Origin of the sequence: Erwinia sp. Leaf53, assembly GCF_001422605.1 — a bacterium.
Lineage (GTDB): Bacteria > Pseudomonadota > Gammaproteobacteria > Enterobacterales > Enterobacteriaceae > Erwinia.
This window is the reverse complement of sequence record NZ_LMLK01000012.1, coordinates 230,320-286,231: the sequence shown is the minus strand read 5'-3', so window position 1 is coordinate 286,231 and position 55,912 is coordinate 230,320. Positions and strand designations below refer to the sequence as shown.

The following is a 55,912-nucleotide window of genomic DNA, read 5'->3' as shown; positions in this document are numbered from 1 at the left end:
CCGCATCTTTCAGCGGGATCCTGGTCTGGTAGTAGAAGCGGTTCGCTACCCAGCCCTGGATCTGTTCACGGGTCGCCTCGCCGTTATGCATGGCGATATGGTACGGGTGATGAATATGGTAGTACGCGCCGCGGGCGCGCAGCGCCTGCTCGAACTGCTCAGGCGTCATCAGTGCGGGTTGGGTCATAGTTCAATACTCATGCCGTCGTAGCTGACCTCAATGCCCCGGCGGGTCAGCGCTGCGCGCTCGGCCGATGACTCATCAAGGATCGGGTTGGTGTTATTAATATGGATCAGAATTTTGCGTTTCACCGGCAGCTGGCTCAGTACGCCCATCAGCCCCTGCTCTTCGCCCAGCGCCAGATGGCCCATATCACGGCCGGTATTGCGGCCGACGCCGGTGTTCGCCAGCTCGTTATCCTGCCACAGCGTGCCGTCGATCAGCAGGCAGTCGGCGCTGGCCATCAGCGCGAGCAGTGCGGCATCCGGTTCGCCCAGCCCCGGGGCGTATAACAGCTTAGCGCCGCTGTCGCGGTTTTCGATCATCAGCGCAATATTGTGGCCGGGCAGCGGACGCCCGCGATACGGCGAGTACGGCGGCGCGTTGCTGAGGATCGGGATGGCGGTGAACTGCAGCGCCGGACAAACGGCGACGGAAAACGGCTCGGCCGGCGCGATCGGATGGTGGATCAACCCGCCGTTCCAGTGCGACAGCATGGTAAAGATCGGGAAGCCGCTGGTCAGGTCGCCGTGTACTTCCGGCGTGCACCAGACGTGGTGCGGGCAGCCTTCGCGCAGATTGAGCAGGCCGGTGCAGTGGTCAATCTGGCTGTCGGTGAGAATAATCGAGCCAATTGCGGTACCGCGCAGCACACCGTGCCGGTTCAGCTCCGGGTTGGCGGCAATCTGCTGGCTGATATCCGGCGAGGCGTTACACAACACCCAGTCGGTGCCGTTGTCGCTGACCGCGATCGAGGACTGGGTGCGCGGGGTGGCGGGAATGCTGCCGTCACGCACGCCCTGGCAGTTACGGCAGTTGCAGTTCCACTGCGGGAAACCACCGCCGGCCGCAGAGCCGAGTACTTTGATTTTCATGGGGAGACCGGTAAGAAAACGAAAAAACCTGCGCGCCCGCCCGGCAGGCCGGAACGATGTGGGCGCGCAGGCTGCAGGGATTAACGGTTAGAGATATACAGGGTTACTTCTAAGCCCAGACGCATATCAATAAAGGTTGGTTTAGTCCACATAGTCAGCTCCTTAAGCTTGGCAAAACAACAACAACGAACGTTGCCAACGTTGGCAACACGCGCATGTTACCAGATTTACGATTTTTGGCGGCTAAGATGTTGCGCCTGTGCTAAAACGATATCAACCCTGAATAGTGTAAGGTTTCACTACCAATGTACTATTTGGTTCAAAATACAGGAGTTATTGCCGCCAGATTTTTTTCAGCACCCGCAGCCAGTTGCCGCGTGTCAGACTGTCGATCAGCGTTTCACCGTAACCCGCCGCGCGCAGCGCCGCCAGCAGACGCGGCAGGCCGGTCACATCGCCCAGCTCTTCCGCCACGGTAATGCCGTCAAAGTCGGAGCCGAACGCCACCCGCTCCTCGCCCAGCTTTTCCAGCAGGTAATCAAGATGCTGCACCATCACGCTGAGCGGCATATCCGCGCCGCGCTGGCCGTCGCGGCGCAGAAAGGCGGTGCCGAAGTTCAGCCCGACCAGCCCGTCGCTCTGCGCTATCGCCGCCAGCTGTGCGTCGGTCAGGTTGCGCGGCTGCGGGCAGAGCGCGTGCACGTTAGAGTGGGTGGCCACCAGCGGCGCATCGCTGAGTTCAGCGGTCTGCCAGAAAGCCTTCTCATTCATATGCGACAGGTCGATCAGCAGCCGGTGCCGGTTGCAGGCGCGGATCAGTCGCTTCCCTGCCTCCGTCAGACCATCGCCGGTATCCGGCGAGCCGGGGAAGCTGCCGTTAACGCCGCTGCCAAAGCAGTTGGGCAGGTTCCAGAACGGCCCGATGCTGCGCAGCCCGGCCGCCACCCAGCCCTCCAGCTGGCTGAGATCGGCATCCAGCGCCTCTGCCCCTTCAATGTGCAGCACCATTGCCAGCAAGCCCTGCGCGATACACTGCTCAATTTCACCGACGCTGCGGCAGATTTTCGCCTGCCCGGCGGACTGCGCTTCAATCTGCTGCAGGATGGCGATTTGCTGTTGGGTAATCAGCAGTGGATTATGGCTCCGCGCTTCGCTGGCGGCATCGCGGCCGTGGAACTTCGCCACATAGTCAGAAGGCGGCACAAACACCGCAAACAGGCCGCCGGCAAAACCGCCCTGACGCATGCGGGCCAGATCGAGATGGCCGCTCAGGCGCTGGCTGAGAAACGCCTGCGCGGGGTTTTCCGGGTGTTTAAGCCACAGCTGCAGCAGCAGATCGTTGTGGCCGTCAAACACCGGCGTAAGTTGCGGGGCGTACATGGCGGAATATCCTTCGGGGAAACAGACGTATTAGCATAACGCATTGTATAAAAAAGGGTGCTCACAGATCCTGCCTTCAGCAACCGGCGGGATTGCTCCCGCCGCAGATTGCCTTACCCTGCAGACTCGCAGGCCATTCTGGCGACAATCCGTAAACTGCCCTGGCTGATTTGCAGTTCACACAACGAACCGCGTGGGATCTCAATCAACACCAACAGTGCGATTAAGAGTGCAATCACCCCAAAAACGAGCATCTTTTGTGCCATCATGGCCTCCTTATCCTTGCCTCGCGGCAGGTAAAAGGCTACCTTCATGTTTCTTGGGCATGAGAGTGGCCTCACCAGTAGTTAATGACTATTCCGGTGGGGCTCTTTCTCTTTCGGCCCTGGCAATACTCAGAACCAAAAGATCCTGAGCACCCGTCGCGCAGTGTACTCCCTTCTTCTTTACCCGCCATGCAATCCATTTTTTTGACGCACTTATTCCTAAATCATTGCAAACGAATGAAATATTGATTTATTTTCTGGAACAGAAGTCACAATAAAATCCAGTAAATCACCTGTTTAGGGTGATTACGTGCCGCCAGCCGTTGCCTCGCGGCAGGTAAAAGGCTACCTTCATGTTGTTGGGCATGAGAGTGGCCTCACCAGTGGTTAATGACTATTCCGGTGGGGCTCTTTCTCTTTCGGCCCTGGTAATACTCAGAACCAAAAGATCCTGAGCACCCGTCGCGCAAAGTACTCCCCGGTTAGCCGCCCGAAATCGTCTCCCCCATAAAGATCTGATAGCTGAGATCCACCGATCCGGCGCTGAACTCGCTGTCGTTAATTCTTTTCAGCAGCAGCTCGGCGGCGGTGTAGCCAATGGCGTAGCGCGGGGTGATCACGCTGGCGAGGGTCGGGTACATTTCGCGGCTGATATCCAGCCCGTGGAAGCCGCTAATCGCAATGCGCCCCGGCACGTCAATGCGGTTGCGCTGACAGTGCAGCAGCGCCCCCAGCGCCAGATCGTCATTGGTGCAGAATATCGCGTCCAGATCCGGGTAACGCGCCAGCGCGCTGGCCAGCATGGTCGCGCCTAATTTCTGCGATGAGATCGCTTTAGGGTTGACCCGCCGCGCCTCGCCGCCGCGCTCGCTCATCGCCTGGCAGTAGCCGCGGTAGCGCGACTCGTCGCGGCGGTCATCCTGCGAGCCAAAGTAGACGATACGCCGCCGCCCGCGATCGAGCAGCGTGCGCGTCATATCGTAGCCGGCGCTGAAGTTGTTAAAACCGACTTCCATATCCAGGCAGCCGCCCTCGGTATCCATCACCTCAACGATGGGGATTTTCGCGGCGCGCAGGTATTTGACCGCGCGTACCGTGTGATCTTTTTCGCTGAGCAGAATGCCGTCAATGCTGTAGGAGAGCAGGTTGATGATCTGCTCCTCTTCCGCCTGCCTGTCGTAGTTGTAGTTGGCGATCAGCGTCTGGTAGCGCCCCTCTTTGGTCGCCGCTTCGATGCCGCTCAGCAGGTCGGCAAAGATCTGGTTTTTAAACGACGGGATCAGCACGCCCAGCGTATAGCTCTTAGAGCTGAGCAGCATCTCAGGTGCGCGGTTGGGGATGTAGTTGATCTCTTCAATGATTTCGGCGATTTTCGCGCCGGTTTCCGGCGAGACGCGCTCCGGCGTGCGCAGATAGCGGCTCACCGTCATTTTGGTTACGCCCGCCAGCGTGGCGATGTCCTGTAACGATATGCGGTGCGATCTCATAGGCGTCCGTTTCAATGCAAAAAAGGCCAGGCAAGCCTGACCTTTGGAAGTCGGTACTGGCCGGGCGCACCCGGCCGGTTAAGATTAATGAATAATGGCGTTCAGAATCAATACGCCTGCCAGGCCGAGGAACGAGATCAGCGTTTCCATCACCGTCCACGTTTTCAGGGTTTCCACCACGCTCAGGTTGAAGTAGCCCTTAAACAGCCAGAAGCCCGGATCGTTAACGTGAGAGGCGATCACGCTGCCGGAGCCCACCGCCAGCACCATCAGCGCCGGGTCGGCGTGGGTGATGGCGATAATTGGCGTGACGATACCGGCGGTGGTGATTGCCGCAACGGTGGCCGAGCCCAGCGCGATACGCAGCATCGCCGCTACCGTCCAGCACATCAGCAGCGGAGAGAGCGATGAGCCCTTCATCATGTTAGCGATGTAGTCGCCCACGCCGCTGTCCACCAGCACCTGCTTAAAGGCACCGCCGCCGGCGATGATAAACACGATCATGGCGATGGAGGCGATCGACGAACCGCACATCTCCATCACCTCTTCCATCTTACGGCCGTTACGCAGGCCGAGGGTGAACACCGCGATCACTACCGAGATAAACAGCGCCACCGCCGGGTTCCCGACGAACTCAAAGAACTGACGCAGCACGTTCTCTTTCGGCGTGGTCAGCTCAAATACCGCCGCCACCGCCATCAGGATCACCGGGATGACCGCGGCGAAGATGCTGGTCCAGAAGCCCGGCATTTCGTGGTCTTTAAAGATTTTCGGGTTATACAGCCCTTCCGGCGGTGACTTCTCAAAGTTCTTCAGGAATTTAGAGAAGATCGGGCCGGCGACGATCACCGTCGGGATGGTGATGATCATACCGTACAGCAGGGTGGTGCCGAGGTTGGCACCAAAGATGGTGGCAATCGCGGTCGGGCCCGGGTGCGGCGGCAGGAAGCAGTGGGTGACCGACAGCGCGGCCACCATCGGCACGCCGACATAGAGCAGCGGCATACCGGAAGCAGCGACCACGGTAAACACCAGCGGCAGCAGCAGCACAAAGCCGATTTCATAGAACATCGCCAGGCCGACGATCAGGCCGGTGACCATCAGCGCCCACTGCACGCGCTTTTTACCGAAGGCGTCAATCAGCGTAGTGGCCACGCGCTGCGCGGCGCCGGTGTCGGAAACCAGCTTACCGAGCATGGCACCGAAGCCGAGGATCATCGCCAGGCTGCCGAGCGTGCCGCCAACCCCCTTCTGAATCGAGGCCACCACCTGCAGCGGCGTCATCCCTTCGGCGACGCCGACCACGGCAGAGACAAAAATCAGCGCGATAAAGCCGTTGACCTTGAAGACGATCATCAGCACCAGCAGCAGGATTACCCCAATCGCTATTATTGTAATGGGCATACAGCATTTCCTTTCAACATAGAGGTAGTAAGAAGCAAGTATAAGTGGTTAAGAACTTTCTGGTGTAAACACAACAAACCGGGCCAGGCGAACGGCCCTGGCCCGGGTAAAAAAAAGCGATAATCAGACCGCGACGCGCATGCCGCCGTCAACGAACAGCAGGTGGCCGTTAACGAAGTCAGAGGCTTTCGAGGCGAGGAACACCGCCGCGCCGATCAGCTCTTCCGGGTTGCCCCAGCGGGCCGCCGGGGTGCGCTTGCACAGCCAGCTGGTGAAGGCTTCGTCATCCGCCAGCGCCTGGGTCATCTCGGTTTTGAAGTAACCTGGCGCGATGCCGTTAACCTGAATATTGTGGCGCGCCAGCTCCACGCACATGCCGCGCGTCAGCATGGTGACCGCGCCTTTTGAGGCCGCGTAAGGCGTAATGGTGTCACGCCCCAGCTCGCTCTGCATTGAGCCGATATTGATGATTTTGCCCTGCTTACGGGTGACCATCTGGCGGGCAACGGCCTGGGAAACCAGGAATACGGCGGTCTGGTTTACGGCAATCACGTCGTTCCAGTCCTGCTCCGGGAATTCAAGGAACGGACGGCGGCGCTGGATACCGGCGTTATTCACCAGCACGTCGATCGGCCCGACTTCGTGCTCAATGCGCTCAACGGCGGCGTTCACTTCGGCAGATTTGGTGACGTCAAACGCCACCGCATGCGCCTTAAAACCCTGTTCGCGCAGCGCCGCAGCCGCTTTATCAGCGCCCTGCTGGGTGGTGGCGTTGATGATCACTTCCGCACCGGCTTCCGCCAGCCCTTTCGCCATCAGAAAGCCGATGCCACGGCCGGAGCCGGTGATCAGCACACGTTTGTTAGCGAGTGAAAAAAGCGTGGTCATAGGGTTCCCTTAAAAAGTCAGCTGCACTTTGGCGGCTTTTTGTTTATCACCGGCAAACAGCAGCGCAGCGTCAATGTCGTTAAAATCGTATTCACCGCTGAACAGCGGCAGCGGGTTAACGGTGCCGTTACCCAGCCACTCCACCGCGGTGTTGAACTCGGTGGTAAAGCGGAACGAGCCGACCAGTTTGATCTCTTTGGCGATCAGCATCATGATCGGGAAGCCCGGCACGTCGCCGCCCATCCCCACCTGCACCAGCGTGCCTTTGGCACGGGTTACTTCCAGGCAGCGGGTCAGCGAGGACGGATGGCCGGAGGCCTCAAACGACACGTCGAAGTAACCCTTCTCCGCCAGGTACGGCGTGAAATCACCTTCGGCAGCGTGGATAGTTTTGGTTGCGCCCATCGCGGTGGCCATCGCCAGCGAACGCTCGCTGACGTCCGCGCAGACCACTTCCGCCGCGCCTTTGGCCTTCGCCGCCGCGGCGATCAGGCAGCCGATCGGGCCAACGCCGGAGATAAATACTTTTTTACCCTGCAGATCGCCGCCCTGGTTCGCCGCATGAATGCATACCGCCAGCGGTTCGGCAAACACCATCACTTTGTCATCGGCATCGTTGGCAAACGGGATGCACTGCGCGCTGTCGACCACTTTGTACTGGGTGAAGCCGCCGTCCACGTGCGGGAAGTACATCGCGCTGCCGAAGAAACGCATGGTGGTGCACTGATTCTCTTCCTGCGCTTCGCAGTATTTGCAGTGGCCGCAGGGTTTCGACGGGTTAACCGCCACTTTCTGGTTCTCTTTCAGCGCCGGGTTGTCACTTTTCACCACGTGCCCAATCACCTCATGGCCGAGGATCATCGGCATCTTTACCGCAAAGTTGCCGACTTTGCCGTGCTGGTAATAGTGCAGATCGGAACCGCAGATGCCGCCACGCGTAATGCGCACCAGCGTGCCCTCGCCCTGATAGTCAACCGGCTGGCTTTTTACCTCAACCTGCTCTTTGCCGTTGATCAGACAGGACTGCGTGGTTGTGCTCATGATGTACCTCAAAAAGACGTTTCAGATTCAGGCGCCTATCAGACCGGGGTTTAACAGTTGAAACTGTGAATCAGATCACTAAAATTCATGTTACTTAACTTATGTTACGCATAACGTGAAGCAGTCCGGGCTTTGCCAGCCGCCGTTTCAGTGGCATTCATCACAAAGGCAATAACGCTACTTTCTTCGCGGGCATTTGCCCGCTACAGTGAACTCATCCGACCACTCAGGATAAGACGATGAGCGACTCCCTGTTCTCCCCGCTGGATCTGGGTTTTACCCGGCTGAAAAACCGTTTTCTGATGGGCTCAATGCACACCGGGCTGGAAGAGCACCCCGCCGGAGCCAAGCGACTGGCGGCCTTCTACGCCGAACGCGCCCGCGCAGGCGTGGCGCTGATCGTCACCGGCGGCATTGCCCCCTCGCCGGAAGGCGCTACCCGCAGCGGCGGCGCGGTGTTAAACGATGAGTCACAGCTGGCGCACCACCGCCCGGTCACTGAAGCGGTGCATCAGGCTGGCGGAAAAATCGCCCTGCAGATCCTGCACGCCGGGCGCTACAGCTTCCAGCCTGAGCTGGTGGCCCCTTCTGCCGTTCAGGCACCGATCAACCCGTTTACCCCGCGGGAGCTGAGCCACGACGAGATTGTTGCGCTGATCGCCAGCTACGCGCGCTGCGCCAGGCTGGCACAGCAGGCCGGTTACGACGGCGTGGAAATTATGGCCTCGGAAGGCTATCTGATTAATCAGTTCCTGGTGGTGCACACCAACCAACGCAACGATGCGTGGGGCGGTGACGACGCACGCCGCCGCCGCTTCGCGCTGGAAATCCTCACCGCTATCCGCGCCGCGGTCGGGGAAGAGTTTATTATTATCTTCCGCCTGTCGATGCTCGATCTGGTGGAACAGGGCAGCAGCCTTGAGCAGATCGTGACGCTGGCAAAAGCGGTGGAACAGGCGGGTGCCACGCTGATCAATACCGGTATCGGCTGGCACGAGGCGCGGATCCCCACCATCGCCACCTCGGTGCCGCGCGCGGCGTTTACCTGGGTCACCAAAACCCTGAAACAGCACGTCAGCATCCCGCTGATTACCACCAACCGCATTAACCACCCGGCGGTGGCGCAGGCGGTACTGGATGACGGCTGCGCGGATATGGTGTCGATGGCGCGGCCGTTCCTGGCCGATGCGGAGTTTGTGCTGAAGGCACAGCAGGGGCGCAGCGATGAGATCAACACCTGCATTGGCTGTAACCAGGCCTGCCTCGATCAGATTTTTGTCGGTAAGATCACCTCCTGCCTGGTCAACCCGCGCGCCTGCCATGAAACCGACATGCCGGTTGCGCCGGCGGCACGCCCAAAAACGCTGGCGGTGGTGGGGGCCGGGCCGGCCGGGCTGGCGTTTGCCGTAAACGCCGCCGCGCGCGGCCACCGGGTAACGCTGTTTGACGCCCGGCCGGAGATCGGCGGGCAGTTCAATATTGCCAGGCAGATCCCGGGCAAAGAGGAGTTCAGCGAAACGCTGCGCTACTACCGCCGCCAGCTGGAACTGCATAACGTGGCGCTGCGGCTGAGTACGCAGGCAACGGCGGCCGATCTGGCCGGGTTTGATGAGGTGGTGCTGGCAACCGGCATCGTGCCGCGTACCCCCGATATCCCGGGCATCGGGCACCCTTCCGTTCTGAGCTATCTGCAGGTGATCCGCGATAAGGCCGCGGTCGGCCAGCGCGTGGCAATTATCGGCGCGGGCGGCATCGGCTTTGACGTCGCAGAGTATCTGGTACAGCCCGCTGCGGACGCACCGCAGAGCGTGGAGGCCTTCTGCGCCGAATGGGGTATCGATCGTAGCCTGCAGCAGCCGGGTGGGCTGGCGCGCCCGGTACATCCGCACCCGGCGCGTCAGCTGTGGCTGCTGCAGCGTAAGGCGGGCAAACCGGGCGCGGGGCTGGGTAAAACCACCGGCTGGATCCACCGCGCCAGCCTGCAGAAGCACGGCGTGCAGATGTGGGGCGGCGTGGAATACCAGCGTATTGACGACGACGGGCTGCATATCCTGCGCGACGGCGTTGCGGAGGTGCTGGCGGTGGATAACGTGATTGTCTGCGCCGGGCAGGAGCCAAACCGCGCGCTGGCGGCGGCGCTGCAGGCGCAGGGTTCACTGTTTCATATTATCGGCGGAGCCGACGTGGCGCAGGAGCTGGATGCCCGGCGGGCGATTGGGCAGGGGACCGCGCTGGCGCTGGGCATTTAGCAAGCCGGACAGGCAACGGCTTTACAGACCTGAAAGAAGATAACAGCGGGGAGATCCCCTGCTTCACGGGCAACAAAAAAGAGAGCGCTCAGGGTAGAGCCGCTCTCCTTTTCGGAACGCACAAACTCACTCTGTTAGTCCGTGCTGAATCATGAAAATCAGCTTATCCAACCATCCGCCGGCGCAGATCGCGGCGGAACACCTCAATCGTCCACATCCACAGAATATGCCCGAGGGTTTCCGAGATGAGCTCATCGGCGGGCAGCTGCCACAGCGGCGGCGCCCAGCCGAACAGCGGCAGCATTACGCCGTGAAAACCCACGGTCACCAGCAGCGCAAAAGCCACCCCCTGCCAAAGCTTCACCGCCGGAAAGATCTCCACCAGCCAGCAGTAGAGCATGGCGAAGAAGATTGAGAACAGATGGTGCACCCCGGCTACACCCCAGTTCACCATATGTTCAGACCAGCGATAAATCATTCCGCCGCTGTTAAAACCCAGATCGTCCAGCATTTCCGCCGGTGGAATTGCCCGGCCGGGGGTACGCGGAGGCAGCGGATTTTCCGTGCCCCACTTGACAAAGCTGGCGATGTTGCCGCCGAAAAAACCGGCGATTAAGGCGGGCGTGAAATGGCGGTCACTTCTTTTAGAGCGGCTGAACAGCGTGTTACTCATGGTGTCTTTCCTTTGACGGTTAGTATCGCTGGCGCAGTGTAGTGAAATCATGACCTTAGTTTTGTGCATAGATGGCGAGTAACCAAAAAGCCACGCGGTTAACACGTTAAACGATTATCCTTGCTGGCAGGATAACGTTTTGCCCATTTAACGAGGAGTCGCCATGTCATCCCGCCGTCACTCTGCCCTGCTCTCGCGCCTGGACTGGCTCGATCATGCTTTCCTTCCCGCCGGGGAACGCCCGCCGGAGGGGACGATCTACAACCAGCAGCGCCACAGCGCGCGGGTAGTGGAGAGCCGTGAGGCGCTGCCGGTCAAAAGCGTGGAGGCGGACGGCGTGATCGCAGGCTGCGATCGTCCGGTGGCGGTGTATACCGCCGACTGCCTGCCGATTCTGCTGGCGGATACCCGGCAGCGCCAGGTGGCGGCGGTACACGGCGGGCTGAAGGGGATACTGGGCGGCGTACTGAGCAACGCCATTGACGCGCTCTGTGCGCGGGGCGCCACGCCGCAGAGCCTGTTTATCGCCGTGGGTCCGGCGATTGGCCCGTGCTGCTATGAGCTGGGTGGCGATCTGATTGCGCGCGCAGAGCAGGACGACCCGCAGCAGCTGGCCGCGCTGATGAGCTACGGCACGCAGCAACCGGTTAACCCGGCCGCGGTGCGGCCACAGGCGCAGGGCACCACGGGTGGCGTGTGGTTTGATTTGCCGCTGCTGGCGAAACGCATCGCGCTGCGCGCCGGGGTGCCGGAGCAGCAGATAGAGCTGACGGGCATCTGCACTTACTGCATGGCTGAAGAAGAGGCCAGTTACCGCCGCAACAGTCATACTCAGGGCGGCTACCAGCTGCGTTTCTCATGGATACAACACAGAGGGTAAAACGCCCCGTTATGGCACGGCTGGCCCGCAGAAAACCACAACCTGTACTCACGCTGCCAGTGGCGTCGTAACCAGGCAGAGGATCCAACCCCCTCCACCTGCCGGTTACGGCATCTTCACCGAGCGCAGAATCACGAACTTCTGGTTGGTTTCGACGGTGGTGCAGTTGCCGAACAGCTTCTTCATTTTGTGGTAGTAGTCGAGGTGGCGGTTGCCGACGATGCGCAGCTCGCCGCCGTCCTGCAGGCAGCGGCGCGCGTCGCGGAACATCTGCCAGGCGATATGGTCGGTCACCGCGTTCTGCTGGTGGAACGGCGGGTTGCACAGCACCGCGTGCAGGCGATCGGACGGGTAGCCGGCCAGCACGTTGTTAACGCGAAACTCGCTGCGCGCCAGATCGTCCGGGCGGTTCAGCTCCACGTTGAGTCGGCTGGAGGCGACGGCCATATAGGACTCATCGATAAAATGCACCGTTGCCAGCGGGTTCTGCTGCAGCGCCGTCAGGCCAATCACGCCGTTGCCGCAGCCGAGATCGACGATCTCGCCCTCAATATCGTGCGGCAGGTGCTGCATAAAGAAGCGCGCGCCGATATCGAGACCGCTGCGGGCAAACACGTTGGCGTGGTTGTGGATCTGGTAGTCGGTGCCGTCCAGCGGCCAGACGTGGGTCTCTTTTCCGGCGGCCAGCCCGGGCGCGGTAAAGGTGGTGTAGATCAGCCGCGCCTTTTTCCACGCCAGCGAAGTAGTGGTGGTGCCCAGCACCTTTTCGAACAGCTGCAGGGTGGAGGTGTGGATATCTTTCGCCTTACCGCCGGCGATAATGCGGGTTTCCGGCGTCACCACTTCACGCAGCGCGCGCAGTTGCTGCTCCAGCAGGGCGAGGGTTTTTGGCACTTTCAGCACCACCCGCGACGGCGCGGCCGGCAACGGTGCCAGGCTGTCCAGCAGCTGCACGTCGCACTCGTCGATGCCGTTCAGCGCCAGGTTCTGCCGCGTCGCCTGCTGGTTCAGCCAGGAGTCGCTGATGCTGTAAACGCCCTCACCCGCCAGCGCGCAGCCCAGCGCGCCGAAGGTGTCGTTAAAGATCAGCGTGGTGCCGGCGTGCGGCGTCTCTTCCAGCTGCTTCAGCAGATATTCGTCGGCGGCATCCCAGGCCTGCAACGGGCTCTCTTCGCGCATTTGGGGAAAACGATGCAGCGTTAGCGTGCGGTTGCTCAGTTCGAGTTGGCTCATGGGATCTCCTGCTGGATAAAAATTCCCGCGAGTTATCCCCTAAAACGGCGGCGCAGTAAACGTTTTTCTTAGCGGAACCGTTAAGTTGTGCAGTGTGGGCGCCATCATTGAACGCGCGCGTGCTGACGATTTCAGAGGGCCGGGATGCCGGGCGGGAGCCGGAGAAGTGAATGACGGAGCGCCATTAAGGTCGCTCCGTCGTAGCAGGCAATCAGCGATCCAGCGTCATATCACGCTTTGAGGTTTCCGGCGCGCGCCACACCGCATACGCCGCTACCAGCGCACCGGCCACCATATAGCCGGCCACCAGCGTCCAGTCGTTATGATCCAGCGCGGTCAGCCCCTTCGCCACAAACGGCGTAAAGCCGCCGGCGACGATCGCCCCCAGCTGCGCGCCGATCGACGCCCCGCTGTAGCGCACCTTCGGCCCGAACAGCTCGGTGAAGAAGGCCGGCTGCACCGCGTTAATCGCGTTGTGAGCGATGTTAATCAGCAGGATGTAGCCGAGCACCATCAGCGCAAAGGAGCCGCTCTCCAGCAGCCAGAAGAACGGGAACGCCATCGCGGCGGCCATCAGCGCGCCAAACAGATACACCGGGCGGCGGCCGACCTTATCGGACAACGCGCCAAACAGCGCGTGCATCGGAAACGCCAGCAGGCAGGTGGCCATAATCACGTTAAGCATGGTCTGCTTCTCCACCCCCAGCTGGCTGGTGGCGTAGGAGACGGCAAACACCGTGGCGACGAAAAACGGCACGCTTTCGGCAAAGCGCAGGGTCATAATCAGCAGGATGGTGCGCCAGCGTTCGCGTACTACGGTCACCACCGGGCTTTCGCGTTTCTCCGGCTGCGACCGCGACTGCTGCTGCTTTTGCGCCTGCACCGCGCGGAATACCGGGGTTTCGTCAACGCGGCGGCGCATATACAGGCCGACGCCGACCAGCGCCACGCTGAGCATAAACGGCAGCCGCCAGCCCCAGCTTAACAGCTGGTCTTCCGGCAGCTGCGAGACCAGCGCAAACGCGCCGGTAGCCAGCAGCTGGCCGGAGAAGCCGCCGGTCTGCGGAATGGCACCGAGCACGCCGCGCCGGTTGGCCGGGGCGCTCTCCACCACCATCAGCATCGCACCGCCCCACTCGCCGCCGACCAGGAAGCCCTGCACAAAGCGCAGCAGCACCAGCAGGATCGGTGCCCAGATGCCGATGCTGTCATACGAAGGCAGAAGGCCTATCAGGAACGTGGCCGCGCCCATGCCGCCAAGGGTGATCAGCAGGGTGCGCTTGCGCCCCAGCGTGTCGCCCATATGGCCGAAGAAGATGCCGCCCAGCGGCCGCGCCACGAAGCCGACGCCGAAGGTGGCGAACGACGCCAGCATCGCCGCCAGCGGGCTGACGTTGGGGAAAAACACCTTGCTGAACACCAGCGCGCTCGCCAGGCCATACAGCAGGAAATCATAGAATTCGATGGTATTCCCAATCCAGCTTGAGACCACCACCCGGCGAATACCGGCTTTGTCCGGCACCGCCTGCGGGGCTGCCGGCACTTCCAGTGAAACTGACATCACGACCTTCCTCATTAAATTCTGCGGGCGCATGATGCATTTAAATGGGCCGGGAGAGAAACACTTTAGGGTTGAACGGCGGTTTTCTGTGCGCCGGTACGCATTCCCGCCCGCCAGTTAGCCGTTGCCAATGTGCCGGTACGCCCGCACAATAGCGGCGTACAGCGCGCCCGCCGCGCACGTTTCCGGCAAAAGATTCAGAGAACTATGACCCCGCTACGCTATCTCAACGGTTATCCCCCGGCGATCGTCGCCCAGGCACAGACGCTGTTCGACCAGGGCAAAATGGGACTGTGGATGGAGAAACGCTATCCGCACGGCCACGGCGTGCAGACCGATAAGGCGCTGTATCAGTACGTCAGCGACTTTAAGCAGCGCTATCTGAAAAACGCCCCGGCGCTGTCGAAGGTGCTGTTTGATAACAGGCAGAATCCGGTAAAGGGCACGCTGGGCACCAATACCTTTGTCTCCCGCGTGCAGGGCGGTAAGTTGAAGAGCAACAATGAAATCCGCATCGCCACGCTGTTCCGCAACGGGCCGGAGGATTTTCTGCGTATGATCGTGGTGCACGAGCTGGCGCACCTGAAGGAGAAGGATCACAACAAGGCGTTTTACCAGCTGTGCTGCCATATGGAGCCGGACTACCACCAGCTGGAGTTTGATATGCGCCTGTGGCTGAACTGGCGGGAGCGGGCTGAGAAAGAGTAACGAAACGGGCGCTGTGCCCGGCAGGCGCGACCACAGCACAGCCGCCCGCCGCCCGCCGCCAACCTGCGATGACGGACGCGACGCCGCTGCACGCATCCGGCCATCCGGCGGCGCAACGTCTCACCGCCGAATAACCATCAGTTAAGCACCGTCAGCCTTCAGGCAGCCGGTGCCCCGGCCTCTTTCTTCGCCACCGCCTTAAAGCGGTTCGCCACCAGCGTGCTGATGCAGGTCAGCACCATCACCAGCGTCATCACCATCGCCATATACAGCGCGTTATTCGAGACGAACGGTGAGGCGAAGGCCGGTACGTAGGCCACCCCCTTGACGTTAAAGTAACCCAGCAGCATGCCCCCCAGCCCCGACCAGAGGATCGCCGAGCAGAACACCACCTTGTTGGCGAACATAAACGGATAGGCGGACTCGACGAAGGTGCCAAAGCCGAGGTTAATCATCAGGCCCGGCGTGGCGACCGCCGCCTCGCTGCGCTCGCGCGGGGCGATGACGTTCGCCAGGTTGATGCCGGCGGCGACCATCACCAGCCCGACCATATCCACCGCACCGAGGAAGCTGACGCCGGATTTTTCCATCTCCAGCAGCACCAGCGGCAGGATCACTGCGTGGTAGACGCCCGCCAGTATGGCCGGCCAGATCACCAGCCCGGCAATCAGCCCGGCCAGCAGCGGGCTGAACGCCAGGGTTTCCGCAATCGCCAGCTTGATTGCGTCACCGGCGATCAGCGCCAGCGGGCTGAGCAGATAGTGCATAATCAGCCCGGCCGCCAGCCCGGAGATCCCCCCGGCGACGATATTGACGGTGGTCATCGGGAAGCGCCAGTTCAGGCACAGTTCAAACAGGTAACGCACAAAGATCCCCGCCAGCACCCCGCCGATAATGCCGCCGAGAATACCGCCTTCGACCGACAGCACCCCGGCAATGACGCCGGAGACGATCGAAACTTCATCCAGTTCAGAGATCTGTTTCGCCGCCAGCACCGCCACCAGCACCGGCAGGCCTTTCAGCAGGATTTCAAAGATGTCGTTGAGCTTTTCCAGCCCCGGAATATGGCTGGCGGCCAGCACCAGCGCCATGGCGATAAAGCCCGGCAGCGCGGGCAGCATAATGCCGCGGATGTTAAAGCGCTTTAGCAGGCTTTTACCGGAGGCGCTGCTGCCGGAGGGGCTGCCGCCGAGGTCGGGGCGGTATTTAATACCCCAGTGCTTTGCCAGGCAGGCCACAAACGACACCGCGCGGGTGCGGCTGGTGGTGCCGATGGTGCCGGAGACGGCAACCACGTTGGCGTTGGCCGCCGCGATCAGCGCCATCGAGGTGCCGCCGGTGCCGACGATCGGCAGCCGGGTTGCTGCCGCGGCCTGCAGGGCTTCCCGGTTGGCTCCCTGGGGGTCGGCGCTCATCACCATCAGGCCGTCGATCTGCCCGTCACGGATCTGCTGCGCGATCGCCACGTCCGTTGCCGCTGCCGCTGCGTTCACGGCTGCCAGCGTGCCGCTGAAGCTGCGCTGCGGTGCGGCCGAATCACGGTAGCCGCGCGCCGATGCGCGGCTGTCACCGTCAGGCAGAGCGGCCTCTCCTGCCGTGAAGCTCTGCCCGCTATCCGCTACTGAGGAGAGGTCATGCCCGGCCGGCAGCGTCCACAGCGCGGCGGGCGTGGCGGCTTTCACCCCGTCCATCGAGGCCTCGGCGGCGATAAACTGCACCGCCGCCACGGTCATGCCGGCCGCGGCGCACTGGGCATAGATCTCCGCCAGCAGCTTAGCCGGATCGGCCCCGCCGAGGTTATAGAGGTTGCCGCCGCTGCTGCCGATAATGGCTATCTTTTTCATTTTTTCCCCGAAAACACCGCTGAATTAACCCATTTATCCTCATTGTGCCGTGATCCTGACCCCAGGTAAAAAACCGCCAGGCCACAACGCCTGTACGACACACCAGCCGGAAAACAATTTTTGATGATAAATGCCGTGTCTGGCAGGGAAAATGAAACAACCGCCTGACTCCGCGTTCAATTGCAGGATCATGCAGCTAATTAGCCGTCGGCTGGCGTGCTGCGGAAGGTGGATTACAACGGACAGGTCGCGCCGCTGAATGCAGCAACGCCGGTCAGCGCCACGGGCAGCAACGCTTCGGCCGGTGCTGCCTGCGGTACTGGCCGTGCGTCAGATAAAGTCGCGCGCCTTCTGGATCAGGCTGGTTTTGGTCAGCGCGCCGAGGAACGTGCGCTCGGTCGGATTGTTCAGCACCGGCAGGCGCTCCAGCGTCACCTCGGCGAAGGCTTCCCAGCCCTCGCGGATGGTCTGGCTGGCGAACACGGTCGGGAACTGGCTGTCCATCACGCAGCTGACCGGGGAGGTCAGGGTAATCTCCTTATCCAGCACCTTGTGGGAAATATCGTGGATCGATACCACGCCAAGAAACGCCCCGGCGTGGCTGACCACATAGACGAACCGCTCCCGCTTGATCGAACTGACCGCCAGCGCCTTGCCGACCGAGTCCTCCGGGGTCAGCGCCGCGCCGGGAACGATGAACTGCGCGATGATGCCGTTATCAAAGTCGAACTTGGCGTCCGATCGGCTGAAGTGGCGGCCGATAACCGGGTAGGTGCTGCCGGCGTGCAGCTGCCAGGCGATCATTGAGGCCAGCACGCAGGCGATCATCGACGGGAACAGCAGGCTGCTGTTCAGCGTCATCTCCAGCACCATCAGCATCGCCATCAGCGGTGCCTGGCTGACCGCGGCCAGCACCGCGCCCATGCCGATAGCGGCAAAGACTTCGGCGTTGCCTACCGGCAGCCCCAGCGCGGCGGCAACCAGCGCCAGCGCTTCGCCGGCCAGCGCACCGGTCAGCAGCGCCGGGGTGAACAGCCCGCCTACCGCACTGGAGCCGACGGAGATAGCCGTCGCCAGCATTTTTAACAGCAGCAGCATCAGCAGCACCGGCAGCAGGAAGTCGCCGGCCATCACCCGCACGATCACTTCATAGCCGTTGCCGAGGATCTGCGTGCTGCCGATGGCCAGCCCGCCCACCAGCAGGCCGCCCAGCCCGAGCCGCAGCGGCAGGCTGGCAATATGGCTGAAGCCGCGGCGACTGAGGCCGATCAGGCTGAGCAGCGCCCAGCCGAGCAACCCGGCCAGCAACCCGGTGAGCAGCGTCAGGCCGATGCTGCCGGGGGTGAGGTCAAACTGGGCGTGAGAAAACGGGTAGATGGCGGAGCGGTAGCCGAGCAACCACATGGTCAGCACCGCCGCTCCGGCGGAGATAATCAGCGGGATCAGCCGCTGCATCGCCGAGATGCCAAAGGCGATCTCGGCGACAAAAATCGCCGACGCCAGCGGCGCATGGTAGACGGAAGCAAGGCCGGCGGCGGCGGCCATCGCCACCAGGTCGCTGTTCTTCAGCGGCAGCGAACGGAACAGCCAGCGCCCCATCAGGCTGCCGCTCAGCGCCGACAGCTGCACCATCGGCCCCTCACGCCCGAGCGACGCCCCGCTGCTGATGCTGGCCAGCGAGGAGAGGCTGCGAAACAGCGAGGTGCGCGCCGGCACCGCGTCCAGCCGCGCGTTAATCACCTCCAGATAGTCGGTGCGCCGCGTCTCTTTCTGCTCCAGCGCCGTGGCATAACGCAGGAAAAATCCGGCAATCACGCCGCCGATGCCGACGATCAGCGGCCAGCTGTACCACGGCCAGACCTGCATCGCGCGGGTGATATCCTCACCGCCGCCGCGAAAGGCCACGGCGTTAATCAGCGCGATCGCCTCGCGAAAGCCCAGCGTCACCAGCGAGGCGACCAGCCCGACCGGGATCGCCACCAGCAAACTGGTCCAGTTCAGTGCATGTTTACTGCCCGCGCTCATGATGCTCCCTCAGGGGTCAAATCCGCTCTGCGCCTATCCTGAAAGAGCCGGGGCAAAAAATCAAATCACCCGCGCCGCGCCGCGCTGAACCGCCCTGTAAATATTTCTAAATATTGCCGGGCGCAATTGACCTTCCTCCTGCGCTCACCTATCTTCATTTTTAGCAAAGGGGAGTAACTTCATTGCCGGCTAATCGTCACTACGGTGCTCACGCACCCGGTTACCGGGCAACCCAGGCAGATTCTGATCCTGTGTTGTAAGTGAGACCTTGCCGGAAGGCGAGGTCTGCTTACAGCATTAACACCACTGTGGCTGACGTCTTCCGATGTCAGCCATTTGTTTTTACGGGATACGCATATGAATACTGTAGGTACGCCGTTGCTCTGGGGCACCTTTGCCGTGGTGGTGGTAATTATGCTGGCCGTCGACCTGCTGCTGCAGGGCAAACGCGGCGCGCACACCATGACCATGAAACAGGCCGCCGCCTGGTCGCTGGTCTGGGTGACCCTTTCGCTGTTGTTTAACGCCGCCTTCTGGTGGTATCTCACCACCACCGCCGGCCGCGAAGTTGCCGATGCGCAGGCGCTGGCGTTCCTCACCGGTTATCTGATTGAAAAAGCCCTGGCGGTGGATAACGTCTTCGTCTGGCTGATGCTGTTCAGCTACTTTGCGGTACCCGCCGCGCTGCAGCGCCGGGTGCTGATTTACGGCGTGCTGGGCGCGATCGTGCTGCGCACCATTATGATCTTCGCCGGCAGCTGGCTGGTGACCCAGTTCAGCTGGCTGCTCTATCTGTTCGGCGCCTTCCTGCTGTTTACCGGGATTAAGATGGCGCTGGCGAAAGAGGATGATAACGCCATCGGCGATAAGCCGCTGGTACGCTGGCTGCGCGGCCACCTGCGGATGACCGATAAAATCGAGGGCGAGAAGTTCTTCGTGCGGCAGAACGGCCTGCTGTACGCCACGCCGCTGCTGCTGGTGCTGATTATGGTCGAGCTGAGCGACGTGATCTTCGCCGTTGACAGTATCCCGGCGATCTTCGCGGTGACCACCGACCCGTTTATCGTGCTGACCTCAAACCTGTTTGCCATCCTTGGCCTGCGCGCGATGTACTTCCTGCTGGCCAACGTGGCCGAGCGCTTCTCAATGCTGAAGTACGGATTGTCGCTGATTCTGGTGTTTATCGGCGTGAAAATGCTGATCGTCGACCTGTTCCATATCCCGATCGCCATCTCGCTGGGCGTGGTGGGCGGTATTCTGGCGCTGACGCTGCTGATTAACGCCTGGGTTAACCACCGCAACGACCGTCAGGCCGGGCGATAAGCCCGCATTAAATGAGGGCCGCAGTTGCGGCCCTTAAACGTTTTAACCGCATATTCTGCGCGGTTTATGCACAAAATTGCCGTTACAGAGGCGAGATATCGCGAATTATCCCTTTCCCTGCACGTACATTTCCTTATACTCCCCTGCGCAAACACCTCATGCTCCCGTCATTGAACTGCCGGGCGGCTGACATTCATTACCACAGTGATTCTAAAAATTATGCCAACTGAAAAACGTGGCGGCGGCCTGATTCAGCGCCTGCTGCAGGGTAGCCTGGTAACTCAGATTATGATTGGCCTGCTGGCGGGTATCGCCCTGGCCTGGTTCTCGAAAAGCAATGCGCTGGCGGTGGGCCTGCTGGGTGAGCTGTTCGTCAGCGCCCTGAAGGCGGTCGCCCCGCTGCTGGTGCTGGTGCTGGTGGTCTCTTCGATCGCTAACCATCAGCAGGGGACGAAAACCAATATTCGCCCGATCGTGATGCTGTATCTGCTCAGCACCTTCTTTGCCGCCATCGTGGCGGTGGTCGCCAGCCATCTGCTGCCGCAGAACCTGACGCTGTCGACGGCCGCGGTGGAGATCACGCCGCCGAGCGGCATTATGGCGGTACTGCACGGCCTGCTGATGAGCATGGTCTCTAACCCGATTGAAGCGCTGATGAAGGCTAACTATATCGGCATCCTGGTGTGGGCGATCGGCCTCGGCTTTGCCTTCCGCCACAGCAGCGCCAGCACCCGCACCTTCCTCAACGACGCGTCCGATGCGGTGACCCGGCTGGTGCGCATCGTGATCCGCTTCGCGCCGATCGGCATTTTTGGCCTGGTGGGTTCGATCCTCGCCTCGACCGGCTTTGACGCACTGTGGGACTACGCCCATCTGCTCGGCCTGCTGCTCGGCTGTATGCTGCTGATGGCGCTGGTGTTCAACCCGATTCTGGTCTGGTGGCAGATCCGCCGCAACCCCTATCCGCTGGTGTTTATGTGCCTGCGTGAAAGCGGCGTAACCGCCTTCTTCACCCGCAGTTCGGCCGCCAATATCCCGGTAAATATGGCGCTGGCGAAGAAGCTGAACCTCGATGAAGACACCTACTCGGTATCGATCCCGATCGGGGCCAATATCAGCATGGCCGGCGCGTCAATCACCATCACCGTGCTGACGCTGGCCGCGGTTAACACGCTGGGCATCCACGTTGACGTCGGCACCGCGATCCTGCTGAGCCTGGTGGCCTCGATCTGCGCCTGCGGCGCGTCCGGCGTGGCCGGTGGCTCGCTGCTGCTGATCCCGGTGGCCTGTAACATGTTTGGCATTCCGAACGATGTGGCGATGCAGGTGGTCGCGGTCGGCTTTATCATCGGCGTGCTGCAGGACTCCGCAGAGACGGCGCTGAATTCTTCCGCCGATATTCTGTTCTGTGCGGCGGCCTGCCAGGCCGAAGATCGCCGCAACGCTCAGGCGCTGGTACGTTCTCAGCAGTAATCGCACGCCCGGGGCCGCCGCCCTGCGGCCCGCTCTCTGATGCCGGACCTCATCTCCGCCGCCAGACCTGCACGTTTGCCGGTTCCTGCCGCTGAATTTCCTGCCGGCCCACGGGCCGCATCCCCACCCTGCGACCGCTACCCTCCGGACGCTGGCCGGTATAGCGGGCAGCGGCTTTGCCACGGCAGATTCGCCGCTGACTTTGTAAAAAACGGCCCGTTGCGTAGGGTCGACAGTTGCAGCGCGAATAAGTGGCACTTTTCAGCGCCCGGGGTCAGCATTCGTCCAATTATGTCAGCCTGTGTAAAGCTCTTTCACATCCGCTGCGCACAACGGTAAAACATCACCAGACTGGCGTTTCATCCTGTCCAGCTCTGCTTAAATTTGTTACAGTTATTTGCCGTTACTCACCCGCAATGTCCGGGTTAAGCAAGCGGCCCATTGTGCTAAAACACGCGTGTTCAGCCGCCCCTCAGCTGGCAATGGCGCACCCAAAAAAACGATTAATTCAGCGTGCCAGCTTGCCGGAAATCGGGCCCATTATGATGTTCAGGACTGTTGATGGATATTTTTAAAGATTTACTGCACGCGCTCTGGCAGCAGGATTATGTCACCCTGGCCGATCCGTCGCTGGTCTGGACGCTCTACTTCGTGCTGTTTATGATCCTGTTTCTGGAAAACGGCCTGCTGCCGGCCGCCTTTCTGCCCGGAGACAGTCTGCTGATTCTGGTCGGCGTGCTGATCGCCAAGGGCACCATGAGCTTCCCCCTGACGCTGCTTATTTTGACCACCGGGGCCAGCCTCGGCTGCTGGGTGAGCTATATTCAGGGCCGCTGGCTCGGTAACACCCCGCTGGTGCAAAAATGGCTGGCGCATCTGCCCGCTCAGTATCATCAGCGGGCGCATCAGATGTTCCACCGGCATGGCCTGTCGGCCCTGCTGATCGGCCGCTTTATCGCGTTTGTGCGCACGCTGCTGCCGACCATCGCCGGGTTGTCCGGCCTCAGCAACGCCCGTTTTCAGTTCTTTAACTGGATGAGCGGACTGCTTTGGGTGCTGATCCTTACCGTGCTCGGTTTTGCGCTGGGGAAAACGCCGCTGTTTCGCAAGTATGAAGATCAGCTGATGATCTGCCTGATGCTGCTGCCGCTGGTGCTGCTGGTCTGCGGCCTGTTTGGCTCACTGTACGTGCTGTGGCGAAAAAAACAGTCCTCTCCTAAAGCAGGGGGCCAGTGATGCGCTGGCCCTTTTTCCGCCTCTCCGCGCGTTCGCTGCGGCTGGCCCCCTGGCTGCTGCTGGCCGGGGTAGCGCTGCTCGGCCTGACGCTGATGCCGGCGCTGTTCCGCACCGACAGCTCGCTGCAGATCCGCAGCTCACGGCAGGGCAGCAGCCCACCGGATGGCTTTTACGTCTATCAGTCGCTCAGCGCACAGGGTATCCGCATAAAAAGCATCACTCCGGAGCAGAATACGCTGGTGATCAAATTCGACTCTCAGGAGCAGAGCCTGGCGGCCGAGAAAGTGCTGCGCGAACTGCTGCCGTTCGGTTTCGCCATTGACCACCCCGAGGCAACGACCACCACGCGCTGGTTTGGTCGCCTGAACCTGCGGACCTGAATCACCTGGCCGCCCTCCTGCGGTGGCTATTTCTCCCGACTTTTTGAGCTTTTCTGGTTTTCTGTCTATGCTTTACTGACCACCACTCGCTATTTCCCTGTATCAGTAATCCGATGCCGTTAGCAGGTATCGCTAAAGAAAGGAATCTTATCCATGATCACTCGACCGATCCTCGCTGCCGTTCTGCTTAGCCTCACCTCGCTCACGCAGGCCGCCGGTCTGTGCCAGCAGAAAGAGCAGGCCATTCAGCATGAAATTGATATTGCGCGCCAGCATAATAACCCGCACCGGGTTAGCGGGCTGGAGCGGGCGTTGACCGAAACGCGGGCTAACTGTTCCGATGCCAGCGTGCGGGCTGCACACCAGCAGAAGATTAAGGAACATCAGCAGAAGGTATCCGAACGCGAGCAGGAGCTGAAACAGGAGCGGGCGGAGGGTGGCGATCGGAAGAAGATCGCCAAACGTGAGAAAAAACTGGCTGAGGCTCAACGCGAGCTGAAGGACGTTCAGGCTGCCCCCTATTAAGGCACAGCGCTGGCTAAATACCGATTACTCATCAGGAGTGTTTTATGTCTAAAGATACCACCTCAGAACATCTGCGCGCCGAGCTGAAAAACCTTGCCGATACCCTGGACGAGGTGCTTAGCACCTCCGGCGAAAAATCGAAGGCCGAACTGGACAAGCTGCGCAGCAAGGCGCAAAGCGCGCTGAAAGACACCCGTGCCCGCCTCGGTGAGTCCGGCGACCGTATTGCCCAGAGCACCCGTGAAGCGGCAGAGCGCACCGATGTCTACGTCCGCGACAACCCGTGGACCAGCGTCGGTATCGGTGCCGCCATTGGCGTGGTGCTGGGTGTGCTGCTGACCCGTCGCTGATATGGCAGACCGTCAGCAAAGCCACGGCCCCGGCCAGGGGGTCATTAACGTCGGCCAGCGTATCGTTACTACGCTGGTTGGCATCGTGGAAACCCGCGTGCGGCTGGCGGTGGTTGAGCTGGAAGAGGAGAAAGCCAACCTTATCCAGATGCTGCTGATGATCGGCCTGACCATGCTGTTTACCGCCTTTGGGTTGATGAGCCTGATGGTGCTGATTATCTGGGCGGTCGATGCACAGTACCGGCTGATGGCGATTGCCATTACCACCGGCGTGCTGTTCGCGCTGGCGCTAATTTTCGGCCTGTGGACGCTGGCCAAGTCGCGGCGTTCGACCCTGCTCAGCGCCACCCGGAAGGAGCTGAGCACCGATCGCAAGCTGCTGGAGGATGACTAATGTCCAGCCGTGAACGCCGCGAGCGTAAAGCCGAACTGCTGCGTAAGGTGTATCAACAGCGCCTCGACCTCAGCGCCGGGCGTAAGGCCTGGCTGGAGAGCACCACCCGTTACGATCACGGCTGGCTGGCGCTGCTCAGCGCCAAACGCTATCTGGCGATCGGCAGCGGCGTGCTGGCTATCTGGTCGGTGCGTAACCCGCGCTTTATCACCCGCTGGGCACGGCGTGGACTGGGCGCATGGAGCACCTGGCGCATGGTGCGCAACGTCATTCCCCGCCGCTAATGGCCGGCCGCAAACACCACGCGGCCGCGCTTTTATCCCCTCTGCAAATTTCCTGAACAACTTCGACGAATTATCTCGCTTACAATGCGTCAGACTCACCAGTAATATCCACCTCAACGACCAGCACTGAAAGCTAAGACAGCGTCAGGCCGGGCTAAATCAGGTCAAACAGACAGTGCGACCCCCCTATTGTTGTTGAGGATTAAAATGAAAAAATTAGAAGATGCAGGTTTCCTGGTCGCACGTATCCTGATGCCAGTTCTGTTCATCGTAGCAGGCTGGGGCAAGATCACCGGCTATGCAGGCACCCAGCAGTATATGGAAGCGATGGGCGTACCGGGCTTCTTCCTGCCGCTGACCATCCTGCTGGAGTTCGGTGGCGGCCTGGCGATTCTGTTCGGTTTCTTCACCCGCACCACCGCGCTGATCACCGCCGTGTTCACCGTGCTGACCGCGCTGCTGTTCCACGCTAACTTTGCGGAAGGCGCGAACTCAATTATGTTTATGAAGAACTTCAGCATTGCCGGTGGTTTCCTGCTGCTGGCCATCACCGGCCCTGGCGCTTACAGCATCGACCGCCTGCTGGGTAAAAAGTGGTAAACCGCCGCAGCCGGGCAGAGCAGCCTTAACAGGCAGGTGCCATTCCGGCCGGACGAGGTCTACACTTGAAGAAGTCGGGGCGGGGGTTACTCCCTGCCCCTTTATTTTTTTAGGGAGTAAGTATGGGACAGTTAATCGAAGGCGTATGGCACGATACCTGGTACGACACCAAATCGACCGGCGGGCGCTTTAAGCGCTCAGAAGCGATTTTCCGCAACTGGGTAACCGCCGATGGCGAAGCCGGCCCGCACGGTAAAGGCGGTTTTAAGGCTGAAGCCGGTCGTTACCACCTGTACGTCTCCCTCGCCTGTCCGTGGGCGCACCGCACGTTGATTATGCGCCAGCTGAAAGGGCTGGAAGAGACGATCTCCGTTTCGGTGGTGCATCCGCTGATGCTGGAGAACGGCTGGACCTTTGATGAGGATTTCCCGGCCGCTACTGGCGACAGCCTGTATCAGAATGAATATCTCTATCAGCTCTATCTGCACGCCGAGCCGACCTATACCGGCCGCGTCACCGTGCCGGTGCTGTGGGATAAACAGCAGCACACCATCGTCAGCAACGAATCCGCCGATATTATCCGCATGCTGAACAGCGCCTTTGACGGCGTGGGCGCGCGGGCCGGCGATTACTACCCGGACGATCTGCAGGCGCAGATTGATGAGCTGAACGGCTGGATCTACGACACGGTCAACAACGGCGTCTATAAATCCGGATTTGCCACCAGCCAGCCGGCCTACGATGAGGCGGTCACCGCGCTGTTTGCCTCGCTGGAACGTCTGGAGCAGATCCTCGGACAAACCCGTTATCTGACCGGCGATCGCCTGACGGAAGCGGACCTGCGGCTGTGGACCACGCTGGTGCGTTTTGACCCGGTGTACGTAACCCATTTCAAATGCGATCGCCACCGTATCAGTGACTACCTGAACCTGAACGGTTTCCTGCGCGAGATCTACCAGCTGCCGGGCATCGCCGAAACGGTGGATTTGGCGCATATCCGCCATCACTACTACCGCAGCCATAAAACCATTAACCCGAGCGGCGTGATTTCGCTGGGCCCGGCGTTTGACTGGGATGAGCCGCACGGCCGCGACGAGCGCTTTCCTTAATTAGCATCCGGGGCGATCGCCCGCGCCCCGGCACGCTTTTTTGATCTGGCACAACGCTTTGCTCCGCACGGTTACGTACCTTAGTTGAGGTAAACACCCCTTATCTCAACCGGCAGACCTGCCACGGAGCTTTGCTATGATCAAAACCCTGTCCGTTTGCGCCGCTGTGATTATGCTGGTCTGGATTGGCTTTGTCGGCCACTACTATTACCAGACCTTCTCTCACTTCAACAACATCGAACACGCCCAGCAGAGTGCTGAGCACTGAAAACCAGCGGGTGCCGGCCGGTTAGCCTGAGCGCTTCGCCAGCAGCTTCGGGATCTCGCGCAGGCACCAGGCTTTGGCTTCCCCCATGCTGTCACGTCGCCAGGCCATAATGATATCCACCTCACGGGTATATTCCGCACTGACCACCCGCAGACGCCCCTCGGCAATATCCTGCTCGACCATGCTGTACGGCATGGTGCCGACGCCAAGCCCGGCCAGCAGCGCGCGGCGCTTGTCTTCTACGGTGCTCACCGTCAGTCGCTGCTGCTTATCCAGCAGGGTCACCGTCAGCACCGGACGTTCGCGGGCGGTATCGGCCACCGCAATACCGCGATATTTCACCCGGGTGCTCTCCGCCTGCGGCTCCGGCTCCAGATGGATCGGATGATCGGCGCTGGCGACATAAACGCTCATCAGGGTGTACAGCTTGCGGGTGTTGATCTCCGAGGAGGCGCGAAAATGCATATCCGGTGCGATGACGATATCCGCCCGTCCCTGCTCCAGCCGTTCCCACGCGCCGGCCAGCACTTCGGTCATCAGCGACAGCTGGGTGTTGGCTTTTTCCGCCAGCCGCTCTACCAGCGGGAACAGCAGATCGGTCGCCACCAGCGACTCGGTGGCGATGGTCAGGTGAGTTTCCCAGCCGCGCGCCAGCGCTTCGGCATCGGTGGTCAGCTTATCGGCGGCTTCCAGCAGCACCCGTCCGCGCTCCAGCAGCATGCGCCCGACGTTGGTAAATTTAGTGCGGTGGCCGGAGCGGTCAAACAGCACCACGTCCAGCTCCTCTTCCAGCTTCTGCATGGTGTAGCTGAGCGCGGAGGGTACCCGGCCCAGCTCATCCGCCGCCGAAGCAAAGCTGCCGCGCCTGTCGATAGCATCCATTACCCGCAACGCTTCCAGCGTCAGAGCACGATCTTTAGCCATAACGATTCTCTGTCAGGAATTTTGAATATGGGCAGCAGATTAACTGGCTTACAATCCGTCGTCCAGAAACTTACCATTACAGGCTATAACCCCCGGGCGAATTCGGGTAATAAACGAGCACGAGGAGGAGAGACGATGATCACCAGCCGGACAGAAAAACAGTGTGGTAAAGCCGATTTTGGCTGGCTGCAGGCGCGTTACACCTTCTCCTTTGGCCACTATTTCGATCCAAAATTACTGGGCTACGCGTCATTGCGCGTGCTGAACCAGGAAGTGCTGGCACCAGGGGCTTCCTTCCAACCGCGCAGCTACCCGCGCGTTGATGTGCTTAACCTGATCCTGCAGGGCGAAGCGGAATACCGCGACAGCGAAGGCAACACGCAGCAGGCGCAGGCGGGCGAAGCGTTGTTACTGGCCACCCAGGCGGGGGTCAGCTACAGCGAACATAATATCAGTAAAGACCGCAGCCTGACGCGGCTGCAGCTGTGGCTGGACGCCTGCCCGGAAAAAGAGAGTGGCGCACTGCAGCGCATCGCCGTTTCCGACCGGCAGCGCTATACGTTACTGGCTTCACCGGACGGCAGCCACGGCAGCCTGCAGTTGCGCCAGCAGGTGTGGGTGCACCATCTGGTGCTGCAGCCCGGCGAGAGCCACACCCTGCCGCTGCACGGCCAGCGCGCCTATCTGCAGTCGATTCACGGCTCGCTGCAGGCCAGCGGCCACCCCAGTCAGCGCGAGGCGCTGACCTGCGGCGACGGCGCGTTTCTGCACGAAGAGGCCAGCGTGACCTTAACCGCCGAAACGCCGCTGCGTGCGCTGGTGATTGATTTGCCGGTGTAAGCAGACAGGCGACAGCGGTGTCGCCTCAGGAATGGGTAAGATTTTTTGCAGCCTGAAAAATGACAGCAAGAACTTCCTCACGAGAAGCCGTGATCGGTTTCCCTGGCGGGGTGAGCCGATCAATCTCATCAGAAGTGAAGACTCTTTCTGTCAGCTCGCCGTTGAGCCTGAGCATGCGAGCATGCACCCTGTAAGGTTTAGCAGACATTGTTTCCTCTGTACGAATCTGCGATGCCATATAACCTCCTGTTATGATTACGCTCAGATTATTGCTCGTTTTTCAGTCAGTCACAATGCTTATCTGTGCCCTGCTGCAACCAGCGAAAAAGCGCATCCGCTTCGCGATACAGAATGAGCTTATTCCCTGAAATATCTTTGAATCCGTGTTGATCGATGTAGTAACTCGCCACCTGCTCGTTAATCGGCGAGATCAAACGCAGGCCGCTGCAATCGGTCTCCGCCATAAACAAAGTGGCAACCAGCAGAACAAAGCTAAACGTATTTCCATCCAGAACTGAATCCCGCAGGTGAAAATTTTGCACCATATCTATATTCAACATGGCTGGAGGCGGCCCATCAGGCGGGCAAAATCGAGTAAAACAAGCAGCAGCAGGTTTGTTCTCTGCATCGACTAATGAGAAGCTAAAATTAAACGCATTCGCGTCAGTTAACGCCGCCCCGCTGGTATCCCAGGGCAACTGACGTTCCTCAGGTTGACTACGACTCAAGTGGATACACCAGGCCATATCCTCAATGGTAAACCGGCGCACGTGAATGGCGTAGCCAAGCCGGATGAATACCGAATTGGCTACGTTGAGGGTTTGCCTGGCAATATTTCTGATATCCATATCCGCCGTTCTCTCTGATGAAGGGGGCTTTCAGAGCGATACTAATGCGTAAGTTGAGGGGGGCAAGCCTGTTCTGCCGGCAGATTTCATAACCTGAAGAGGCATCGCAAGACATTAATGAAAAGTGGCGGTTACATTAATAATCTGTGCAGTATCTCGCGAAGGAAATCCTCTGCTGAAGATAGGTTTTCTCTGAAAATGCAGTCAATAACGACTGACCACCTTCTTTCATGAAGAGTGTCGTGGACAGTCATTCATCCGGCGGAAAAGCAAAAAACCCGCCGAAGCGGGTTTTTATACTGAATGAGTTGAAGCTGACCGGTAAGCCGGGTTCTGTCGTGGACAGTCATTCATCTAGGCCAGCAATCGCTCACTGGCTCAAGCAGCCTACCCGGGTTCAGTACGGGCCGTACCTTGTGAACCCCTATTTGGCCTTGCTCCGGGTGGAGTTTACCGTGCCGCGAACTGTTACCAGCCGCGCGGTGCGCTCTTACCGCACCCTTTCACCCTTACCTGATCCCGTTTACACGGGCCATCGGCGGTTTGCTCTCTGTTGCACTGGTCGTGGGCTTGCGCCCCCCAGGCGTTACCTGGCACCCTGCCCTATGGAGCCCGGACTTTCCTCCCCTTTGTCTGTCTCCCCGAAGGGGACGGCAACAAAGCGGCGACTGTCTGGTCAGCTTCGGCGCGCAGTGTATAGGGTTTTCTGTGGCTTGTCACTCACCCTGCTGGTCAAGCGCGTACTTATACAGGGCATTTTTCTTCACGCCGTGGATTTCGGCGGTCAGCGCTGCCGCTTTTTTCAGCGGCAGCTCGGTCTGCAGCAGCGCCAGCGTGCGCAGCGCCTCCTGCGGCAGCGCCTCCTCTTCGGCGTGGAAGCCTTCGACGATCAGCACCATCTCGCCCTTGCGGCGGTTCTCATCCTCCTGCACCCACGCCAGCAGCTCGCCCACCGGCGCACCATGAATCGACTCCCAGGTTTTGGTAATTTCCCGCGCCAGCACCACGTAGCGTTCAGCACCCAGCACCGTCACCATATCCTGCAGGCTGTCGAGCAGGCGGTGGGTCGACTCATAAAAAATCAGCGTGCGTGGCTCTTCCAGCACGGCGCGCAGCGCATCACAACGGCCTTTGCTTTTGGCTGGCAGGAAGCCTTCATAGCAGAAGCGATCCGAGGGCAGCCCGGACGCGCTGAGCGCGGTAATCGCCGCACAGGCACCCGGCAGCGGCACCACGCGGATGCCGGCTTCACGGCACAGGCGCACCAGGTGATAGCCCGGATCGTTGATCAGCGGCGTGCCGGCATCGGAAACCAGCGCTATGCTTTGACCGTCCTGCAGCTTCGCCAGCAGCGTCTCCGCCTTCTGCTGTTCATTATGATCGTGCAGTGCGAACAGCCGCGCATTGATGGCGAAATGTTGTAGCAACAGCCCGGTATGACGTGTATCTTCCGCTGCGATCAGGTCGACGCCTGCCAGCACCGCCAGGGCCCGCTGGGTGATATCACCCAGGTTACCAATCGGTGTGGGAACGATATAGAGCGTGCTGGCAGAAATCTCTGCCCGATCGTGTTGTTTCATTGTTTGATCCGAATTGCCGATTTAATATTGAGCATCTTGAAAAAAAACATCACTGGATACAGTATGCTTCCTTCGAAAGTAATTCACAGCAAAGCCGGGCGCATTGCCCCGCTGCTGCTGGCAGCACTGATTTTTGCCGGTTGTACCGGTAACACCCCGCAAACGCCCCCGGCGGATGTCCAGGGCGCGGCCACCGGCACCTCAGACTATTACCTGCAGCAGATGCAGCAAAGTGCAGATGATAACAAGGTTAACTGGCAATTACTCGCAATCAGAGCGTTGCTGAACGAAGGCAAGCTGCCCGTCGCTAACGATCAGCTGTCACAGCTGCCGCAGCAGCTAAGCAGCACCCAGAGCCAGGAAGTGCTGCTGCTGCGCGCTCAGCTGAGCACCGCACAGCAAAACAGCCAGGCCGCCGCCGCACAGCTGAAGCAGATCGATCCGTCGGCGCTGTCGAAAGATCAGCTGGCGCGCTATTACCAGCTGCAGATCGCCGCAGGCCAGGGGCAGCCGTCGCTGGATCTGCTGCGGGCCTATATCGCCCAGGAGCCGCTGCTTGGCAGTCCGGCGGACAAGCAGAAAAATATTGATGCTACCTGGCAGGCGCTGACGCAGCTGAGCCAGCAACAGATGAATACTCTGACCATCAACGCCAATGAGAACGTGCTGCAGGGCTGGCTGGATCTGCTGGGCGTTTACCGCGCCAACAGCAGCGATCCGGATATGCTGAAAGCCGGCATCAGCGACTGGCAGACCCGTTACCCTTACAACCCGGCGGCAAAAATGCTGCCTTCCGCACTGAGCCAGGTGCAGAATTATCAGCCGGCCTCCACCGGCAAAATCGCCCTGCTGCTGCCGCTGAGCGGCCAGGCGCAGGTGTTTGCCAGCGCCATTCAGAAGGGCTTTAACGACGCGAAAAACGGCCTGCTGGCGCAGAGCACCGCGCCGCAGGCGCAGGCCCCGGTGCAGGCAGCAGATGCCCAACCCGCTGCCGCTGATGCCGGTGCGGTGGTCAGCCCGTCCGCCGCACCGGTGGACGGCAGCGCGCAATCCGCTAACGGTGACACGACTGCCGCAGCGGGCGATGCGCTTCAGACCGCAGGCAACAGCGGCAACGCGCCCGCTAATCCACAGGCAGGCAGCAGCGTGGCCGCGCCTTCATCCAGCACCCAGTTACAGGTTTATGACACCGGCAGCCAGCCGGTGGCCCCGCTGCTGAGCCAGGCGCAGACCGACGGCGCCACCCTGGTGGTCGGCCCGCTGCTGAAAAACCAGGTGGAAGATCTGGCAAACAGCCAGACGCCGCTGAACGTGCTGGCGCTGAACGAGCCGGGCACCATCCAGAACCGTCCGAATCTTTGCTATTTTGCGCTTTCTCCTGAAGACGAAGCGCGCGATGCCGCCCATCATATGTGGGACCAGGGCAAACGCGCCCCGCTGCTGCTGGTACCGCGCAGCGGTCTCGGCGATCGGGTTAAGGTGGCCTTCAGCCGCGAATGGCAGAAGCTGGGCGGCGCCACCGTCCTGCAGCAGCAGTTTGGCTCGAGCGCCGAGCTGAAACAGGGGATCAACAGCGGCGCGGGTATCCGCCTGAGCGGCACCCCGATTGACGTTCAGCCTGAACCGACCCAGGCGGTCAGCGTCGCCGGCCTGACCCTGCCGGCACCGCAGGGGCTGACCCAGCCAGGCCCGGTTACCGACGGCGGCAGCAATAGCAGCAGCAGCGTCGACTCGGTCTATATCATCGCCACCCCGGACGAACTGGCGCTGATTAAACCGATGATCGCCATGCGCGTCAGCAGTCGTGATAATGTGGGTCTGTACGCCAGCTCGCGCAGCAATCAGGCCGGTGCCGGCCCGGACTATCGTCTGGAGATGGATGGCCTGCAGTACAGCGATATTCCGCTGTTGTCCGGCGCTAACCCGGCGCTGATGCAGCAGGCGGCAAGGAACTTTAACAACGATTACTCGCTGGTGCGGCTGTACGCGATGGGCATTGATGCCTGGACGCTGGCCAACCACTTCAGCGAAATGCGCCAGTTGCCGGGCTTCCAGCTCAAAGGCAACACCGGTACGCTGAGCGCCAGCCAGGATTGCGTGATTAACAGGAAGTTAATATGGAACCAGTATCGTCAGGGGCAGGTGGTGCCGGTGTCCTGACCCGGCAGCAGCAGGGCGCGGCGCGGGAACGTCAGGCGCGCCGCCTGCTGGAAGAGGCAGGGCTGCGCTTCGTCGCCGCCAACGTGCGCTACCGCAGCGGTGAGATTGACCTGATCATGCGGGATAAGCAGTGTTGGGTCTTTGTCGAGGTGCGCTATCGCCGCTCAGACCGCTTCGGCGGCGCGGCGGCCAGCGTCACCCGCAGCAAGCAGCTCAAGCTGCTGAAGGCCGCGGCGCTGTGGCTGCACGGGCGCGGGCTGAGTTTTACCAGCGCCAGCTGTCGTTTTGACGTGGTTGCCATCACCGGTGAACAGGTCGAATGGCTGGCGAATGCCTTTACGGCGGAATAAGAGCCTGAATTCACGGGCCCAATTAACCAGGTGAACACTGTGCTGGAAAGAATTAAAGTCTGCTTTACCGAAAGTATCCAAACCCAGATTGCGGCCGCAGAGGCCCTGCCAGACGCCATCTCCCGCGCGGCGATGACCCTGGTGCAGTCGCTGCTGAATGGCAACAAAATCCTGAGCTGTGGCAACGGAACCTCCAGCGCCAATGCCCAGCATTTTGCTGCCAGCCTGATTAACCGTTTTGAAAGCGAGCGCCCGAGCCTGCCGGCGATCGCGCTGAGCGCCGATAACGTGTTGTTAACGGCGATAGGGAACGATCGCCTGCATGATGAGGTCTATGCCAAGCAGGTACGCGCTTTCGGCCAGCCCGGCGATATCCTGCTGGCGATCTCAACCCGCGGCAACAGTCGCGATATTGTGAAAGCCGTGGAAGCCGCGGTCACCCGTGATATGACCATTATTGCCCTGACCGGCCACGATGGCGGCGAGCTGGCGGGCCTGCTCGGGCCACAGGACGTGGAGATCCGCATTCCTTCGCACCGCAGTGCCAGGATTCAGGAGATGCATATGTTAACCGTGAACTGCCTGTGCGATTTAATCGACAACACCTTGTTCCCCCACCAGGATGTTTAAGGAGATCAAATGAAAATATTATCTGCCGGTGCCGTGATTCTGACCGCGCTACTGTTGCAGGGCTGCGTGGCGGCCGTGGTTGGCAGCGCGGCCGTCGCCACCAAAAGCGCGACCGACCCGCGCTCCGTTGGCACCCAGGTTGATGACGGCACGCTGGAGCTGCGCGTGACCAACGCCTTGTCGAAAGATGAGCAGATCAAACAGAACGCCCGCATCGTCGCCACCGCCTATCAGGGCAAAGTGCTGCTGACCGGCCAGTCGCCGAACGCCGAGCTGTCCAGCCGTGCCAAACAGATCGCCGTTGGCGTCGATGGCGCGACCGAGGTCTATAACGAGATCCGTACCGGCAATAAGGCCAGCTTCGGCACCGCCTCGTCCGATACCTGGATCACCACCAAGGTGCGTTCGCAGCTGCTGGGCAGCGACCAGGTGAAATCTTCTAACGTGAAGGTGACCACCGAGAACGGTGAGGTGTTCCTGCTGGGCCTGGTGACCAGTGAAGAAGCCAAAGCCGCGGCCGATATCGCCAGCCGCGTCAGCGGCGTGAAGCACGTCACCACCGCCTTCACCATTCTGAAATAATCCTCCCGGGGCCGGCAGCGGCTGGCCCCGTAAGCCGATCTGCCGGGCTTACAGCCGGCTTAAGCACTCCATCGCTACCGTCTTAAAGCTGGCAAAGTCGGCACAGTCGCGCAGCCGCAGCGTGGCGCGTTCGCGGACAAAGGTGACAAACAGCTCGTAGATCGCCATCGCCTGCTCATAGTCCTCCTTGCTGATCGCCAGCAGGAAGATCACATAGGCCGTTTCGTCACCCCAGGCGATCCCCTGCGGGGCCAGCACGGTATAGACGCAGCTGCGCTGCGCCTGCAGCCCCAGCGCGTGCGGCAGCGCGATGCCCTCACCGAGCAGCGTGCTGACGATGGCTTCGCGCTCCTCCACTGAGGGGTAAAAGGCCGTATCCACCACCCCATCCTGCTGCAGCCGATCGCACAGCTGGCGAAACAGCTCGCTGCGCGCAACGGGCTGCTCCAGCCGCAGGAAGTGCCGTTCTGAGAAGTATTTCTCCAGCATCCAGGGGCGGGTGCGATCCAGCAGCGCCAGCTTGCCCAGCTGCTCCAGCTGATAGTCGCTGGGGAACGGATCGACCACCACCACCGGCTTCTCTTTCTCCTCCAGCCGCACGGTAGAGACCACAAAATCCGCCTCCACCGTCGTCAGCTGTTCATAATCGCGCCAGGTGATCATCTCCTGTACCACCAGCTGCGGATAGTGCCGCAGCAGCATCGCCTGCAGCATGCGCAGGGTGGAGTTGCCGCTGTCGCAGACCAGCATCACCTGCGGCTGACGCTGATAGCCAACCTGATAGTGACGCTCAAGCCCGACGCCAATGTGCAGCACCAGAAAACCGACCTCATTCTCGCTGACGCGGTAAGGGGTATGTTTACTCCAGCTGGTCACCGCCGACAGCGTAATGTCGTACGCCAGCGGGTAGTGCTGCTTGATGTTGTCGAGCAGCGGATTCGGAATGGCGATCTGATAACGCAGGCGGGTGATCAGGGTTTTAACGTGGGTCAGCAGATCGGCGCGCAGCTGCCGGTCGTGCTGCAGGGCAAAGTTATAGCGCTCGTTGATGTAGCGCAGCAGATAGTCGACCAGCAGCTCATCGTCATCGGCACCGATCGTCCCGGCGGCAAGCTCGCCGATGCGTCGCGCCGCCAGCTGCACCCGCAGCCAGGCCTCTTCGGCGGCGGGCAGCACCCTGCCCGCCAGCGGCTGCAGCAGCGCGGCAAGCTGACGTGCCGCCTGCTGCACGTCATCATCCACCTCGGTAGCAATCGCCTCGTTTAACGGGCAACCCGCCGCCAGCCGCTGTACCGCCAGCGCACAGTAGAGCCGCAGGTAGCGCTCACCGTCATCGCAGACCCTAAGTCCGGAGTGCAGCAACGCCTGGTGCAGCAGCGGCTGCACGGCTGCCAGCCGTTGGTCGTCGAGCGCCGCGCTCAGCGTCGGCGGTAAGGGCCCGGCGCTGCTGTGCTGATAGAGCAGATCGGTCAGGCCGCTGCGGATCGCCCGCTCAGGGCCGAACAGCTTCATGCCGAAACGCGGCCGGCTCTCAATCGTCAGCTCATAGCGGCCCAGCCACTCGCGCACCTCCGCCATATCCCCCTGCAGCGTATTGCGGCTGACGAACCACTCACAGGCCAGATCTTCCAGCTTCAGCGCAAAGGCGGAGGTGAGAAAACGCAGCAACAGCTGCAGCACGCGGTCGGCCGAGGTGCGCGGCGTGCCGGCAGCGGGCGCGGCGGTTTGCAGCATCGCATGGAAACGGCGCTCATCGTCGATCTGCAGCTGATAGCCGCTGCCGCGATTGAGCTGCAGGCTGGCACCGTGATCGGCCATCAGCTGGTTCAGCGCGGCGATATCGGTGCGCACGGTGCGGGTGGAGACGGCCAGCCGCCGCGCCAGCTCATCCTGCGGCAGCGGCTCGTTTTGCAGCAGGGCAAACAGCCGGGCCAGACGTTGATTAGGGAATCTCACGATGTGCTTTTTCCAGTGTGCCACGCGGGTTGAAGACGAAGGAGAAAGGCAGCCTAACTTTATTCGCGCCGAGAAAATAGTGGCAAATCCTTAAAACGCGATCTGCCACGCTCCGCGCACCGCCAGGTATCGCCGACCGCGATAGTCGGATACCGCCGTCAGTCATCATCAGATACCACTAACGGCCATTGCCGGATACCGCCGTCAGTCATCGTCAGATACCACCGACGGCCATCGCCGGATACCGCCGTCAGTCATCATCAGATACCACCAACGGCCATTGCCGGATACCGCCGCCAGTCATCGTCGTTACCCCCAGCAGCCATTACCGGCAATCATCCACCGCTATTCATTGTCAGATGCCAGAGGAAACAACACCCTGTCTCCCGGCAGGCACCTGACGGACGGCTTACTTCAGCAGCTGCTGCGTCACCCTCAGCAGTTCAGCCACGTCCTGCGGCCGGGTCAGGCCGGTTTCCGGGTCAATGATCGAGCTGTAGATATGCGGGACGATTTTACTGACGCCGGCATCCAGCGCGATCTGCATAATGGTGGCGTAGTTGGCCAGATCGATGCCGCCGGTCGGCTCCAGCCAGAAATCCTGCTGCGCACAGGCGCGCGCCACTTCACTGAACTCATCCAGCCGTGCCGTGCCGCCCATCGGATAGTACTTCACCGAGCTGCCGCCCATATCGCGCAGCATGGCGATGGCGCTGGCCACCGGCACCAACGCCGGTTCGGCCTGCGCGCTGAGCGGCCCGGTGGCAACGTTGACCCAGCCAGGCCGCCCGCTGGGGGAGATCAGCCCGTTCACCAGCGTCTGCTGCTGGCCGAGCAGCGCCCGGCTGGTGCCGACGCCGGTGAACACCTGGTTGACGTGCTGCGGCTGTACCAGGGCAGCAATCTCACTGACCATCGCCGACTGCTTAGGATCGCCCGCCCCCAGCCCGACCGACAGCGCGTTATCGGTCAGCCGCGCGTACTCGCGCATGTCCGACACCGCGGCGTGTACGCTGGGGTAGTTTTTTGACAGCACGCCGACCAGCACGTAGCCCTCCGCCGCTTGCCACACGTCGCGGGCGTTCTGATGCGAGGCGGCCAGCACGTTCAGGCAGACGCGATTACGGTAAAAATTGGGGCTCAGTTTCATCCCTGGTGTTCTCCGGTTAACAGTGACGCGATAGCAAGATAAAGGGTGTGCAGCTGTTCGGCGCTGACGCTGCGCACGTCCACCTCGACGATGCCTTCGTTGGCCTTGTAGCCACGGAAGTAGATCGCCGGGCGGCCCTCTTTCAGCGCCTGCACCAGCGCGGCGGTGCTGCGGCCGATGGCCGCCTCATCCAGATGAATTTCGGTGCGGGCGATATCGCGCCCGGCGCTGTCCCACACCACCCGCGCCTGCACGCCGTGCAGGCCGTTAAGCTGCGCAATAAATGGCGTCATTTTTTCCACCATTGCCGCGCCGCTGACCTTCTCCTGCTGCAGGTACTCTTCCACCGCGCGGGTCAGGCCGAGAATGCCCTCTTTACCGACCTTCATCGCCCGGCCAATGCCCTGCGACTGGCGTTTCACCCAGGCAATATGACGCTGCCGTCCAACCACCAGCCCGCTGGTCGGCCCCTCGATCGCTTTGGCCCCGCTGTAGATCACCAGATCGGCCCCTGCGGCGTAGTACGCCTGCAGGTCCTCTTCGGCAGCGGCATCGACGATCAGCGGCACGCCGTGCTCACGCGCCACCGCTGCCGCCTGCGCCACGCTGAGATGGCTTTTCTGCACGCAGTGGTGCGACTTGATATAGAGGATCGCCGCCGTGCTGGCGGTCACCGCGGCGGCCAGCTGCGCAGGGGAGCATTCGTTGGCGTAGCCCGCTTCCACCAGCCGTCCGCCGCCCAGCGCCACCATGGTGCCCACCGGGGCACCGAAATTGACGTTGTGGCCTTTCGGCAGCACGATCTCATGCGGCACGCTGAGCGGCGCGCTGTGCAGGTTGTCGAGCAGCCAGTCGTCGTCGCGGGCGATGACCGCCGCTACCGACTGGGCAATGCCGGCCGAGGCGCAGGAGACCACCAGCGCATCTTCACAACCGAGCAGCCCGGCAATGTACGCGCCGGTTTTGTCCACCAGGTCTTTCATCTCAAAGTAGTGGCTGAGGCCGTCATTAACCGCCTCCACCACCGCCGCGCCCGGGGTAGATACCCCGAGGATCGTCATGCGTCCGGAGGCGTTAATCACCGGCTTTAAGCCGTAGTGTTCATAAACAGAAGTCATGGCTGTGCTCCCCTTGTTCGGTGAAAAAGATCTGCCCGCCGACCACGGCGGCGAGCGGCACCAGCTGCCGCTCGCCGTTCAGCATCTCGCCGTCGGCGTCGGTAAACAGGCAGGGTTCAGAACGCAGATCGAAAAGGGTCAGATCGGCGTCCATGCCCGGCTGCAGCCGGCCGCGGCCCTGCAGCCTCAGCCCGTCAGCGGCATGGGCGGTGACGCAGTCGATCACCTGCGGCAGCGTCATGCCGATGTTGAGAAATTTCGACATCACGTGTGCCAGGCTACGCACCGGCCCGTGCAGACGGTTGCGGCAGTAAATATCGGAGCTGATGGTGTGCGGCAGGATGCCGCGGGCGATCGCCGCCTGCGCCACCGCAAAGCTGAAGCTGGCACTGCCGTGGCCCACGTCCAGCCGCACGCCGCGCGCCAGCGCCTGTTGTACCGAGGCGCGCAGCTCGCCCGCCGGCGTCAGAATGCGGTTGGGTTTGCCGTTGTAGCAGTGGGTGATGATGTCGCCGCGCCCGAGCAGACCGGCAATCTGATCCAGATCCGGCGGCGCGTTGCCGATATGCACCATCAGCGGCAGCCCGCCGTTCTCCTGCTGGAGCGTTTTGGCACGCTCCAGCGGCCTGATGCCGTTACTCTCCACCACGCTGCTGCTGATGCGCGCCTTCAGGCCGACGATAAACTGCGGCAGCCGCCGCAGCGCGGCCTGCACCGCCGCACCGTCGATACGCGACATATCGGCCAGTTCGTTCTGAGTCTCAATGCCGCTGCGGGCGATATTCAGCAGCGCCAGCACCCGGGTGTCGCAGCCCCGGGTCAGCTGATAAAAGTCATCGACCTGGTCAGCGCCGGTGCTGCCGGCGTCGATCACCGTGGTCACCCCGGTGGCAACGCCGATGCGATCCGCCTCGTCGTGGTAGATCGGCGATTTCGGGTAACAGTGCACGTGGCTGTCGATCCAGCCGGCGCTCAGCCACACCCGCCCGGCCAGGTCCCACTCGCGCCGCGCGTCGCCCGCCACGCTGCCCACGGCGGCAATTTTGTCCTCACGCACGGCGATATCGCTCAGGCTGCCGTCGCTGAGCCGGGCGCGGCGGATAATCAAATCAAACATGGTGTTCTCCTCTGCGCGGCGGCCGGAGCCGCCGCACGACAGCGTTACAGCGAGATCGGGAACAGCGCGCCCAGTGCCATCGCGCCGAGGATCGCCCCACCGGTAATCGGTTTGTTCCACAGATAGAACAGCAGCGATCCGGCCAGCGATCCGAGGCCGATCGGGATCGAGGCGCTCATCGCCGACAGGATAATCAGCGGGCCGAGGAAACGCCCGGAAGCGTTACCCGCCCCCATCATCACGTCGGCGCCGTAGGTGGAGTCGCTGTTGCTGATGGTGAACTTACGCGCGAGGATAATCAGGTAACCGATCGCCAGCCCGACCGCCAGGCCGGTGGCCAGCGATGCGGCAAAGTTGGCGACCGGGAAGACGATCCCGGCACCCAGCAGCAGCGCCGGTACGCCAAGGCCGACCCCGGTCTGGATCGCGCCGCCGATATCCAGAATGCCGACCAGCGAACCTTCGATAATGCGCGCAAACAGGAAGCTGGCACCAAAGGCGGCCACCGCGCCGTAGACGCCGGTCTCCATCCCCGCACGCAGCATCGAGACAAATGCCACTTCGTTAAACGCGCCAAGCCCGTAGACGTAGTACATGTGCGTACCGGCAAACACCCCGGATGAGAGCAGGCCGACAAAGATCGGGAACGACCAGTCGGCGTACCAGAAACCGCTTTTTGACTCTTCCATACCTGCTCCTCTTACTTACCGCTCAGGGTGTTGTGGATCATATCCAGCCAGCCGGGCACGCCGAGGCGGAAGGACTCCAGCAGCTTCATGTCAAATCCGCGGAAGAAGCCGCTGAGCACGAACAGCAGCACGATTGCCACCATCATCACTTTGGTGACCCGCGTCCAGCCGCTCTCTTCCACGCCTTTGCCGATCAGAATGCCCAGCACCAGCCCCGGCACCGCGTTACCCATAATCAGCTGCGCGAGGCCGCCGAAGATGGTCGCCCAGAAGCCGGACTTTTTGCCGGCATCGATTGCCGCCAGCCAGAAGATCACCGGCATCACCGTGTTGACCAGCAGGTTAGCCGCCGGCACCAGCACCTTGACCGCCGTCACCTGCAGCGCGGCAGGCACCGCCGAGGCGGTGGAGTTGAGGAACGCCACGACGATCATGCCGATCAGGCCGCAGGCGATGGCCATCTTCTTCGGGTTGTGCAGCGTTTCGGCCACGTTGCGGTTTTTAACCATCAGCGCCGCCGCGCCCCAGTTGGGCAGAATGCGGTGGTCAACGTCCTGGGTGAAGGAGCCGGCGGCCACCGAGGAGGCCCAGGCGTTAAAGAAGAACCCGAGGCCGAACGAGAAGTGCGATGCCGGGTCGCCCTCGCAGGAGTTCAGCTCGCCGAGGGTGCGGAAGGCGCCCATGCCCTGGGTGGTCGGCGCATGAAACATCCTTGCCGCCCCGGCCCCCACGCCGACGCCCACCAGCCCGCCGATAATCAGTGATTTGAAAAGAACGATCAGAAACATCAGCTGTTCCTTATTGTGATTGCGGATGCCGTCAGCCGAGGCGGGTGAAGTTCACCTGGGCGGTATCGATGGCGGTGACGCTGACTTCAACCGCCAGCTCAACGCGGTAATGCCGCCGTTCGCGCGGCAGAAAGAAGAACAGAAACTTTTCGGTGCGCACCTGCAGCTGCGCGCTCAGCACCTGCACGTCCAGCGGCTCGATGCGCAACAGCACCTTTGCGCTCGACTGCAGCAGCTGCGGCTGCACGCGGCTCAGGGCGTCGGCAAAGGCTTTATCACTGCTGGCCCCCTTGCCGCTGACGTTCACCGTGGTGGTGAAATGTTCCTTCATCCGCCGTACTTCTTCAGCCACGCCTGCACCAGACGCTCGCCCAGCTCTTCTTTATCCATAAAGCCGAAGCCGAGCACCGTAGCCCCCTCGTTAATGGCGGTAACGCCCTCATCGATCGAGCGCATGCCGTGCTTCGCCTTGTAGCCATATTTATTCTGCGCGGTAATTGCCCCCGCGCCGCCGCTGCCGCAGAACGAGATGCCGAAGCTGGCATTCTCCGCCTTCATCACGTCGCCCAGCTTCATATCCGCCGCCACGCCGGGCACCACCACCGCGCGCCCGCCCGCTTTTTCGATGCCGGCGGCCACTTTCTGCCCTTTACCCAGACGATCGCCGATCACTACCGTAATTTGTGACATATATTGCCCCTTGTCCGACTGTCCGCCTGAGCCGTTGCTCAGGCAGAGGATTAATGTTCTGTGGCGACTTCGATATGTACCGACAGCAGCCAGGCCTCTTCCACCGGCAGGTTGCCGAACAGATCCACCACCTGCTGCGCCAGCGCCATTGAGGCGGGAGAGATCTCGTCAAACAGCTCGGCCTCCACCTCCGGCAGCGCTTCGCCGGTCACCGAGCGCAGCGCCATCGCCTTAACGTGCGAGGTCAGCATCTGCAGCTGAACGGCGTCAGGTTGAATGCCTGCCGCGGCATACAGCCGGCTGATTTGCGCCAGTACCCGCTCTGCCAGCTGTCGGATGGCCCGATCCTGCCCGGCGATAGCCTCTGCCGGCTGCGTTCCATTACTCACGGTGTTCCCCTTGCTGTGGCTGTTACCGCAGAGTACGCAGCCGGACGGCGGCTGTTGAGAACCACTTTTTCCACTTTGAAACGGAAATCCGTCAGACGGGCGGGCGCAGGATCGCAAAACGCGACGAAACCGCCCACGCGCATGGCTGGTGCCGTCAGCTGAAGAAGCGCCTGAAGCTGAAGGTGGCTGAGTCTGGGACGGGGACCGAAAATACGCAGACAGCACTGAACCTGTGGTGAATCCGCTGCTTTTTCTGAAAAGTGGTGGGTAATGCGTTTGCTGAGAAATAAAACGGGCCCTTAACGGGCCCGGAGAGACGGGGTGATGCTGCGTAGTGCTCTGCGGATTAACGGAACTGCTTATGGCCTTCGTTGCGGATCGCATCGAAGCCTTTGGCCTGCTCCTTCGCACCCGCCAGGTCACCGGCGTTAGCCAGCCTGAGGCTGGCGTCGATCCTGCCAATCAGCTGGTCAAGCAGGCCGTGGTACTGCTTAACCTGCTCGCTGTCCGCCGCCTGCCCCTGCAGCTTGTCCGGCGTCTGGGTTTTGGCATCGGTGGCCGCGGCGCGCATATCGGTCAGCGCGCGCACCATCTCCGCTTTATCATCGGTTTTCTGCACGGTACGGGAAGCGCCTTTCAGCACGTCCATATCGGCAGACAGGTCCTGCGCCAGGGCAGCGACGCTGGTAAATAACAGGGTGGAGCTCAACATTGCAATCAGTAATTTACGCATCAGTTCAGTCCTTAGCGCCCCTCATCCTGCGCGGGCAACGCCGCAGCAGCCGGGGACTGTTATGGGAACAAAAAAGGCGGCCGGATAAGCGGCCGCCTTCATCATATCCCTAAAAACTGCAGGGTCGAACGGGGATTGTGTTGCTGGCTGAGAAAAGTTCTGCTGCCGTCACAGACTTCCCGGGCGCCAGCGTCAGCCGGCGGTCAGGCGGTGCTGCCCAGCGCCACCCTGCCGCGTGCGCCGCCGGACAAGGTAAAGGCCGAGATTACCGTGAAGGTCAGGGCAATCAGACCGAGGATCATATAGGTCTGACTGAAGCCGATGCGGTCATACAGGTTCCCCGCCGCCGACGAGAGGAAAATCGACATCAGCTGCTTGGAGAACTGGAAGCCCACCAGGTAGATGGTGGCCGACAGCCGCGTATCAAAGGTGCCGGCGATATACTTGAACACGCCAATCAGCAGGAACGGCACCTCAAAGGCGTGCAGCATTTTCAGGATAATCACTTCCGCCACCGTGGTGGCGAACGCGGACCCGAGGATGCGCACCGACATGATGGTGCCGGCCACCAGCAGCGCGTTCTTCGCGCCGATGCGGTTAATAATCCACGGCGACAGGAACATAATCAGCGCGTTAGCCAGTTCACCGCCGGTGGTGACGAAGCCGAACACCAGGTTACCCTGCTGCGGTGAGCTGAAGAAGGATTTAAAGAAGTTGGCGAACTGCTGATCGAACACGTCATAGATACAGGCCACGCCGACCACGTACAGCACCAGCAGCCAGAATTTACGCTGTCTGAACAGACCGGTCACCAGGCCAAAGTTAAACGCGGGGGCGTTGGCGCCCAGCGCGTCGATCACCGTGCTTGACTGACGGGTCTCCGTTTTCGCCAGCAGCAGCAGCACCGCCAGCAGGATCGCCGCACCGGAGCCCATCCAGAACACGATGTCCGGATCCACGCTGAACAGGATGCCGGCGGTCGAAGCGCAAATCCCCCAGCCGAAGCAGCCAAACATGCGCGCTTTGCCGTACTCAAAGGCGCTGTGGCGGCTGACTCTTTCCACGTAGGCCTCAATCGCCCCGGCCCCGGCGCTGAAGGAGAAGCCGATATACAGCCCCCCCAGCAGCGCGCCGAGCAGGATGTTGAGCTTCAGCAGGGGGGCAAAGACGTAGAGGAAGAACGGCGCGAAAAACAGCAGCAGCAGGGTGATCACCCACAGCAGATGTTTGCGCACCCCGAGCTTGTCGGAGAGTACCCCGAGCACCGGCTGGAACAGGATGGCAAACAGCGACAGGCTGGAGAAAACGATGCCGGTGTCGGTCTTGTTCAGGCCGATCACCTCATGCAGCCAGATCGGCAGGAACGGGAAGCAGGTTGCCATGATAAAGAAGTAGAGGAAGAAGAACGCGCCAAAGATCCAGAAGTTGCGGTTATTTTTGTAGTAGCAAGAGGTCGTAGCCATGTGGGTTTGTCCGCGAAAAGAGTTCTGCCTTCCTGAACGGCCACGGCGGTGGCCGTTCAGCGTCGGTGCATCTGCGCCCTGCTATCGGACCTGAGTCAGTCCGATCAACAGCGCACTTTCCGGTGCAATCACCGGTAGTGCCAGTCCGGCCTGCATCAGCCAGGCACCGGACACCACCTGCGGTTCGCGCAGCCAGGCGGGCAGGTCGCGCATGGCACCGCCCCCCTCACGCACGGTTTTAATCTCAGGTGCGTCCAGCAGGCGCACCTCGTAGTGCGCCTCGGGCAGCAGCCCCGGGAAACAGAGGTTGCCGGCCAGCGAGTAACGCAGCATGCGCAGCTGCGCCAGCATAAACACCGCCTGCGAACCGTCCTGGCTGACCACCCCGTTCACCTGCACAGAATCGTCGGGCATATCCACCCGCCAGCTGATGCCGCCGTGCAGCAGCGGCCGCAGCGTTTTATGCAGCTGGATATAGTGGCGATAGCCCTCCAGCTCCTCGTCATCGGCCTTCACCGGATCCAGCTCGATGCCCATATGGCCGAACAGCGCCGTCAGCCCGCGGAAGCCGATGCTGTGCTGACGCTGGGTGGCGTGGCAGCGGCGGTGGCCGATATGCTGGCCCATCACCTCCGGCGGGAAGAAGTAGCTCATGCCGCGCTGGATGGTCTGCCGCTCCAGCGCGTCGTTGTTGTCGGACACCCAGAAGCGCGGCGTACGCGCCAGCACGCCGTAGTCCACGCGCCCGCCACCCGAAGCGCAGGACTCGAACTCCACCTGCGGGAAACGCTGGTTGAGCGTATCCAGCAGCCGGTAAAACTGCTTCGTCTGCGCATCGGCCGCCAGCCGTCCCTGATGGCCCGGCTGCACCAGCTCACGGTTCATATCCCACTTCACGTAGGCGATCGGATGGCTGCCCAGCAGCCAGCTCAGGCGCTCCAGCAGATACTCAAACACCTCGGGATTGCTGAGGTCGAGGACGTACTGATAGCGGCCGGTCGGCTGCTGATAGCCCGGCAGCTGCAGCACCCAGTCGGGATGCGCGCGGAACAGATCGGAGTCCGGGTTGATCATCTCCGGCTCAACCCAGATGCCGAACGCCATGCCGAGCCGCCGGACGTGGTCGATTACCGGCATCAGCCCCGCCGGATATTTTTTCTCATCGAGATACCAGTCGCCGAGGCCGGCCTGGTCGTGGTCACGGCCGCGGAACCAGCCGTCGTCGATGATAAAGCGCTCGACGCCGATCGCGGCGGCACGGCTTGCCATCTGCATGATGTATTCCGGATCGTGATCGAAGTAGATGCCTTCCCAGGTATTGAGGTGCACCGGACGGGTGGCACCGGCGGAAAAGGGGATCCGCGCCTGGCGCAGCCACGCGTGAAACGCCTGGCTCATACCGTTCAGGCCGTTGGCAGAGCGGGTGGCACAGACCCACGGCGTGGAGAACTCCGCCCCCTCTTCCAGCGCGATCTCTCCCGGCAGGTAGAGCGCTTCCGCCTGCACCACGCGGCGGCCATCGGTTTTGATGTCGGCACGCAGGCGGTGGTTGCCGCTCCAGGCGAGGTGAACGCCCCAGACTTCGCCGCGCTGCTCGCTGAAGCCCGTATCGCCCAGCACAAAGCCCGGGAAGTATTCGTGGGAGCTGCGCCCGCGGCGGCTCTCCTGGATAAAGCCGCCGTGCGCCAGGTTAACGCGGTGGGTGTGGAACTCCCTGAGCCAGCGGCCGTGGAAGGCCATCACCTCGGCAGCGCGCTCCGGCACCGGCAGCGTTACGGCCAGGCGGTGCAGCTGCCACGGCAGGGCGTGCAGGTTTTTCAGCGTGTGGCGCACCTGCAGCACGCCGGTGTCGGCGTCGAGACGCAGCTCGCTGGTTAAGCGCAGCCCGGCCTGCGGGTCTTCAGCGGTGACGGTCAGCAGGTCACCGGTCAGCGCCACCGCGCTGGTGGTAAAAATGGGTGCGGCGTCCAGCCCCTCGCGGTGCCCCTCAATGCCGGGGGAGCCAAACTGGCCGCGCCCGTACTCCATCGCCAGCGTCAGCGGCAGGTCGACGTCCAGCCTGCCGTTGGCAATCGGGCGCTGCAGCGCCTGCACGTCCTCGGCGGAGAAGCATGCCAGCGTCGGTCCCCAGTAGACTATTTCGGCGTAAGGTCGGCAGCGCACCACCAGATCGCTGGTGGCGCTGCGCAGTCGTACAATATCGTTATTCATATCTGGCCCCTGTGTCATTGATGAGGCCATAGTTGATCTTAAACGTTTAAGTGATCAACTTAAACGTTTAAGAAATGTGATTGCGTTAAAAAAAACGCCATTACTGGCGTAAAGCGTTAATCAGGGTATATCACGCTGAAACAGGGGAGTTCAGGCGTTAAACGGCGGGGAAAAGCTCAGCCTGTGCAGGGAAAGGTGGTGATCCCCTGGCGCAGCACCGGCTGCCACAGCACCTGGATCGACCCGGCCGGTTCACCGGCGATCAGCGCCAGGGTCATGCGTGCAATCTGCGCACCGATCTCCTCGCGCGTCGACTGCACCACGGCGGTGGCGTCAATATTATTCAGCGAGTCGTCCGGCAGGCCGTCATAGATAACCAGCGCGATCGCATCCGGCCCGGTCAGCCTTCCCGCTTCGCGCAGGGCGGCCACCGCCCCTTCGCCCTGAATATTGCCGTCGGTGAGGATCGCCGTCGGCGGGGAGTGCTGCGCCAGCAGCTCCAGCGTGGCGCGGTAGCCGGCGCGGCGCGTGGCGTCCACCGCGCGGAACCCGACGTCAGGCGACAGCCCGTGGCGCTGCAGCGCATCACGGTAGCCGGCACGGCGCTGCAGGATAAACGCCTGCTCACGGTCTTCGCTGAGCATGGCAATGCGCCGGTGCCCAAGGGCGATCAGATGCTCGGTGGCCATGCAGGCCCCCTGCTGGTTATCGAAGTCAAACCAGGCGTAAGGCTGCGGCAGCTGGCTGCGTCCGAGCGCCAGAAACGGCAGGTTTTTCTGCTGCAGCAGCGTCAGGCGCGGATCATGCTCCAGGGTATGGGCGACGATCAGCGCATCGATCCGCCGGCTGTCCAGCAGGCGCATAAACGACTGCCCCTGATCGTGACGATCGTCGGTGATCAGCAGTAAATCCACGCCGCTGGCCGCCAGATGGTGGCCGATCGCCCCCACCATGGCAAAGAAGTAGTCGTTGCTCAGCGAGGAGGCGTAAGGATAGACCAGCCCCACCGCGTCGCTCTTGCCCTTTTTCAGCCGCTGGGCGTTGGTGTTGGGCTGGTAGCCAATCCGCGCCGCTTCGGCCTGGATCAGCCTGCGCGTCTCTTCCGAGATATCGCTGTGGCCGTTCAGCGCCCGGCTCACCGCCGCGATCGACAGCCCAAGATTTTGCGAGATAACCTTCAGAGACATAATGTTTTACCGAATAAAGGGCGCGCATCGCCGCGTTGAACAGGGCGGCCAGCTGAGTGAGTGGCCGCCCTGCGCGCGATGGCAGACGGGCAGACTACTGACCGGCGATTTTCATCTCCGGCAGCAGGACAGAGCCACACTGGATATTGCTGCGGGTTTCGATATCGCTGCCGATGGTCACCATATTGCGCCACATATCGCGCAGGTTGCCGGCGATGGTCACTTCGCTGACCGGGTACTGGATTTCACCATTTTCCACCCAGAAGCCGGACGCGCCGCGCGAATAGTCGCCGGTCAGCCCGCTGATCGCCGAGCCCATCAGCTCGGTGACCACCAGGCCGGTGCCCAGCTGCTTCAGCAGCTGTTCAAAGCTGTGGCCCTGGCCGGCAATGCGCCAGTTGTGGATGCCGCCGGCGTGGCCGGTGGTCTGCAGCCCCAGCTTGCGCGCCGAATAGCTGGTCATCAGCCAGGTCTGCAGCACGCCGTCTTTGACGATGTCACGCGCCGTGGTGCGCACGCCTTCGCTGTCGAACGGCGTCGACGCCAGCCCTTTCAGCAGGTGCGGCTGCTCTTCAATGGTCAGCCATTCCGGCAGGATCTGCTGGCCCATCGAGTCGAGCAGGAAGGTCGATTTACGGTAAACGCTGCCGCCGCTGATCGCGCCGACCAGATGGCCAAACAGCCCGGTGGCCACTTCCGCCGCGAACAGCACCGGCGCTTTCATGGTCGACAGCTTGCGCGGGGACAACCTTGACAGGGTGCGGCGCGCGCACTCTTCCCCGACCCACTCCGGCGACCTGAGGTCTTCAATGGCGCGGCCAATGGTGTAGGCGTAATCACGCTCCATATCGCCGTTATGTTCGGCGATCACGCAGCTGGAGAGCGAGTGGCGGCTGGAGCAGTAGCCCTGCAGCATCCCGTGGCTGTTGCCGAACACTTTGATGCCGACGTGGCTGTTAAAGCTGCCGCCTTCGGTGTTGGTGATGCGCGTATCCGCCTTCAGCGACGCCTCTTCCGCGCGGGCGGCCAGTTCGATCGCCCGATCGGCGTCGATCTCCGTCGGATGGAACAGATCGAGATCCGGTGCGTCGAAGGCCAGCAGATCGCGATCCGCCACGCCGGCGTAAGGATCGGCCGAGGTGTAGCGGGCAATGTCGATCGCCGCCTGCACGGTACGTTTGATCGCCTCGGGGCTGAGATCGGTGGACGATGCGCTGCCCTTGCGGTTTTGATGATAAACGGTGATGCCCAGCGCGCCATCGCTGTTGAACTCAACGTTTTCCACTTCGCTGTAGCGGGTGCTGACGCTGATGCCGGTGGTTTTACTGACCGCGACTTCGGCACCGTCAGAGCCGGCCTGCGCCAGCTCCAGCGCGGTGGCCACCGCCTGTTCAAGGATCTTACGCTGTTCTGCAACCTGTGAGAGTAATTTCATTGGCCTGCCATATAATTAACAGTGCGATTTCAACGCTGAGCAAACCGCGACTGGGTGATAACGATTGATTTGAGTCTAACAGACTCAGAGAACAATTTCGCAGTAGCGGCGTAACCTGATAGCATTAGCCTCTTTTTCAGGAGCCTAACCATGACCAAGCAGCCCGACGACTGGCTCGATGACGTACCCGATAACGAAGAACAAGAAGACGACGAGATTATCTGGGTCAGTAAAAGTGAAATTAAACGTGATGCCGAAGAGCTGAAACGCCTCGGCGGAGAGATGGTAGATCTGGGAAGCAACTCCCTGGATAAACTGCCGCTGGATGACGATCTGCGTACCGCCATTGAGCTGGCGCAGAAAATCAAAAAAGAGGGCCGTCGCCGCCAGATGCAGCTGATCGGTAAGATGCTGCGCTCGCGCGACGTTGAGCCGATCCGTACCGCGCTGGACAAGCTGAAGAACCGCCACAACCAGCAGGTGTCGCTGTTCCACAAGCTGGAAGTGCTGCGCGATCGCCTGGTAGAACAGGGTGATGACGCGGTGGCTGAGGTGCTGAACCTCTACCCGGACGCCGACCGCCAGCAGCTGCGTGCGATGATCCGCAACGCGCAGAAAGAGAAAGCGGCCAACAAGCCGCCGAAAGCCTACCGTCAGATCTTCCAGTATCTGCGCGAGCTGGCCGAAGCACAGTAGTCCTGCCTGCGCGGCAACGGGCGGTGACAAACCGGTACGCCTGACGCTATCTCCATAGCCATCCAGCGTCGGTTTATCACTGCTCCTGCCGGGCTGTGGGTGGCTCAGCCCGGCAGGATTGAGCCCGCTCCCCCCTACTTCGCCAGCCTGTCCAGCAGCTTCTGATGAATACCGCCAAAGCCGCCGTTGCTCATCACCAGAATGGTGTCGCCCGGCTGGGCTTTTCTGGCAATCATCTCCACCAGCGCATCAATATCCGCACTCCAGTGGGCCGGCTGCACGCAGGCTTCTGCCACCTCAGACACCTGCCATGGAATGTGGTGCGGCTGGAACAGGAACACTTCGTCGGCGCGCCCGAGCGACGGGGCCAGATCGACCTTATTCACGCCCATCTTCATGGTATTGGAGCGCGGCTCCAGTACCGCCAGGATACGCGCGGTGCCGCCAACTTTGCTGCGCAGCGCCGCCAGCGTGGCCAGAATGGCGGTCGGGTGGTGGGCAAAGTCATCATAGACCTTGATGCCTTTGCTTTCGCCGCGCAGTTCCAGCCGGCGACGGGCGTTGATAAAGCTGTCCAGCGCCCGGCCGGCGTCTTCCGGCTTCACGCCAACGTGACGGGCGGCGGCAATCGCCATCAGCCCGTTATGCATGTTGTGTTCGCCCACCAGCGACCAGTTCACCTCGGCCACCCGCTCCCCCGCCAGCCACACTTCCCAGCGTGAGGCGTCTGCGTTGAGCTTTTTCGCCTGCCACTGGCCGTGTTCACCTGCCAGCTCCTGCTCGCTCCAGCAGCCCATCGCCAGCACCTGTTTCAGGTTCGTGTCGCTCTCCGGCAGGATGATTTTGCCCTGCCCGGGCACGATGCGCACCAGATGATGGAACTGCTTCTGGATCGCCCGCAGGTCGTCAAAGATATCGGCGTGATCGAACTCAAGGTTATTGAGGATCAGCGTACGCGGCGCGTAATGCACAAACTTGGAACGTTTGTCGAAGAACGCACAGTCGTACTCATCGGCCTCGATCACAAAGAACGGGCTGTTGCCCAGCTGTGCCGACACGTCGAAGTTGCCCGGCACGCCACCGATAATGAAACCGGGTTCATAGCCGCACGACTGTAAAATCCATGCCGCCATGCCGGCGGTAGTGGTCTTACCATGGGTGCCGGCCACCGCGATAACCCAGCGGTCACGCAGCACAAAATCGTGCAGCCACTGCGGGCCGGAGAGGTACGGAATATTGCGTTCCAGCACCGCTTCCACGCAGGGATTACCGCGGGTCATCGCGTTGCCGATGATCACCAGGTCCGGTGCCGGATCGAGCTGGGATACATCAAAACCCTGAATTAAATCAATGCCCTGCTTTTCCAGCAGGGTGCTCATCGGCGGGTAAACATTGGCATCAGAGCCGGTGACGTCATGTCCCTGGGCACGCGCCAGCATCGCCAGACCGCCCATGAAGGTGCCGCAGATACCGAGGATGTGAATACGCATAAAAAGTCCGTTCCTTTAAAGTTCGCCGCACAGTGTACCGCTGCCATCGTGCGGAAGAAACGGATTTACCCTATGTTCTTTAGCGTTCAATCGGCTAAACTGCGTGCACATACGTAGGCACTCTGTTAACCAGGCTGCCACTCCTCCGCAGATTCAGGGATTGTGTTATGAAAACGTTGGGCGAATTCATCGTCGAGAAGCAACACGACTTTCCACATGCTACCGGTGAACTGACCGCTTTAATCTCCGCAATTAAGCTGGGCGCTAAGATCATCCACCGCGATATCAACAAAGCCGGCCTGATTGATATTCTCGGCGCCAGCGGCGCAGAGAACGTGCAGGGTGAACAGCAGATGAAGCTGGACCTCTACGCCAACGAAAAGCTGAAGGCGGCACTGAAGGCGCGCGGCATCGTTGCCGGCATCGCGTCTGAAGAAGAAGATGAGATCGTGATGTTTGAAGGTGTGGAAAACGGCAAGTACGTGGTGCTGATGGACCCGCTCGACGGCTCTTCGAATATCGACGTAAACGTTTCCGTTGGTACCATCTTCTCGATCTACCGCCGCATTACGCCGGTGGGCACGCCGGTCACGGAAGCCGATTTCCTGCAGCCGGGCAGCCAGCAGGTCGCCGCCGGTTACGTGGTGTACGGCTCATCCACCATGCTGGTTTACACCACCGGTAAGGGCGTACACGCCTTCACCTACGATCCGTCGCTGGGCGTATTCTGCCTGAGCGCCGAGAAGATGACCTTCCCGGAGAAGGGTTACACCTATTCGATCAACGAAGGCAACTACATCCGCTTCCCGCAGGGCGTGAAGAAATACCTGAAGTACTGCCAGGCGGAAGATGAGGCTACCCATCGCCCATATACCACCCGTTATATCGGCTCGCTGGTGGCAGACTTCCACCGCAACCTGCTGAAGGGCGGCATCTACCTCTACCCGAGCACCGCCAGCCACCCGAAAGGCAAGCTGCGCCTGCTGTATGAGTGCAACCCGATGGCCTTCCTCGCCGAGCAGGCGGGCGGTAAAGCCACCGACGGTAAAAACCGTATTCTCGATCTGCAGCCGTCCGCGCTGCACGAACGCTGCCCGTTCTTCACCGGCAACGAAGATATGGTCAATGACCTTGAGCGCTTCCTGCGCGAGTACCCGGACAACTGATTCCGGACGGGCGGCCTGCGGGTCGCCCGGCATCTTCCTGCCTGACCAACCACTACTGCCTGCTTAACCGACCAGCTGCCGGGCTCCTGCTTCCTGACATCGCTATCATCATGCATTACGCCCGATAAAGGCGATACGTCAGCTTCGCCTTTATCGGGCTACGGGACCTGTCAGGCCACCTTAAACACCGCCATGGTCTCTACCAGCTGACGCGCCTGCTCTTCCAGCGACTGGGTGGCCGCCGCCGCTTCTTCCACCAGCGCGGCGTTCTGCTGCGCCACCTCGTCCATCTGCGTTACCGCCTGATTGACCTGCTCAATGCCGTTACGCTGCTCGTCGGAGGCGCTGGAGATCTCCTTCATCAGCGTGGTCACCCGCATCACTTCGCTGGAGATCTCATCCATCGTCTCGCCGGCTTTGGTGGCCATGCTGTTGCCTTCGTTGACCCGCGCCTGTGAATCACCGATCAGCGTGCGGATCTCTTTGGCTGCGGTGGCGCTGCGCTGCGCCAGCGTGCGAACCTCATTGGCGACCACCGCAAAGCCCCGCCCCTGTTCACCGGCGCGTGCGGCCTCCACCGAGGCGTTCAACGCCAGGATATTGGTCTGGAAGGCAATGCCGTCAATCACTTCGAGAATGTCACCGATGCGCTGCGAGCTGTTGGTGATCTCGGCCATTTTTTCCATCACGTAGCACACTACTTCCGCGCCGCGGTCGGCTGTATCAGAGACCGAACGCGCCAGCTGGTGAGCCTGACGGGCATTCTCGGCGTTCTGCTGCACGGTGGCGGTGAGCTGCTCCATGCTGGCGGCGGTCTCTTCCAGCGAAGCGGCCGACTCTTCGGTACGCTGCGACAGGTTGAGGTTGCCGGCGGCCAGTTCGCGGCTGCCGACGTCAATCTGCAGGCTGGCGTCACGCACCTGGCTGACCGAGTTCAGCAGCGACTGCTGCATGCTCGCCAGCGCGGCGTTCAGCCGGCCCAGTTCGTTTTTACCGCCGGCGGGCAGCGGCTGGGTGAGATCGCCGTCGGCGACATATTCCAGGTGTTCAATCGCCCGATCCAGCGGTTGCAGCAGCAGCGCACGCAGCAGCCACCAGGACAGCGCCACCAGCAGCAGGGTCAGCACGCCGCTTACCGCGATCAGCAGCTTCATCAGCCGCTGGTTATGCGCAGCCTGCGCCAGCTGCTGCGCGCTGACCTCGTCTGCGTAGACGTCAAAATCGGCCACCGTGTTGGCAAATGTCACCGCCAGATCGGAGATGTTTCCCTCCAGCAGCGCGTAGTAGCTACCGATGTCCTCTTTTTGCAGTGCGGCGACCAGCGGGGCGATACCGGTATCAAAATAGACCGCATAGCTGGCGGCGATGGCCTCCGCCAGCTTTTTACCGTGAGCGGTCACAGTCCCGGCCTCAATAAATTTCTGCATCTCTTGCTGCGACTTTTCCGCATAGCTGGCGGTGCGTTTGACCGTAGCGGCATAACGATCGTGGCGACCGATCTCCAGCTCCCGTATCGCCTGTGCGGCCGTAGCGCGCGTGCGCAGCAGGGTGCCGTTGGTAATGTAGAGCGCGTTAAGTTCTACCCCCTGAATGCGCTGAATGGCGTCCAGTGATTTGTTGCCTTTGTGAATGGCGGTGATGCCCATTACGCTGACCAGCAGCAGCAGCAGCGTCATGGTGGCCAGTAACACTAACAGCCCGGTGCGGATTGAGATTTTTTTTAGCATGATTATTTTCCCGATTGGTGAGTCTGGTTATTCCTGGTACTAAAAACGACGCAGTTATCGGCAATAAACCAACTTAACTTTATAACTTATGATGATTCTTGAAGGTTAACATACAGATCACATGGACTTCATTGATAAAAAACATGGAAAAATAAGCAAATAGAATTAAATATCGCGATTAACCGTAGAATGATCATCACGTAAAACAACAAATAAAATTAATACTTTATGATTAAGCTAAATCCACTCGTCACCTGAGGCGCTCTGCCGCGTGGTCAGCACAGCCACTGTGCTGACGGGCGCTGACTGACTCAGGAGAGTCTGAAAGGCAGATAAAAGGGGAGTGCAACAGAGGGAGAGATGGCTATAATAGCCGCCACTCAACCTGCAACGATTGAAGGAATTCATCATGAGCCTGAACCACGTGCCAGCTGGCAAAGATCTGCCAGACGATATCTATGTTGTGATCGAGATCCCGGCTAACGCCTCACCGATCAAATACGAAGTCGACAAAGAGACGGGCGCACTGTTCGTTGACCGCTTTATGGCGACGGCGATGTTCTACCCGGCCAACTATGGCTACATCAACAATACCCTGTCGCTGGATGGGGACCCGGTTGACGTGCTGGTGCCAACCCCGTACCCGCTGCAGCCAGGTTCAGTGATCCGCTGCCGTCCGGTGGGCGTGCTGAAGATGACCGACGAGTCAGGCGAAGATGCCAAGGTTGTTGCAGTGCCACACAGCAAGCTGAGCAAAGAGTACGATCACATTAAAGATGTGAACGACCTGCCTGAGCTGCTGCGCGGCCAGATCACCCACTTCTTCGAGCAGTACAAAGCGCTGGAAAAAGGCAAATGGGTGAAGGTTGACGGCTGGGAAGGCGTGGACGCGGCGAAAGCCGAAATCGTCTCTTCCTTCGAGCGTGCTGCGAAGAAATAAGTGCCCGGCGGGCGCCCCGGTGCCCGCGTTAAGGCATTCGCGTCAGGGCTGAGGTTTACCCGGCCCTGACCGCCGCACCGGTTGGTTCCCCACCACCGGGCAGCAGCAGGCAAACCCCGCTGACCTGCTGATAAGGCGCATCGTTTTCTCCCTCATCGTTCAGCTGATAATCCACGCGACAGCGGCGGTTTTCTCCGTTAATCGCGATTTCCAGCGTTCCCTTCACGGGTGAATTCTCCAGATAGATCGTGCCATCATCCAGTACCGTGGTGATGATATTTTGCCGATCGTCCCGTACCAGCCCGCCACGGGGTACGGGTCTGCCGTCCGGCAGACGCAGCGTCAGCAGTACCCGCCGGCTGGTCAGTATGTTGTAG

At 61.1% G+C, this 55,912-nt stretch carries 57 protein-coding genes and 1 other RNA gene (2 of these 58 running past the window's edge); 22 read left to right on the top strand and 36 right to left on the bottom strand.

The window, feature by feature from the left end; genetic code table 11:
- The 9 genes from pqqC to idnD all read right to left on the bottom strand — a co-directional run.
- Positions 1-187, bottom strand: the 5' portion of a protein-coding gene (gene pqqC, locus ASF13_RS10085) for a pyrroloquinoline-quinone synthase PqqC (RefSeq protein WP_056235615.1). It extends 569 nt beyond the left edge of the window; 187 of the gene's 756 nt are visible here — the first part of the coding sequence; it begins with the start codon at positions 185-187; its stop codon lies beyond the left edge, outside the window.
- Positions 184-1,095, bottom strand: coding sequence for a pyrroloquinoline quinone biosynthesis protein PqqB (gene pqqB, locus ASF13_RS10080; RefSeq protein ID WP_056235612.1), 912 nt, complete (start codon positions 1,093-1,095; stop codon positions 184-186). Before pqqB ends, pqqC begins: the two co-directional genes overlap by 4 nt.
- An 80-nt stretch (positions 1,096-1,175) precedes the next feature.
- Positions 1,176-1,247 carry a pyrroloquinoline quinone precursor peptide PqqA gene (pqqA, locus tag ASF13_RS23440; RefSeq protein WP_072166356.1) on the bottom strand — a complete coding sequence of 24 codons (72 nt, stop codon included), beginning with the start codon at positions 1,245-1,247 and terminating at the stop codon, positions 1,176-1,178.
- Positions 1,248-1,428: 181 nt separating this feature from the next.
- Positions 1,429-2,475, bottom strand: coding sequence for a dipeptidase (locus ASF13_RS10075; RefSeq protein ID WP_056235608.1), 1,047 nt, complete (start codon positions 2,473-2,475; stop codon positions 1,429-1,431).
- A gap of 113 nt (positions 2,476-2,588) precedes the next feature.
- Positions 2,589-2,741 carry a Hok/Gef family protein gene (locus ASF13_RS10070; RefSeq protein WP_162237190.1) on the bottom strand — a complete coding sequence of 51 codons (153 nt, stop codon included), beginning with the start codon at positions 2,739-2,741 and terminating at the stop codon, positions 2,589-2,591.
- A 482-nt stretch (positions 2,742-3,223) separates the two neighbouring features.
- Complete coding sequence (locus ASF13_RS10065; RefSeq protein ID WP_056235603.1) at positions 3,224-4,228, bottom strand: LacI family DNA-binding transcriptional regulator; 1,005 nt, start codon at positions 4,226-4,228, stop codon at positions 3,224-3,226.
- An 84-nt stretch (positions 4,229-4,312) separates the two neighbouring features.
- Entirely contained in the window at positions 4,313-5,632 is a 1,320-nt protein-coding gene (locus tag ASF13_RS10060; protein WP_056235601.1) for a gluconate:H+ symporter, read from the bottom strand.
- A 123-nt stretch (positions 5,633-5,755) separates the two neighbouring features.
- On the bottom strand, positions 5,756-6,520 hold the full coding sequence (gene idnO, locus ASF13_RS10055) for a gluconate 5-dehydrogenase (RefSeq protein ID WP_056235597.1): 765 nt from the start codon (positions 6,518-6,520) through the stop codon (positions 5,756-5,758).
- Between the two features lie 9 nt (positions 6,521-6,529).
- Positions 6,530-7,561 (bottom strand): L-idonate 5-dehydrogenase, encoded by a 1,032-nt coding sequence (gene idnD, locus ASF13_RS10050; RefSeq protein ID WP_056235595.1) that lies wholly within the window; start codon positions 7,559-7,561, stop codon positions 6,530-6,532.
- A 239-nt stretch (positions 7,562-7,800) separates the two neighbouring features.
- Between idnD and ASF13_RS10045 the strand changes: the two genes are divergently transcribed.
- Entirely contained in the window at positions 7,801-9,810 is a 2,010-nt protein-coding gene (locus tag ASF13_RS10045) for an NADPH-dependent 2,4-dienoyl-CoA reductase (protein WP_056235592.1), read from the top strand.
- A 163-nt stretch (positions 9,811-9,973) separates the two neighbouring features.
- Here ASF13_RS10045 and ASF13_RS10040 read toward each other — a convergent pair whose 3' ends face one another.
- A complete protein-coding gene (locus ASF13_RS10040) occupies positions 9,974-10,483 on the bottom strand; it encodes a DUF1440 domain-containing protein (protein ID WP_056235591.1) in 510 nt (169 codons plus the stop codon).
- 163 nt (positions 10,484-10,646) lie between these two features.
- Between ASF13_RS10040 and ASF13_RS10035 the strand changes: the two genes are divergently transcribed.
- Positions 10,647-11,363: a polyphenol oxidase family protein gene (locus ASF13_RS10035; protein ID WP_056235588.1), complete on the top strand. Its 717-nt coding sequence runs from the start codon at positions 10,647-10,649 to the stop codon at positions 11,361-11,363.
- A 105-nt stretch (positions 11,364-11,468) separates the two neighbouring features.
- On the opposite strand, the gene rlmG is transcribed toward ASF13_RS10035, so the two are convergent.
- Positions 11,469-12,596: a 23S rRNA (guanine(1835)-N(2))-methyltransferase RlmG gene (gene rlmG / locus ASF13_RS10030; protein ID WP_056235586.1), complete on the bottom strand. Its 1,128-nt coding sequence runs from the start codon at positions 12,594-12,596 to the stop codon at positions 11,469-11,471.
- Between the two features lie 211 nt (positions 12,597-12,807).
- Positions 12,808-14,157 (bottom strand): MFS transporter, encoded by a 1,350-nt coding sequence (locus ASF13_RS10025; RefSeq protein WP_056235583.1) that lies wholly within the window; start codon positions 14,155-14,157, stop codon positions 12,808-12,810.
- A 207-nt stretch (positions 14,158-14,364) separates the two neighbouring features.
- On the opposite strand from ASF13_RS10025, the gene ASF13_RS10020 reads away from it, so the two are divergent.
- Complete coding sequence (locus tag ASF13_RS10020) at positions 14,365-14,865, top strand: M48 family metallopeptidase (protein ID WP_056235580.1); 501 nt, start codon at positions 14,365-14,367, stop codon at positions 14,863-14,865.
- 158 nt (positions 14,866-15,023) lie between these two features.
- Here ASF13_RS10020 and ASF13_RS10015 read toward each other — a convergent pair whose 3' ends face one another.
- Both ASF13_RS10015 and ASF13_RS10010 read right to left on the bottom strand, forming a co-directional pair.
- Positions 15,024-16,709 (bottom strand): hypothetical protein, encoded by a 1,686-nt coding sequence (locus tag ASF13_RS10015; RefSeq protein ID WP_056235577.1) that lies wholly within the window; start codon positions 16,707-16,709, stop codon positions 15,024-15,026.
- A 330-nt stretch (positions 16,710-17,039) separates the two neighbouring features.
- Complete coding sequence (locus ASF13_RS10010; protein WP_056235574.1) at positions 17,040-18,734, bottom strand: chloride channel protein; 1,695 nt, start codon at positions 18,732-18,734, stop codon at positions 17,040-17,042.
- A gap of 357 nt (positions 18,735-19,091) precedes the next feature.
- Between ASF13_RS10010 and ASF13_RS10005 the strand changes: the two genes are divergently transcribed.
- The 11 genes from ASF13_RS10005 to ASF13_RS25180 all read left to right on the top strand — a co-directional run bounded on the left by ASF13_RS10005 (position 19,092) and on the right by ASF13_RS25180 (position 26,676).
- The gene (locus tag ASF13_RS10005) at positions 19,092-20,057 is read left to right on the top strand and encodes a TerC family protein (RefSeq protein WP_056235571.1); all 966 of its coding nucleotides are present in this window, start codon (positions 19,092-19,094) and stop codon (positions 20,055-20,057) included.
- A 219-nt stretch (positions 20,058-20,276) separates the two neighbouring features.
- The gene (sstT, locus tag ASF13_RS10000; RefSeq protein WP_056236373.1) at positions 20,277-21,530 is read left to right on the top strand and encodes a serine/threonine transporter SstT; all 1,254 of its coding nucleotides are present in this window, start codon (positions 20,277-20,279) and stop codon (positions 21,528-21,530) included.
- A 561-nt stretch (positions 21,531-22,091) separates the two neighbouring features.
- A complete protein-coding gene (locus ASF13_RS09995) occupies positions 22,092-22,766 on the top strand; it encodes a DedA family protein (protein ID WP_056235569.1) in 675 nt (224 codons plus the stop codon).
- Complete coding sequence (gene mzrA / locus ASF13_RS09990) at positions 22,766-23,146, top strand: EnvZ/OmpR regulon moderator MzrA (protein ID WP_056235566.1); 381 nt, start codon at positions 22,766-22,768, stop codon at positions 23,144-23,146. The genes ASF13_RS09995 and mzrA overlap by 1 nt, the downstream gene beginning before the upstream one ends.
- A gap of 153 nt (positions 23,147-23,299) precedes the next feature.
- On the top strand, positions 23,300-23,671 hold the full coding sequence (locus tag ASF13_RS09985; RefSeq protein WP_056235563.1) for a DUF1090 domain-containing protein: 372 nt from the start codon (positions 23,300-23,302) through the stop codon (positions 23,669-23,671).
- A 44-nt stretch (positions 23,672-23,715) separates the two neighbouring features.
- Entirely contained in the window at positions 23,716-24,021 is a 306-nt protein-coding gene (locus tag ASF13_RS09980; RefSeq protein ID WP_056235560.1) for a YqjD family protein, read from the top strand.
- 1 nt (position 24,022) lies between these two features.
- Entirely contained in the window at positions 24,023-24,415 is a 393-nt protein-coding gene (locus ASF13_RS09975; protein ID WP_056235558.1) for a phage holin family protein, read from the top strand.
- Positions 24,415-24,699 carry a YqjK-like family protein gene (locus ASF13_RS09970; RefSeq protein WP_056235555.1) on the top strand — a complete coding sequence of 95 codons (285 nt, stop codon included), beginning with the start codon at positions 24,415-24,417 and terminating at the stop codon, positions 24,697-24,699. The genes ASF13_RS09975 and ASF13_RS09970 overlap by 1 nt, the downstream gene beginning before the upstream one ends.
- A 207-nt stretch (positions 24,700-24,906) precedes the next feature.
- The gene (locus ASF13_RS09965) at positions 24,907-25,299 is read left to right on the top strand and encodes a DoxX family protein (protein ID WP_056235552.1); all 393 of its coding nucleotides are present in this window, start codon (positions 24,907-24,909) and stop codon (positions 25,297-25,299) included.
- A gap of 122 nt (positions 25,300-25,421) precedes the next feature.
- On the top strand, positions 25,422-26,408 hold the full coding sequence (locus ASF13_RS09960) for a glutathione S-transferase family protein (protein ID WP_056235549.1): 987 nt from the start codon (positions 25,422-25,424) through the stop codon (positions 26,406-26,408).
- A 136-nt stretch (positions 26,409-26,544) separates the two neighbouring features.
- Entirely contained in the window at positions 26,545-26,676 is a 132-nt protein-coding gene (locus ASF13_RS25180; protein ID WP_255354431.1) for a hypothetical protein, read from the top strand.
- A 21-nt stretch (positions 26,677-26,697) separates the two neighbouring features.
- On the opposite strand, the gene ASF13_RS09955 is transcribed toward ASF13_RS25180, so the two are convergent.
- A complete protein-coding gene (locus ASF13_RS09955; RefSeq protein WP_056235548.1) occupies positions 26,698-27,600 on the bottom strand; it encodes a LysR family transcriptional regulator in 903 nt (300 codons plus the stop codon).
- 135 nt (positions 27,601-27,735) lie between these two features.
- Between ASF13_RS09955 and ASF13_RS09950 the strand changes: the two genes are divergently transcribed.
- Complete coding sequence (locus tag ASF13_RS09950) at positions 27,736-28,440, top strand: pirin family protein (protein ID WP_056235545.1); 705 nt, start codon at positions 27,736-27,738, stop codon at positions 28,438-28,440.
- A gap of 25 nt (positions 28,441-28,465) precedes the next feature.
- Here ASF13_RS09950 and ASF13_RS09945 read toward each other — a convergent pair whose 3' ends face one another.
- The 4 genes from ASF13_RS09945 to rsmI form a co-directional block, all read right to left on the bottom strand.
- On the bottom strand, positions 28,466-28,678 hold the full coding sequence (locus tag ASF13_RS09945; RefSeq protein ID WP_056235542.1) for a hypothetical protein: 213 nt from the start codon (positions 28,676-28,678) through the stop codon (positions 28,466-28,468).
- A 46-nt stretch (positions 28,679-28,724) separates the two neighbouring features.
- Complete coding sequence (locus tag ASF13_RS09940; RefSeq protein ID WP_056235539.1) at positions 28,725-29,288, bottom strand: hypothetical protein; 564 nt, start codon at positions 29,286-29,288, stop codon at positions 28,725-28,727.
- A 306-nt stretch (positions 29,289-29,594) separates the two neighbouring features.
- Positions 29,595-29,972: RNase P RNA component class A (gene rnpB / locus ASF13_RS11550), an RNA gene on the bottom strand.
- 32 nt (positions 29,973-30,004) lie between these two features.
- Complete coding sequence (rsmI, locus tag ASF13_RS09935) at positions 30,005-30,868, bottom strand: 16S rRNA (cytidine(1402)-2'-O)-methyltransferase (protein WP_056235537.1); 864 nt, start codon at positions 30,866-30,868, stop codon at positions 30,005-30,007.
- Positions 30,869-30,931: 63 nt separating this feature from the next.
- Between rsmI and ASF13_RS09930 the strand changes: the two genes are divergently transcribed.
- The 4 genes from ASF13_RS09930 to dolP are packed head-to-tail and all read left to right on the top strand — an operon-like array spanning position 30,932 to position 34,590.
- Complete coding sequence (locus tag ASF13_RS09930; RefSeq protein ID WP_056235534.1) at positions 30,932-33,028, top strand: penicillin-binding protein activator; 2,097 nt, start codon at positions 30,932-30,934, stop codon at positions 33,026-33,028.
- On the top strand, positions 32,986-33,378 hold the full coding sequence (locus tag ASF13_RS09925) for a YraN family protein (RefSeq protein WP_056235531.1): 393 nt from the start codon (positions 32,986-32,988) through the stop codon (positions 33,376-33,378). Before ASF13_RS09930 ends, ASF13_RS09925 begins: the two co-directional genes overlap by 43 nt.
- A 39-nt stretch (positions 33,379-33,417) precedes the next feature.
- Positions 33,418-34,008 (top strand): DnaA initiator-associating protein DiaA, encoded by a 591-nt coding sequence (gene diaA / locus ASF13_RS09920; RefSeq protein ID WP_056235528.1) that lies wholly within the window; start codon positions 33,418-33,420, stop codon positions 34,006-34,008.
- Positions 34,009-34,017: 9 nt separating this feature from the next.
- A complete protein-coding gene (dolP, locus tag ASF13_RS09915) occupies positions 34,018-34,590 on the top strand; it encodes a division/outer membrane stress-associated lipid-binding lipoprotein (RefSeq protein WP_056235527.1) in 573 nt (190 codons plus the stop codon).
- Between the two features lie 48 nt (positions 34,591-34,638).
- Here the strand turns inward: dolP and ASF13_RS09910 are convergent, their stop codons facing one another.
- From ASF13_RS09910 to pmbA, 14 genes are all read right to left on the bottom strand, one after another.
- Positions 34,639-36,546 carry a transcription antiterminator gene (locus ASF13_RS09910; RefSeq protein ID WP_056235523.1) on the bottom strand — a complete coding sequence of 636 codons (1,908 nt, stop codon included), beginning with the start codon at positions 36,544-36,546 and terminating at the stop codon, positions 34,639-34,641.
- A 409-nt stretch (positions 36,547-36,955) separates the two neighbouring features.
- Positions 36,956-37,696, bottom strand: a complete 741-nt coding sequence (locus ASF13_RS09905; protein WP_056235520.1) for a KDGP aldolase family protein — start codon at positions 37,694-37,696, stop codon at positions 36,956-36,958.
- Positions 37,693-38,814, bottom strand: a complete 1,122-nt coding sequence (locus ASF13_RS09900; protein ID WP_056235518.1) for a DgaE family pyridoxal phosphate-dependent ammonia lyase — start codon at positions 38,812-38,814, stop codon at positions 37,693-37,695. The genes ASF13_RS09905 and ASF13_RS09900 overlap by 4 nt, the downstream gene beginning before the upstream one ends.
- A complete protein-coding gene (locus tag ASF13_RS09895; RefSeq protein WP_056235516.1) occupies positions 38,798-39,931 on the bottom strand; it encodes an amidohydrolase/deacetylase family metallohydrolase in 1,134 nt (377 codons plus the stop codon). The genes ASF13_RS09900 and ASF13_RS09895 overlap by 17 nt, the downstream gene beginning before the upstream one ends.
- Before the next feature lie 44 nt (positions 39,932-39,975).
- Positions 39,976-40,620 (bottom strand): DUF4310 family protein, encoded by a 645-nt coding sequence (locus tag ASF13_RS09890; RefSeq protein WP_056235513.1) that lies wholly within the window; start codon positions 40,618-40,620, stop codon positions 39,976-39,978.
- Between the two features lie 11 nt (positions 40,621-40,631).
- Positions 40,632-41,408: a DUF4311 domain-containing protein gene (locus tag ASF13_RS09885; protein ID WP_056235510.1), complete on the bottom strand. Its 777-nt coding sequence runs from the start codon at positions 41,406-41,408 to the stop codon at positions 40,632-40,634.
- Between the two features lie 31 nt (positions 41,409-41,439).
- A complete protein-coding gene (locus ASF13_RS09880; RefSeq protein ID WP_056235507.1) occupies positions 41,440-41,739 on the bottom strand; it encodes a DUF4312 family protein in 300 nt (99 codons plus the stop codon).
- The gene (locus ASF13_RS09875; RefSeq protein WP_056235504.1) at positions 41,736-42,098 is read right to left on the bottom strand and encodes an SFCGS family glycine-rich protein; all 363 of its coding nucleotides are present in this window, start codon (positions 42,096-42,098) and stop codon (positions 41,736-41,738) included. Before ASF13_RS09875 ends, ASF13_RS09880 begins: the two co-directional genes overlap by 4 nt.
- 50 nt (positions 42,099-42,148) lie before the next feature.
- The gene (locus ASF13_RS24905) at positions 42,149-42,487 is read right to left on the bottom strand and encodes a glycine dehydrogenase (RefSeq protein ID WP_056235503.1); all 339 of its coding nucleotides are present in this window, start codon (positions 42,485-42,487) and stop codon (positions 42,149-42,151) included.
- A gap of 346 nt (positions 42,488-42,833) precedes the next feature.
- Positions 42,834-43,220, bottom strand: coding sequence for a cytochrome b562 (gene cybC / locus ASF13_RS09865; protein ID WP_056235499.1), 387 nt, complete (start codon positions 43,218-43,220; stop codon positions 42,834-42,836).
- 203 nt (positions 43,221-43,423) lie between these two features.
- Complete coding sequence (locus ASF13_RS09860; protein ID WP_056235496.1) at positions 43,424-44,683, bottom strand: MFS transporter; 1,260 nt, start codon at positions 44,681-44,683, stop codon at positions 43,424-43,426.
- Between the two features lie 81 nt (positions 44,684-44,764).
- Positions 44,765-46,894 (bottom strand): alpha-galactosidase, encoded by a 2,130-nt coding sequence (locus ASF13_RS09855; RefSeq protein WP_056235493.1) that lies wholly within the window; start codon positions 46,892-46,894, stop codon positions 44,765-44,767.
- A gap of 176 nt (positions 46,895-47,070) precedes the next feature.
- A complete protein-coding gene (locus ASF13_RS09850) occupies positions 47,071-48,081 on the bottom strand; it encodes a substrate-binding domain-containing protein (protein ID WP_056235490.1) in 1,011 nt (336 codons plus the stop codon).
- Between the two features lie 94 nt (positions 48,082-48,175).
- Positions 48,176-49,516 carry a metalloprotease PmbA gene (gene pmbA / locus ASF13_RS09845; RefSeq protein ID WP_056235486.1) on the bottom strand — a complete coding sequence of 447 codons (1,341 nt, stop codon included), beginning with the start codon at positions 49,514-49,516 and terminating at the stop codon, positions 48,176-48,178.
- A 150-nt stretch (positions 49,517-49,666) separates the two neighbouring features.
- On the opposite strand from pmbA, the gene yjgA reads away from it, so the two are divergent.
- Positions 49,667-50,212, top strand: a complete 546-nt coding sequence (gene yjgA, locus ASF13_RS09840) for a ribosome biogenesis factor YjgA (protein WP_056235483.1) — start codon at positions 49,667-49,669, stop codon at positions 50,210-50,212.
- A 134-nt stretch (positions 50,213-50,346) separates the two neighbouring features.
- Here the strand turns inward: yjgA and mpl are convergent, their stop codons facing one another.
- Entirely contained in the window at positions 50,347-51,702 is a 1,356-nt protein-coding gene (gene mpl / locus ASF13_RS09835) for a UDP-N-acetylmuramate:L-alanyl-gamma-D-glutamyl-meso-diaminopimelate ligase (protein ID WP_056235480.1), read from the bottom strand.
- Positions 51,703-51,869: 167 nt separating this feature from the next.
- Between mpl and fbp the strand changes: the two genes are divergently transcribed.
- Entirely contained in the window at positions 51,870-52,868 is a 999-nt protein-coding gene (fbp, locus tag ASF13_RS09830; protein ID WP_056235478.1) for a class 1 fructose-bisphosphatase, read from the top strand.
- A gap of 170 nt (positions 52,869-53,038) precedes the next feature.
- Here the strand turns inward: fbp and ASF13_RS09825 are convergent, their stop codons facing one another.
- Positions 53,039-54,595 carry a methyl-accepting chemotaxis protein gene (locus tag ASF13_RS09825; RefSeq protein ID WP_056235476.1) on the bottom strand — a complete coding sequence of 519 codons (1,557 nt, stop codon included), beginning with the start codon at positions 54,593-54,595 and terminating at the stop codon, positions 53,039-53,041.
- 409 nt (positions 54,596-55,004) lie between these two features.
- On the opposite strand from ASF13_RS09825, the gene ppa reads away from it, so the two are divergent.
- On the top strand, positions 55,005-55,535 hold the full coding sequence (ppa, locus tag ASF13_RS09820) for an inorganic diphosphatase (RefSeq protein ID WP_056235473.1): 531 nt from the start codon (positions 55,005-55,007) through the stop codon (positions 55,533-55,535).
- Positions 55,536-55,590: 55 nt separating this feature from the next.
- On the opposite strand, the gene ASF13_RS09815 is transcribed toward ppa, so the two are convergent.
- Positions 55,591-55,912: the 3' portion of a fimbria/pilus outer membrane usher protein gene (locus ASF13_RS09815; protein ID WP_158239897.1), read on the bottom strand. The gene runs 2,084 nt beyond the window's last position; the window shows 322 of its 2,406 coding nt (coding positions 2,085-2,406); its start codon lies off the right edge, out of view; its stop codon occupies positions 55,591-55,593.

Coding starts and splice junctions, on each gene's coding strand:
- ASF13_RS09970 (WP_056235555.1), top strand. CDS start 24,415: ATGTCCAGCCGTGAACGCCGCGAGCGTAAAGCCGAACTGCTGCGTAAG.
- ASF13_RS09885 (WP_056235510.1), bottom strand. CDS start 41,408: ATGTTTCTGATCGTTCTTTTCAAATCACTGATTATCGGCGGGCTGGTG.
- ASF13_RS09855 (WP_056235493.1), bottom strand. CDS start 46,894: ATGAATAACGATATTGTACGACTGCGCAGCGCCACCAGCGATCTGGTG.
- ASF13_RS09975 (WP_056235558.1), top strand. CDS start 24,023: ATGGCAGACCGTCAGCAAAGCCACGGCCCCGGCCAGGGGGTCATTAAC.
- ASF13_RS10075 (WP_056235608.1), bottom strand. CDS start 2,475: ATGTACGCCCCGCAACTTACGCCGGTGTTTGACGGCCACAACGATCTG.
- ASF13_RS09995 (WP_056235569.1), top strand. CDS start 22,092: ATGGATATTTTTAAAGATTTACTGCACGCGCTCTGGCAGCAGGATTAT.
- ASF13_RS10020 (WP_056235580.1), top strand. CDS start 14,365: ATGACCCCGCTACGCTATCTCAACGGTTATCCCCCGGCGATCGTCGCC.
- rlmG (WP_056235586.1), bottom strand. CDS start 12,596: ATGAGCCAACTCGAACTGAGCAACCGCACGCTAACGCTGCATCGTTTT.
- ASF13_RS09980 (WP_056235560.1), top strand. CDS start 23,716: ATGTCTAAAGATACCACCTCAGAACATCTGCGCGCCGAGCTGAAAAAC.
- ASF13_RS10040 (WP_056235591.1), bottom strand. CDS start 10,483: ATGAGTAACACGCTGTTCAGCCGCTCTAAAAGAAGTGACCGCCATTTC.
- ASF13_RS09960 (WP_056235549.1), top strand. CDS start 25,422: ATGGGACAGTTAATCGAAGGCGTATGGCACGATACCTGGTACGACACC.
- rsmI (WP_056235537.1), bottom strand. CDS start 30,868: ATGAAACAACACGATCGGGCAGAGATTTCTGCCAGCACGCTCTATATC.
- mzrA (WP_056235566.1), top strand. CDS start 22,766: ATGCGCTGGCCCTTTTTCCGCCTCTCCGCGCGTTCGCTGCGGCTGGCC.
- ASF13_RS09825 (WP_056235476.1), bottom strand. CDS start 54,595: ATGCTAAAAAAAATCTCAATCCGCACCGGGCTGTTAGTGTTACTGGCC.
- pqqB (WP_056235612.1), bottom strand. CDS start 1,095: ATGAAAATCAAAGTACTCGGCTCTGCGGCCGGCGGTGGTTTCCCGCAG.
- ASF13_RS10045 (WP_056235592.1), top strand. CDS start 7,801: ATGAGCGACTCCCTGTTCTCCCCGCTGGATCTGGGTTTTACCCGGCTG.
- ASF13_RS09955 (WP_056235548.1), bottom strand. CDS start 27,600: ATGGCTAAAGATCGTGCTCTGACGCTGGAAGCGTTGCGGGTAATGGAT.
- ASF13_RS09985 (WP_056235563.1), top strand. CDS start 23,300: ATGATCACTCGACCGATCCTCGCTGCCGTTCTGCTTAGCCTCACCTCG.
- ASF13_RS10035 (WP_056235588.1), top strand. CDS start 10,647: ATGTCATCCCGCCGTCACTCTGCCCTGCTCTCGCGCCTGGACTGGCTC.
- dolP (WP_056235527.1), top strand. CDS start 34,018: ATGAAAATATTATCTGCCGGTGCCGTGATTCTGACCGCGCTACTGTTG.
- ppa (WP_056235473.1), top strand. CDS start 55,005: ATGAGCCTGAACCACGTGCCAGCTGGCAAAGATCTGCCAGACGATATC.
- ASF13_RS09905 (WP_056235520.1), bottom strand. CDS start 37,696: ATGAAACTGAGCCCCAATTTTTACCGTAATCGCGTCTGCCTGAACGTG.
- idnO (WP_056235597.1), bottom strand. CDS start 6,520: ATGACCACGCTTTTTTCACTCGCTAACAAACGTGTGCTGATCACCGGC.
- fbp (WP_056235478.1), top strand. CDS start 51,870: ATGAAAACGTTGGGCGAATTCATCGTCGAGAAGCAACACGACTTTCCA.
- ASF13_RS10010 (WP_056235574.1), bottom strand. CDS start 18,734: ATGAGCGCGGGCAGTAAACATGCACTGAACTGGACCAGTTTGCTGGTG.
- ASF13_RS09850 (WP_056235490.1), bottom strand. CDS start 48,081: ATGTCTCTGAAGGTTATCTCGCAAAATCTTGGGCTGTCGATCGCGGCG.
- ASF13_RS09880 (WP_056235507.1), bottom strand. CDS start 41,739: ATGAAGGAACATTTCACCACCACGGTGAACGTCAGCGGCAAGGGGGCC.
- ASF13_RS10015 (WP_056235577.1), bottom strand. CDS start 16,709: ATGAAAAAGATAGCCATTATCGGCAGCAGCGGCGGCAACCTCTATAAC.
- ASF13_RS09930 (WP_056235534.1), top strand. CDS start 30,932: ATGCTTCCTTCGAAAGTAATTCACAGCAAAGCCGGGCGCATTGCCCCG.
- ASF13_RS09895 (WP_056235516.1), bottom strand. CDS start 39,931: ATGTTTGATTTGATTATCCGCCGCGCCCGGCTCAGCGACGGCAGCCTG.
- ASF13_RS25180 (WP_255354431.1), top strand. CDS start 26,545: ATGATCAAAACCCTGTCCGTTTGCGCCGCTGTGATTATGCTGGTCTGG.
- mpl (WP_056235480.1), bottom strand. CDS start 51,702: ATGCGTATTCACATCCTCGGTATCTGCGGCACCTTCATGGGCGGTCTG.
- yjgA (WP_056235483.1), top strand. CDS start 49,667: ATGACCAAGCAGCCCGACGACTGGCTCGATGACGTACCCGATAACGAA.
- ASF13_RS09945 (WP_056235542.1), bottom strand. CDS start 28,678: ATGGCATCGCAGATTCGTACAGAGGAAACAATGTCTGCTAAACCTTAC.
- ASF13_RS09890 (WP_056235513.1), bottom strand. CDS start 40,620: ATGGAAGAGTCAAAAAGCGGTTTCTGGTACGCCGACTGGTCGTTCCCG.
- pmbA (WP_056235486.1), bottom strand. CDS start 49,516: ATGAAATTACTCTCACAGGTTGCAGAACAGCGTAAGATCCTTGAACAG.
- ASF13_RS09900 (WP_056235518.1), bottom strand. CDS start 38,814: ATGACTTCTGTTTATGAACACTACGGCTTAAAGCCGGTGATTAACGCC.
- ASF13_RS09950 (WP_056235545.1), top strand. CDS start 27,736: ATGATCACCAGCCGGACAGAAAAACAGTGTGGTAAAGCCGATTTTGGC.
- ASF13_RS10070 (WP_162237190.1), bottom strand. CDS start 2,741: ATGGCACAAAAGATGCTCGTTTTTGGGGTGATTGCACTCTTAATCGCA.
- cybC (WP_056235499.1), bottom strand. CDS start 43,220: ATGCGTAAATTACTGATTGCAATGTTGAGCTCCACCCTGTTATTTACC.
- ASF13_RS09875 (WP_056235504.1), bottom strand. CDS start 42,098: ATGTCACAAATTACGGTAGTGATCGGCGATCGTCTGGGTAAAGGGCAG.
- sstT (WP_056236373.1), top strand. CDS start 20,277: ATGCCAACTGAAAAACGTGGCGGCGGCCTGATTCAGCGCCTGCTGCAG.
- ASF13_RS09925 (WP_056235531.1), top strand. CDS start 32,986: ATGGAACCAGTATCGTCAGGGGCAGGTGGTGCCGGTGTCCTGACCCGG.
- ASF13_RS09860 (WP_056235496.1), bottom strand. CDS start 44,683: ATGGCTACGACCTCTTGCTACTACAAAAATAACCGCAACTTCTGGATC.
- ASF13_RS09965 (WP_056235552.1), top strand. CDS start 24,907: ATGAAAAAATTAGAAGATGCAGGTTTCCTGGTCGCACGTATCCTGATG.
- idnD (WP_056235595.1), bottom strand. CDS start 7,561: ATGAGCACAACCACGCAGTCCTGTCTGATCAACGGCAAAGAGCAGGTT.
- ASF13_RS10025 (WP_056235583.1), bottom strand. CDS start 14,157: ATGTCAGTTTCACTGGAAGTGCCGGCAGCCCCGCAGGCGGTGCCGGAC.
- ASF13_RS10005 (WP_056235571.1), top strand. CDS start 19,092: ATGAATACTGTAGGTACGCCGTTGCTCTGGGGCACCTTTGCCGTGGTG.
- ASF13_RS10065 (WP_056235603.1), bottom strand. CDS start 4,228: ATGAGATCGCACCGCATATCGTTACAGGACATCGCCACGCTGGCGGGC.
- ASF13_RS09940 (WP_056235539.1), bottom strand. CDS start 29,288: ATGGATATCAGAAATATTGCCAGGCAAACCCTCAACGTAGCCAATTCG.
- ASF13_RS10060 (WP_056235601.1), bottom strand. CDS start 5,632: ATGCCCATTACAATAATAGCGATTGGGGTAATCCTGCTGCTGGTGCTG.